Genomic DNA, 57,671 nt, shown 5'->3' with positions numbered 1-57,671 from the left:
GAACGGTGCAGGCACCGCACACCCCGTGCTCGCACCCTACGTGGGTACCGGTCTGGCGAAGATTGTGGCGGATGGCATCGGATGCGATCGTCCGGGCGGGAACGACGATCGTTTGTTTCGTCGAGTTGAGCGTGAACGTCACCTGTACGTGTTGCTCGCCGGTCTCGGTCATCAGATCGTCGAGCTGTTGTTCGATATCTGTTGTCGTCATTACTGGTTCACTCCGGAATCGACGTGCAGTGCTGCCTTGTGCGTGGTCATCGAGGATGCGCCGTCGACTGCGGCGGCCATCACCACCCGTGCTGTCAGCGCTGCGACGAGTTGAGATCTGTAGGCGGCTGTGGCGTGAATATCGGGCTCGGTCTCGATGCGATGGCGAGCAGCTTCGGACAGTGCGTTCCACTTCGGATCACGCGCGTCGGATATGCACGCCCCAGCGATGACGTCCGTGAAATCGGTGACTTCACCGAACTCGCCCGCGGAAACATAGGTGACCTGGGCGCTGCGTACCTCGCCGCCCTCGCTCACCTCGGCGCGGGCGACAACCCCGACGAGTGCGTAATCACCTTGTCTACGGGCGATTTCGTCGATGGCCGTGCCCACTCCGGGCCGGGCCGCAGGAACGGTCGCCGCGATGGCGATCTCGTCGGTCTCGAGCGAGGACTCCAGGGGCCCTAGAAAAAGATCCTGCGCCGTGATCTCGCGACGTCCCCGCACGGACTGGACCGTCACCGAACCGTCGAGCAGACGGATGACGGCAGGCATCTCGGCCGACGGGTCGGCGTGAACGATGGATCCGACGGTGGTTCCACGGTTCCTGATGGTCGGGTGCGCCACCAACTGCAGTGCCCGTCCGAGCAGCGGCTGCGTCCGAGCAGCAGCGCGGTTCGAGGCCACGGAGGCGTGCGTGGCGAGCGCTGCGAAGGTGACACCCGACTGCGCCGAGGCGGTGATCTCGTCGAGTCCGGCGATGCCGGTGATGTCGATCAGGTTGCCGGGGGCCGCCAGCCGCATCGAGAGCATCGGGATCAGTGACTGTCCGCCCGCCAGGACCTTGCCGTCGACGCCCGCGAGGATCTGGCACGCCTCCTCGATCGACCGAGGTCGATGGTATTTCAGTGGCGAAGGTTTCATATCCCGATCCTGCCTGCCTGTGCCGATAAGTGTTTCGTCAAGAGGTGACAAACGTCACGCCTCAGTGTGGCAATCGCTCGTTACCGCAATGGTTCTAGGGGCCCCACCTCGGTCGTGCCTCCACGGGTGGCAGATCGACGGGTGGGTGAGTGGTCGATCGGTGTTCTCATGTGCGCGGGAGCGATGCGTGCACACAGGTGGTAGAGCCCGATGACGATGATGGTGCCCAACGAGATACCGCTCAGCGAGAACGAATCGCTGAAGACGAGCGAGGTGTCTCCGATGGCGATGATGAGGCCTGCCGCGACGGGCATCATGTTGAGCGGGTTACCGAAATCGACGCCGTTCTCGCGCCAGATCTTGGCCCCCAGTAGACCGATCATTCCGTAGAGCACGACGGTGATGCCTCCGAGTACGCCGCCCGGTGTGGCCGAGATCAAGGCACCGAACTTGGGTGAGAAGCCCAGGATCACTGCGATGATTCCGGCGGCGGTGTAGGCGGCCGTCGAGTAGACCTTGGTGGCGGCCATGACACCGATGTTCTCGGCGTAGGTCGTCGTCGGCGAGCCACCGACCCCGCTGGACAGGGCGGTCGCGATGCCGTCGGCAGCCAGTGCGCGTCCCATCATCGGGTCCAGATCGTCACCGGTCATTTCGGCCACGGCCTTGACGTGCCCGGCGTTCTCGGCGATCAGTGCAATGACACCGGGGAGCACGAGAATGATGAAGGCCAGGCTGAACGACGGTGCATGGATGCCCACGATGCCGTTCGCTTCGTCGGTGAACGGGGGCAGACCGAACCACTGCGACGATTCGACGCCCGACCAATTGACCCGGAAGTGCTCGGTCACCTCACCGGCCGTGGCGTCGTAGGACGTGATGGGGCCGGATACGAGATCGAGAATCCACGACAGCAGGTATCCGAAGACCAGAGACAACAGAATTGCGATGCGTCCCAGGAATCCGCGTAGCGCAACACTCATGACGATCAGGACGAACATCACTGCGAGAGCGACCCATTGATCCTGGGGCCAATACGTGCTGGCGACAACGGGGGCCAAGTTGAAGCCGATCAACATGACCACCGCACCGGTGACGACCGGAGGCAGCACTTTGACCACCACGCCGCCGCCCATGAAGTGAATGGCGAGGCCGGCGAGTGCGAGCACCACACCGGACACCAGGATGGCTCCGGTGACCTCGGCCGAGGTGCCGCCTTGCGCACGAATGGCGGCGACGCCACCGACGAAGACAGCGGAAGTACCCAGGTAGCTGGGGATTCGGCCCTTGACCATGAGCAGGAACAGGATGGTGCAGAACCCCGACATGAGAATGGCCAGTTGAGGATTGAGGCCCATGATGATGGGGAAGACGAACGTGGCTCCGAACATCGAGACGACGTGTTGACCGCCGAGACTGATGGTGCGGCCCCAGTTCAATCGCTCGTTGGGGGCGACCACGTCACCTGGTAATACGTTCTTTCCGTCTCCGTGAATCTTCCAGATCGGCATTTCGAGCCTTCCTCCAACGTACCGAACCGAGGGGGTTCGTGGGGCGTGTAAAGTGTTGTGGTGCAACGCTACTGCGGTATCGTGCGGTCGATATGGGCGCAATCTGCCAAGCGCTCGATGGCCCAGCCGTCACATCTGGTGGTCGGCGGCGCGCATCGCCATGATCTTGAGCGCGAGGGAAAGATCGAGCCGTAGATCGGCGTGATCGGTGAACGGGCCCAGAATCTTTTCGAGCTTCGTGATGCGGTATCGGAGAGTGTTGTAGTGGAAATGCAGTGCGCGAGCAGTTTCCGCGATATTGATGTTCGTGGCCAGCAACATCTCCAGGGTCTTGCGCATGTCCTGCGCTTCGGCGCTGTGACCCGCAAGATCGTGCAAGGTTTCCCGCGCGAACGATTCGAGCTCGTCCTCGTTGTCCACCAGGCTCAACAATCGAAAGACGCCGAGCTCGTCGAAGGTAGTGACGGTCCAGTCGCCGCCGATCCGCCGGCCGACTTTCACTGCTGTGCGGGCCTGGCCGTACGTTGCCGGAATGTCTTCCACTGCAGTGCAGGGCCGTGAGATGCCGACGGTGAAGGGCTGTCGACCGCCACCGCCGTCGCCGTGAACTCGCTCGACGATCTCGTGTACGTCCGACACTGTAGTGGGCCCACTACCCATGATGATGACGGTTTCGGTGCCGAGTGCAGCAATCGCAGCAGACGAATCACGTTGCGCCAGTGCGCTCGAGAACGCGGCCATCTGCCGATCGACGAGCGGCCTTCGGGTGGGCGACGGGTCGTCGCGACGAGGTATCGGTTCGATCGCGACCACGACGACGGGTCTGCCGATGTCCCAACCGAACCGACGGGCATGAGCGACCGCGTGGGCATGTTCACCGCCTCGGCCCAGCAGGAGATCGCGGAGGAAATTGGAACGGTGTTTCTCCTCGACCGCCGATAGAGCGAGATCGCGAGTAACGACCATCGCCAACACCCCTGCGGCCGCGTCCGCGGTGAGAAGGTCCGATTCCGTCAAGGTGCGAGTCGACGAGAACAGGACGATACGTCCGTGGTCGATTCCGTTGGCCGTGACGGCGCATACGGCAATCGAACTGTGCTGTTGTGACCGGAGACCGAGGCCGCCGTCGATGGAATCGGTGCGAAGTCTTCCCGTAGCATCGAATGCGATGCCGGTGCGAAGTGCTCGAAGTTCGTCGTCACTTCCGGCGGAAGAGAGTTCTCGTCCATCCACCGTCGTGATGGACACTGCCACGTCGCATTCGACCGCAGTCGCGAAGGCCAATTGAGCCACCCCACCGCCCGCGAGCGTGATGTCGGTCAGTGAACGACGCAGACGATCCGACCGAAATTTCGCTCGCGCCTGAGCTTTTGCACTGTCGCGAAGGCCTACGGTGAGCTCGTGACCAGGGTTGGGCTCACCGAAAATCTGAAGTAGCGGTAGGCCCAGCTCGTCGGCACACACGCCGACGCACTCGGGAACGGCAAGGTCGTCGTCCGCCCGCACAAGAATTCCGGCGACGCCGAGGGAATGCGCGCGTGCCAACAGCGATGCCGTCGGCTCCGTCAGATGTGCGAGAGCCTCGCTCGTCGTCGACAGTAGGTCGCCGGGCCTGATCCAGAACCGGATGCCGGCGGGGTCGTCGACGTGGTTGATTCTGCGTACCGGTCGTCCGAGGCCGGCATGACCGGCGAGAACAGTTGCGTGCGCCAACAGGTTCGAGTCCAGGACCGTCTCTACGGTGTGCGGTGCCTCGGTGATCGCCGAGCGTTGCTCGTCCCGCAGTGTCAGCACCGGACAGCCGACCGTGTGCTTGGCCGATTCTCGTTTTCGGACAGCATCTCTCGGTGAATCGGTCCGGTGAGGTCACGCAACTCGAGCCCGGTGGCCCGGCGTGAGACCTTCAAGATTTCGGCGACGATGGACACCGCGGTTTCCGCGGGAGTGCTCGCGCCGACATCGAGTCCGATAGGGGAGTGCAATCGTTCCAGCTCGGTCTCGCTCACCCCACGCTCGCCGAGGAGTTCGATGCGGCGGCGGTGAGTGGACCTGCTGCCCAACGCGCCTACGTACGCAGCACGGCTGCGTAGCGCTCGCTCGAGGAGGGGAATGTCGAACTTCTCGTCGTGCGTGAGCACTGCGATGACTGTTCGCTCGTCGACCGGCGCAGATTCGAGAAACGTGTGCGGCCATGCGACGACGACGTCGACTGCCTCGGGAAAGCGGGCCGGGGTAGCGAATACGGCGCGGGCGTCGACGACGGTGACGGCGTAGCCGGCGAACGAGCCGAGGTGGCACAGAGCGGCCGCAAAGTCGATGGCACCGAAGACATACATCCTCGGCGGCGGGCCGAAGACCTCCGCCATGATCGACCGCTCGCTGTCATCGGACAGGTGAATGTCCAGACCCGATTCGCCGCGGTGCAATTGATCGCGAACGAACGGCCCCAGCGGCGATCCATCGGAGTGCGTGTCGGCGAGTGAGCCCGCATCCACGGTGAGGTCCGATCCGAGAACTGCGTACCGCGTCGGTGCCCCGGCGCTCAGCTCGGTCAGGACGGCCACCGGCTCGCCCGCAGCGATGCGGCCGGCCACTTCCCGAAGAGAATCGCAGGCGTCGCGGTCGACGAGCCGAACGAACACCTCGATGGTGCCGCCGCAGGTGAGGCCGACGCCGATGGCGTCGTCGTCCGCCACACGGTAGGTCTCACTCCGGGCGCAGCCGTCGGCGAGAACGTCGTTGGAAAGTTCGTACAGGGCACCTTCGATACAACCACCGGAGACACTGCCGATCACCTGCCCGGATGCCGATACTGCCATCGCTGCCCCGGCCGGACGGGGTGAGGACTGCCAGGTTCGCACAACGGTGGCGAGGGCGAACGGCTCACGCTCGAGCAGCCATGGGGCGAGATCGTCGAGAATGTCACGCATGCCGCCGCCTTCCTACTGGATGAGTGATACCCATCACGCTAGTGGCCGGTGCTGCATCGACCTGAAACATAACTCGACCAAATCCGGGGCCGCTCGTTGTAAGAAGTCGCCGTCGCGGTCCGCGTGGACTAGCCCAGAGCGGCGGCGACGGCGAGCGCGTGGTGTTCGTGCCACGGCCGGGCGATGATCTGGACACCGATCGGCAGGCTGCTCTTCGAGGTGGCAACGGGAACCACCACCGACGGCAGACCGAGGATGCTGATCGCTCGACTGCTGGCCAACGCCTGCGACCACGACAATGCGGTGCCGTCGACATCGAAGCTCGTCTGTCCGAGCGGTGGGGCGAGGATCGACGCGACCGGGAGTATCAGGACATCGCCCATCTCGGACAGCAACCGATGCTGCAGTTCGGCGCGGTGAGCCCACAGTGCCTCGACGTCCCTCGTCGACGTCGGTCGGACCGCGGAGAGGATCGCTGTGACGTTGGCGCTGAATTCGGCGGGCCCGTATTGCTCGATGTCGGTTTGAGTCTCGCAGGCGCGCATTCGCGTGAACAGGTCGTCGGCCTCGCGCAGCGCAGTGCCCTCGTAGGGCGTCACCGACCTGACGGACGAGGCGGCGAGTAGGGCGGCCGCTTCGGTGGCGGCGCGAATTTCCGTATCGACCGGAACAGTTCCCTCTCCTGCCGCCCAACGGATATCGAGATCGCGGGTGTTCACCTCTGCCGGGTCGATCCACCGGTACTGCGGCGACGAGAGCACCTTCAGCACCACGCTCACGTCGTCGAGGGTGCGTGCCATCGGTCCGACGGTCTGAACCGCACCGTGCATGGTGGCCGGGTTGGTCAGCACCCGGTGATCGCTCACGACACCGGGGTATTGCCCATCGGGGTCGATTCGCCCCGGCGTAGGCCTGATCGAGAACAGGCCCGTGCAGTGCGCGGGCCAGCGAACCGAGCCGCCGAAGTCGGTACCCAGTCCCACCACACTCATGCCCGATGCTATCGACGCTGCTTCGCCGCCGCTGCTGCCCCCCGGCGAAAGTGTTGTTCCCGCAGGAGAAAGCGGGTTGACGGTGTAACCGAAGATGTCGTTGTGCGTGAGACCGCTGGCACCGAACTCGGGGGTATTGGTCTTCCCCATCAGCACTGCACCTTCCGCGCGCATCCGAGCGACGGCCGGTGCATCGATGCGAGGGACGTTGTTCGCCAGGGCGAACGAGCCCGCCGTGGTACGAACACCAGCGGTAGCAATCAGATCCTTGACCGTGAACGGCACTCCGGCAAGTGCTCCGACCGGTTCGCCGCGGGCCACGCGAGCGTCGATCTCGTCTGCTTCGCGTCTCGCCGATTCGGCTGCCAGCGTGACGATCGCGTTCAGATCGGCGTTGGTGCGGGCGATGTGGTCGAGGTGTTGCTCGATCACCTCGCGGGCCGAGAGGCTACCGGATCTCACCGATGCGGCGAGCGTGCGAGCATCGGAACCGATCGAATGTCCCTCGAGCACTTGATATCTCCTTGTCGTACGTCACAGGCCCTTCATCTCCGCAACGCGCAGTGCGAGCGCCACATCCAGGCGCAGAATGGGATCGGTGGTGAAGGGGCCGACGATGGACTCCAGCTTGCCGATTCGGTAGCGGAGGGTGTTGTAGTGAAAGTGCAGCACGCGTGCTGTTTCGGCGACATTGCAGTTGGTATCCAACAGTGCCTGCAGCGTCTGGCGCAGATCGAGAGCATCGGCATCGTCGCCTGCGAGTGAGCCCAACACTTCGCTCGCGAACGCCTGCAACTCCGCGGCATCGGTCACCAGGGACAGCAGGCGGTGCACACCCAGGCTGTCGAAATGTGCCACCGACCCGTTACCGCTCATGCGCCGGCCGACCATGACGGCCTTGCGCGCTTGATCGTAGGCGCGCGGAATATCGGCGACGGAGTCGATGACTCGGCTGACCCCTGCGCCGAACGAATTGCGGCCACCACCCTTGTCGCCGGCCACGGACGCGATCAGATCATCGACCACCTCGTGCTCGGTACCCGGTTCGGCCGGCATGAGGGTGACGACCTCGTTGCTGAATCCGACGACGGGTGCCCGTCGATCGCGGCGGCGCACCACCTGTTGCCAGGCTGCGGTGAGCCGCTCCTGGGGTAGTCGTCCCGATACCGCAGGCTTCACCGAATTACTCACGGCCGCTTCGGCAATCTCGTCCAATTGAGCGACGATGACGACCATGCGTCGATTCACGTCCCAGTCGAGTTGCGCGCAGTACTCGATGATCTGATCGGGGGACTCGGTAGCGCCGTTGAGAACGTCACGCAGAAAGTCACCGCGGAACTTCGATTCCACGGCCGAGACTGCAAGCTTCTTGATGACCGCCAACGCGACCACTGTGGCCGCACGCTCGAGCGACTGCATGGTGACCGGTCCGAGGCGTTGCGCCTCGGCCACGGCAACGATGAGGCCGTGGTCGGTGCCGCCGGCGATGATCGGTGCCACCGCGATGCGGTGCGTGTCGTCACCCGGTACCGGCTGCAGGCCTTCGTGCAGGCGCTCGGTGAGCAGCCTGCCGGAAGGATCGAACAGCGGCATCTCCTCGAGCGCAGCAAGATCGGCATCGGCGCCGGCCGTGGCCTGCACCCTGCCATCGGGCGTACAGATGAGTACCGATGCCTCGAAGAGTGTGGCCACCTCGTCGGCGATCTGAGGTAGGTCTCCGCCCTCGAGCACGATCGAGGTGAGTGCTCGATGCATTCGGTCGGCGATGTCCAGTGCCCACGCCTGCCGATCGACGAGGTGGGTGAACACCTCGGAGATGACCTCGTCGAATCCCACGTCGCGGCGAATGAGGAAGAGGGGAAGGTCGAGTCGATCGGCCGCCTCGATCATCGCGGCCGGCACGTCCCCGAAGTACCGGCCCTCCTTGACTCCCAGCGCTGCCGCGCCGCGCTCGGCCAAACCTTCGACGAGCTCCACAAGGGCACCGGCACCGAACGGTCGACCCGAATCAGCATGTCGCAGAGGGAAACCCGTTGTCAGCAGCAGCTCGTTCTGCTTGACCCAGGGCAAGATGTCGGGAACCTCGATGACGTTGACGCGTCGTACGACATTCGCCAGACCGCGCTCGCCGGCGACGAGGGTGGACTCCGCGAGACTGGGTAGCGCGAGAAGTTCAGCGACAGTGAGGGCATAGCTCGCTGACGAGGGGAAGTCTCGTGTTCGTGGACGAAGTTCACCGACCATGTCATCCATTGTTCAACCGTACGTTGCCGTCCGTTCGCCTGTGGTGGGGGATCAGCGGACCTGCAGGGCAGGTGGGACGATGCGCTCCACCCAGCGGGTGGCCTGCTCGTACGCGTACGCGAGTTGCAGGACCGAACGATCGGCGCCGTGCCTGCCGATGATCTGCACCCCCATCGGCAGGCCGCGGTCGTCGACACCGACCGGTACGGCCGCGATCGGAACACCGGCCATCGTCCACGGCACCACCGTCTCCATCCACCGGTGGTAGGTGTCCATCGAACGCCCCGCGATGGACTGCGGCCAGTGCTGTTCCTTGTCGAACGGGAACACCTGGGCGCTGGGTGCGAGAACGAAGTCGTAGGTCTCGAACAGCGTGTTCAGTGCAGCGTTCCAATCGTTGCGCTTCTGCGCTGCCGCGGTGATGTCGAGAGCGCTCAGTGAGACGGCATGTTCCATCTCCCAGACCATTTCGGGCTTCATCAGTGCTCGCGTTCGAGGATCCGTGTAGAGGTCGGCCATCCCGAGCTGAGCCCACCAACGCCATGTCAGGAACGAATCCCAAATGTGGGCCGGGTCGTAGTCGGGCAGAGCCGCATCGACCTCACAACCGAGATCGGCGAAGATGGGGAACGAGGATTCGCACAGGTCGAGTACGCCGGGTTCGGTTGCCAGATAACCGTTCCAGTCACCCACCCAGGCGATCCGGGCGCCCCGAAAGCTGCGTTCGAGGGTGCGCGTGAAAATTTCCGGGTCCTCGTCGATTGCGAGTGGAGCGTTGGCATCCGGTCCGGCCATCGTGGAGAGCAGGTGAGCAACGTCGGTGACCGATCGTCCCATCGGGCCGGCCACTGCGCCTTGGGCGATGAAACCAGGCTCGGGGATTCGTCCCCAGGACGGCCGGAAACCGACGACGTTGTTGAAGGCCGCCGGGTTACGGAGCGAACCCATGTAGTCGGTGCCGTCAGCCACGGGCAGCATGCGCAGCGCGAGTGCCGCCGCCGCACCTCCGCTGCTGCCGCCTGCGGTGCGCGAGGTGTCGTACGGGGACACCGTGGTGCCGTACACGGGGTTGTACGTCTGGGACCCGTAGCCGAATTCAGGTGTGTTGGTCTTGCCGATGATGATGGCTCCGGCGCTTCTGATCCGAGCGACGAAGAGGTCGTCCGCCTCGGCGATCCGATCCGCGAAAATGGCCGATCCCGACGTGAACGGCAGGCCCTTCACCGCCGAAAGATCCTTCACCGCATGCGGAAAACCGTGCATCCACCCGAGGTACTGCCCCTGCGCCAGCTGGTCGTCACGCTCCCGCGCCTCGGCGAGCAACTCCTCACGGTCACGCAGGGCCACGATGGCGTTGACGGTGGGATTGTGGATCTCGATGTGGTCCAGGTACGCCGTCATGGTCTCGACACAGGACACCTCCCGACGCTTGATCTTTCCGCTGAGTTCGAGTGCGTCGAACATCAGAAGTTCGGTAGCGGGTCCGGCGGTGGTTGCCATGGGAGTTCCTTCGTTCGAGATCCGCAGTCTGGGGATTCACACTGGTGCGAGAGCGAATGCCGCGCGGCTCCGATGGAAATCGGTTCCGCGCGGCCTTCGTTCGGTAGTCGAGCTCTGCGCTATCCGAGGTCGACGATCGCAGCGACGGGTCCGCCGCCTTCGGGTCCCTGATGTGCGGCCGAGACCGACACGAACACTGCCGGGTCGCCCGTCACCGCGGCCGTGACTCCGCCGACGCACGCCTTGATCTGGCGGTGCCAATGCACGTCGGAATCGTCCAGCATCGCGTTACGGCGGCCACGAACCGTACCGTCCTGGCTCGCTTCACATTTGAGGAATACGTTGACCAGCTTGCCGTCGAGGTCTGCGGTGCGCGGACGCTCGGGAAGTTCGAGGCCGGCGTCCTTGATGGCATCCCAGATGCCGTCCTGATCGAGCGCATCCTTCATGACACTGTGGCCGATGCGGTATCGACCGCCGATTCCGCGCGTGTTTCCCACGACTACGATCTGCGCACGGTCGAGCTCCACGCCCGAGGAGCACGACGCGACAGACGAATACAGTTCGCGACTGTGCATGACATCCTCGTCCGTCGGCATGTCGATCTCGCCGAGGGCAACAGCGATACCGAGAGCGGTTCCGCCGTTCGAGAGGTCCATCGACTCGTGCGTCTGCTCGGTCCAGACGGTCTTGCCGCGGCTCTTGGCATCGCGAATGGTGTGAATCGTCAGCAGCGGTGTCTTGGTCTGCACGTAGTGCACGTCGGCCGGATCGGTGATTCCTGCTTTGGCCATGGCATCTTTCACTGCCGCAGCAACCTTGGTGATCATGGCGGTGCGACCGATGTCCTCGGGCATGAGCTGCTCGCTCATCGCGACGCCGACCGTCAGACGAGGCTCGTCGGACTGCACGGCCTTGTCGGCCGGCACGGTGGCGAAGATCGTCGCGTGCGGGCTGATGACGCCGTCGGTTCCGCCGGACCACACGATCGGTACCTCGCCGACGTCGTGGGCGCTCCGGGTTCCTTTCTCGGACAACACCTCACGGAAGGCGCGGTCGGCGATGATGCGGGTGTAGTCGTTGACGCCACCGTTGCCTTCGGTCTTGCCGATGACCGCGATGACACGGTCGGCGTCGAGCACCCCGTCTTCGATGAGCTTCGCCAGCTCGCTGGCGTCGGACACGTTGTGGAGTGGGACCTTGCGGACCTCGATTGCATCGGGCACTGAAATCTCCTTCATCGCGGACTGTGAGTACGGCAGAGTCGGCCGGCGTGGGCGCGGCGGTGCTCTTGCCCCTCGAACGTTATCGACCGGTCGAGGTGGGATGCACTGGCAAGCTTTGCCCAATCAGTGCTTCTTTTTGGTGATCGGACATCCCCAGGTAGCGGTAACGCTGCAGGCGTCGGGCCACCAAATCGCTTGGATCGGCGGCGAGCAGCTTTGCCAATTCGTGTTCGAGCACGGTGCCGAGGCGGGAGAGGAACTCCGCAGGTTCATCGGAGGCGTCCGGGCGTTCGGCAACGATCCGATCGATGACGCCGTTGCGGAGCAGGTCGATACTGCGCACGCCCTGCTCCTCGGCCATCTCCGCAGCGCGGTCGGTGGTGTGGAACTTGATCGCCGATGCACCTTCCGGTGGCAGCGGCGAGAGCCAGCCGTGCTGCGCGCACAGCACGCGGTCGGCCGGGAGCAATGCGAGGGCACCGCCGCCTGCGCCTTGGCCCAGCAGCAGGCAGATCGTGGGTGCCTGCAGCGTCGTGAGTTCGACCAGGCACCTGGCTATTTCACCCGCCAGGCCGCCCTCCTCGGCTTCTTTGCTCAACGCGGCACCAGCGGTGTCGATGACGGTGACGAGGGGCAGTTGCAGTTCCTCGGCCAGTCGCATACCGCGGCGCGCTTCGCGCAACCCTGCCGGACCCAACGGTTGATCGGCGAAGGTGCGATCCTGACCGAGCACGACGCACGCCGACCGGCCGAATTTGGCCAACGCGAGAAACAGTCCAGGCTCGATTTCACCGGCTCCGGTGCCTTGCAGTGGCGTGACTGTATTCGCTGCCGATCGCACGAGTCGGCGCACCCCTGGCCGTTCCGGCCGTCGTGATCGTTGGATGGATTCCCACGCAGGGACGTCGTCGAGGTGTTCCAACGGAACGTTCGGAACGGGGGGAGGTGGCTCATGCGGTGCACACAGCACGGCGAGGGCCGCGATCGCCACCTCACGCAATTTCTCGGGCGGCACAACAGCGTCGACAAGGCCTCTGGCCGCGAGGTTTTCAGCGGTTTGCACGCCCGAGGGGAATTTCGTTCCGTAGAGAGCCTCGTACACGCGCGGTCCGAGAAACCCGAGGAGTGCGCCCGGTTCGGCCGCGGTCACGTGTCCGAGGGAGCCCCACGAGGCCAGCGCTCCACCGGTGGTGGGATGACGGAGATAGACGGCGTAGGCGAGGCCCGCCGACTTGTGTGCCGCAATTGCCGCCGAGATCTTCACCATCTGCAGAAACGCGACGGTGCCCTCCTGCATGCGTGTTCCACCCGAGGTGGGCACTGCCAGCAGCGGGAGCTTCTGAGCAGTGGCCTTCTCGACGGCCTGCACCAGTCGTTCCGCTGCCGCAGTTCCGATGGATCCGGCGAGAAAGCCGAACTCGCACATGACAAGTGCCACGCGCCGGCCGGCGAGTGTCGCTTCACCGGTCAGGACCGCCTCGTCGCAGCCGGTCGTTGCCCGCGCCGCTGCCAGTTCGTCGAGGTAGCTCTGTTGTGGAGGCCCGTGGACCCCGATCGGGGGTAACGGTTCGCCGTCCCAGCGAACGAAACTGCCGTCGTCGACGACCATGTCGACGAGCTCGAGCGCGCTGAGCCGTGCGGGCGCGCCGGTGCGGGTCATCGCGCTGTCTCCAACCACGCGCGGATGGAGTCCCCGTGTTGGTCGAGGGTGGGCGGGGCTGCATGCGTTGTGCGCATAGCGGTGCCTTCGCAGTCGTCGTCCATGCGTAGGGGAGGGCCGGGCAGAGTGATCGTGCCCAGAGCCGAATGGTCGACGTCGATCATCAGTCCTTGCGATCGGGTCTGTTCCCAGGTGTACACCTCCTCGAGATCACGGACGCGACCGGCGGGAATGCCCAGTTCGCTCAGCAGCCCGAGCAATTTGTCGGTGGGCCAATCCGCGAAGGCGGCTTCGACAGCAGCGATCACCGCGTCCCGATCGGCGACGCGTTGCGGATTGGTCGCCCACTCCGTGCGGTCCAATCCGAAATGGGGTGCGAAGCGTTGCCACAATCCTTCACTGCCGACGGCGATCTGTACGAGTCCCTCGGCCGAGTGGAACAGTCCGTACGGACAGATCGACGGGTGATGCCCGCCGGTGGGACGCGGTACCTCGCCGGCCACCGTGTAGCGGGTTCCTTGGAATGCATGCACCCCGACGATTGACGCCAACAGGCTGGTCCGCACGACTCGTCCACGGCCGGTGGTGTTGCGTTCGTGCAGCGCTGCAACCACGCCGTAAGCACCGTTCATGCCTGCGAGCAGATCGCCGATGGGGACGCCGACCCGAGTGGGTTCGTCACGGGAAGGACCGGTCAACGACATCAATCCCGCTTCGCCCTGGGCGATTTGATCGTAACCGGGTCGAGTGCCTTCGGGGCCGTCGTGTCCGAAGCCGGTGATCGACAGAATGACCAAACGTGGATTCAGCCGATGCAGGGCGTCCATGCTGTATCCGAGGCGGTCGAGAACGCCGGGGCGGAAATTTTCGACGAGTACGTCCGCCCGCTCGATCAGGGCGGTGAGCGTGGCGCGGCCATCGACGGCCTTGAGGTCGAGAGCGATGGATTCCTTGTTGCGATTGCAGGAGAGGAAGTACGTGGAGTGTCGATCGCCGTCTTCGTCGGCGACGAACGGCGGACCCCAACTCCTGGTGTCGTCTCCGCCGGTCGGTGACTCGACCTTGATCACTCGCGCACCGAGGTCACCGAGCATCATCGCCGCTTGGGGTCCGGCGAGCGCGCGTGAAAGATCGACGACGAGGCAGTCGGAGAGGGGGCCGACGGTCATCGGACTGCCCTGCACGAGTCGATGAGATGTGGGTCGGCGGCGAGCCCGAAGGAAATGCAGCGAGGGGTCATGCGTCCGAGTCAACGTGCCCGTCGCTACCGAGTCGTTGGCAAATGTTGCCGACGCTGACAGATCGGTTTCGGACCTCGGTGAGCGCGTGTCGATCGATGACGCAGCAGGTGGACGAACTGTCGATCGACAGCCCATAATCACCGACCATGGACACACAGGTAGTCGACCATCCCTTGACCGCAGCACTTTTGACGACCATGCGCGATGTGCACAGCGACAACGCCACCTTCAGATCTGCGCTGCGCCAGCTGACTCACACGTTGGTCTACGAAGCGTTGCGTGATGCGCGAGTGGTGGAGTTCGATGTCGAGACTCCGGTTGCCCACACCACCGGGGTTCGGCTCGCACACCCACCTCTGCTCGTGCCGGTGTTGCGCGCGGGACTCGGGATGGTCGAACAGGCGAGCTCGCTGATTCCGCAGTCGGGCGTCGGGTTCATCGGTATGGCGCGCGACGAGCAGACGCTCGAACCGGTGCCGTATCTGGAGTCTCTGCCCGCCGACCTGTCCGGTACCCCGGTCTTCGTGCTCGATCCGATGGTGGCAACCGGTGGTTCGATGACCCGGACGATCGATCTGCTGGTTGCGCGCGGAGCAACCGATGTGGTCGTCGTGTGCGTGGTCGTGACCCCCGAAGGTATTGCTGCTCTGGAGAAGTCAGGCCATCCCGTCAGGGTCGTCACCGCTGCCATCGACGATGAGCTCGACGATCGGGGCATCGTCGTGCCTGGTCTCGGTGACGCGGGTGACCGTCAGTTCGGACCTCGCTGAACGGACCTCGTCACCGTCCGCCGTACTTCGAGGTGATGCGACTCTCCAACCACTGCAGGGCAATCGTGGGCGGCAGTGCCATCACCAGGATCAACACAACCGTGCCCATGATGTTCTCCATGCGCACCAGGCTGACGTTGCGGAGCAGTTCGTATCCGATGCCGCTGGAGGACGAGAACATCTCGGCAAGAAGCAGTCCCAGGAACGCCAAGCCGAAGGTCATCCGCATACCCGTCGCCAATGCTGGGAGGACTGCAGGAATCACGATCTGACGGATCAACCTGGGCCAGCTCACCTGCAGTGACGCTGCCATCTTCAGGTGAATTCTCTGGACCGACGCGGTGGCTTCGACAGCGACGAGGAACATCGGGATGAAGGCTGCGTAGAAGGAGAATCCGAATCGGCTCAGTGCGCCGATACCGAGGAACGACAGGAAGATCGGATACAGCACAATTTTTGGGATGCTGTTGATCGAGTAGACGATCGGGGCGATGGTTCGGGTCCAGAACGGACTCAGTCCCAGCGTCAGGCCCAGCAGCGAACCGACGACGGTACTGGCCAGGAACGCAAGCACGAGAATGCGTAGGGAGTCGCCGACATTGGCGCGGAAGTCCGCCTTGCCCAGGTCCTCGACGAGTGAGGCCATGGCCTCGGCAGGCGTCGGGAAGATGAGACTGTCGACCAGAACAGCTGCGACCCACCAGATCAGCACCGCGACGACGGCCACGACCAGAGGAGGGAGGAACCGTCGGGCGTTGGTGCGGCCCGCGGATGAGGTCACCTTCGGGGGAATTGTTGGGGCGGTGGCCACTCTGTCCAAGGTGCTGCTCATCAGCGGCGCCTCCAATCGAATCGGTTGAGCGCGAGAGAGATCAGCGAGGTCGAGAGCAAAGCGATCAGCGCCACGATGAGGATGCCGGCGTACATGTCGGCGATGTCGAACCCGTCGTAGGCGATGGAGATGAAGTGGCCCAGGCCTTGAGTCGAGAGGATGAACTCACTGGCCAACACTGAGATCACGGCGTACGAGAGCCCCAGCTTGAGTCCGGTCACGATGCTCGGCAACGCATACGGAAGCAGAACCGATCGGAAGTACTGCCACCGCGTGAGCATCAGTGTGGTGCCGAGTTTGGTGACGATCGGGGAGACCGCATTGAAGCCGGTACGCGCATTCAACGCCACGACACCGAAGGCGAAGATGGTGGACAGGATGGCGATCGGAGCCACACCGGCACCGAAGAGCACCACCATGATGGGGTAGAGCGCAAACGTCGGGACGGCGTAGTAGACGTTCAGATAAGGCTGAAACGCTCTGTCCCACAACTCGTACCGCCACAGAACGTACGCGGCGGCTACGCCGAGGACGGAACTGAGCACAAACGCTAGAAGGATGATGCCCAGCGTTCGGCCCAGCTCGTCGATCAGAAACTCCGGGTCGGTCAGCAGACTCAGCGAAGTCGAGATCATGTCGGTCACCGGAACAATATCCAGCGGTGAGGCGAAGAACCGTGCCGAGATGTCGATGGCCACCAGTGCCGCGACGAGGATGAGCAACGTCCATCCCCATGCGGGGAGACCGAGTTGTTTGGAGGGGGCCGGCCGGATGTATCCGGGAACCACGGAGGCGCGCGTGCTCTCGCGCGTGGGGGCACTCATGGTTCGATGCTCATCGTCTTCTTGGCCTCGTCCCGCAGCCGCGACCAAATACGTTCGTGCAGAGCCACAGCCTCAGGACTGGCCAGTACGTCCTCGGATCGCGGTCGCGGGAGGTCGATGTCCACCTCGTCGATGAATCTGCCGGGCCGCGCACTCATCACCAGCACCCGATCGGAGAGCAGTACCGCTTCCTGGATGCTGTGGGTGATGAACAGGACTCCGCACGTGAGCTTTTCGACGATCTTGAGTAGCTCGTAGGACATGACCAGTCGCGTCTGCTCGTCGAGTGCACCGAACGGCTCGTCCGCGAGAATCAGATCGGGCTCCATGGACAGGCAGCGCGCGATGGCCACACGCTGGCGCATACCGCCGGACAACTGGGTGGGGTAGTGGTCGCCGAACTTGCTCAGCCCCACGGTGTTCAGCAGCTCGTCGGCGCGGGACCGACGTTCCTTCTTCCCGACACCCCGGACTTCGAGAGCGAACGCGACGTTGTCGCGGACTGTCCGCCAGGGCAGCGTCGCCGATTCCTGAAAAATCACTGCAGTCTTGGATCGAGGGCCGGTCAGCGGTTGGCCGTCGACATACACGGTGCCGCCGTCGTGATCCTGTAGACCGGCGAACACTTCGAGCAGAGTGGACTTGCCGCAGCCACTGGGGCCGACGACGGAGACGAATTCGCCTCGGCCGATTGACAAGTCGATCTCGTGGAGGGCGGTCACATCACCGAAGCGTCGCGACACCGACGAGGCGACGGCGATGGCGGAGGTGGTGTCGGGGCGGGGTCGAGTCGCTGCTTGGGTCACGTCGCTACCTTCTGGTGGTGGGAAATTGCTGTCAGGAGTCGCAGTCGCCGGGGACATCGTTTTCGACTCCTTCGGCGAGGAACTCCGGGTCGAACAGAGTGCAGAAATTGGGTACGCGATCGCTCCCCGACGCTTCCACGCCGTCCTGGGCGGATTCGACGGATGCTGTGTCGAAGCCGCCGCCCCACGTGCCGACCGAGGACGCGCGTTCGACCACTGCGGTGGCCGACTCGACGTCGAATCCCGTGTACGCCGCGTAGATCTCGGCGGCGGCCACGGGATCGGCCTCGATCGACGCGACCGCCTCGGTGTAGCCGGCGTTGATGGCTCGTACGACGCCGGGGTTGCTCGCGGCGTAGTCCTTGGTCGTGGTGATCGTCGACTGCAGGAACCGTGACATGTAATCGGGGCTGCTGACGATCAGCTTGAAGTCCTCCGGTCGCTGTTCAGCGACGATGGAGGGGACGAGGGCGATATCGACGTTGCCGGCTTCGAGTAGTGCGAAGCCTTCACCGATTCCGCCGGAGGCAACCCGCTCGATCTGGCCGGCGTCGACGCCCGCGAGAGAGGGAATGAGTCGGGTGAGGGCATCGGAGGCCGAGTTCGGCCGGGTGTAGGCCCATCGGCGGACGTCCTCGATCGAATTGATGTCGGGGTTCGAGGCGAGCGCGTAGAAGTTCATCGGGTACGGCCCCTGGGTGCCGCCGCCGACGATGCGGAGTTCGGAGCCGGCCGCGTCCGCCTGCACGATCGACGGGTAGCTGACTTCACCGATGGGGATGTTGCCGTCGAGCAGCGTGCGCATGGTCGCGCTTCCGCCCTTACCCGGCACGATGTTCTCCACGATCACACCGTGCTTCTCGAACAGTCCCTGCTTTTGCGCGACAAGCCAAGGGATGCTGTAGATTTCGGCCGCTGCCGAGACGGTGACGTCGATCGTGACCGGGTTGGCCGGATCCGCGTCGGGACCGGGATCGGATCCACAGGCCACCAAAGCAGTGGACAGCGTCAGTGCTGCCATGATGGACGTGGCTCGGCGTAAGTGCATCTGCGTCCTCGCTGGATGATCGGCGTCGCACGGAATGGATGTAGTCCGCGTATCGCCGAGGTCTGGAATGTCGGCTGCCACAGTGTGAGGCGTGGTGAGACCTAAGTAACAGCTGCGATCTACCTAAACATAAGATATATAGACCGTCAAGGGGCGTGTATTCGCGTCTTGATGCGTCGATTCGGACAGTTTCGCCCGCAAACATCAGATGTATGGAGCTGAAATCGAGTCAACCGGCACCGCACACGCGATCGATGCATGACCGTGGTTCGGCCAGGCTAGGCTCGAGCCGATCGTCAGCCGTCGTCGAGAGGTAGGGGGAGAAGTGGCCGAACCGGCATCGCTCAAGGGCTCGGCCAAGAGCGTCCCCGCGTATGCGGTTCTCGCGGGGCATCTGCGTACGCGCATTCTGTCCGGTGAGCTGCAGCCGGGGGAGCGGCTACCCGGCGAGGCCGAGCTGACTGCCGAATTCGGCGTCGGGCGCAGCACCATTCGTGAAGCGCTCCGTTCCCTGGCCAGCCAGAACCTGATCGAGACGACCCGGGGAGTCACCGGGGGAAGCTTCGTTGCCGTCCCCAGCGTCGGACACATCAGCGAGCACCTGGAAACCGGTGTCGCCCTGATGGCGGCCGCGGAGACCGTCACCGTCGACCAGTTGATGGAAGTCCGCAATCTGATGGAGGTGCCGGCCGCCGGTATCGCTGCATTCCGCCGCACCGACGAGCATCTCGAACAGCTCAACGCGTCGATCTTCGACCCCAACGACGTGCAGGGCCCCGAAACCTTCGCCAAGAACCAGGAATTCCACCTCGTCTTGCTCCGTGCCGCCCATAACCCGCTGCTCGAGCTCATCACCGCTCCCGTCTTCCGCGTCCTGTCCGGCCGATTCGGTCGCGACCACGCGCCCGAGGGCTTCTGGCAATGCGTCGACAGTGACCACCGCGGATTGCTCGATGTGGTGGCCGCCGGTGATTCGATGGCCGCAATGGATCTGATGCGCAAGCATCTCGACCACCTCGGCGACTCGTACCGACAGATGGATCGACTCCGCAGCCCGTAAACATCTGCTCTTTATCGGGCCGATCTGCCTGAAGCCCGTCGATTATCGGTTTCGCCGAACCCTTGACGCCGTAAACATCTGATGTTTATGGTCTAGGTAAGGCACTCGCCAAACCGACACGAGGAGACACGGTGGCAATCCATCCGGCCGTTCTGGGGCGCTTCTTCGACGACTACGCCGTGGGGGACGTCTACCAACATCCCTTCGGGCGGACGATCTCGGAGACCGACAACACGTGGATCACGCTGCTGTCGCTCAACACCAACCAGAACCACTTCAACGCGCACCTGGCATCGCAGAACCCCATCACCGATGGGAAGGTCATCGTCAACTCCGGCTTCACAGTCTCTGTGGTGCTGGGACTTTCGGTGATCGACATGAGTCAGAACGCGATCTCGAACCTCGCCTTCACCGACATCAAGATGTCCCACCCGGTGTACGCAGGCGACACCCTGTACGCCGAAAGCATCTGCACCGGACTGCGCAAATCCGAGTCACGCCCCTACGCCGGCATCGTCTCGATGATCACCCGCGGCCTCAATCAGGATGGCGTCGAGGTCATTTCGTGGAAGCGCTCGGTCATGGTCGCCACCCGCGACAGTGGCATCGGGCAGAAGTACTTCCCCGAAGCGAAAAACGGACCGCTCGAACTTCCCCAGACTAAGGATTCCGACGCATGAGGCCACTCGAAGACGTCCGCATCATCTCCCTCGAGCAGTACGGAGCAGGCCCGTTCGGTAGCTTGCATCTGGCCGATCTCGGCGCGGATGTCATCAAGATCGAGGACCCCAGCGTCGGCGGCGATGTCGGTCGCTATGTTCCGCCCTACAACGAGGGCGAGGACTCGCTGTTCTTCGAGAGCTTCAATCGCAACAAGCGCAGTCTCTCACTGGATCTTTCGACACCGAGTGGGCGAGCGGTGTTCGAGGACCTCGTCCGCACCAGCGACGCCGTCTACTCCAACCTCCGCGGCGACGTGCCGGCCAAGATCGGCATCACCTACGACCAGCTCAAGCACCTCAATCCCGCGATCGTGTGCTGCAGCCTCACCGGGTTCGGCATGACCGGCCCGCGCGCGAAAGAGCCTGGCTACGACTACATTCTGCAGGGACTCGCCGGATGGATGAGCGTCACCGGCGACCCGGATGGCCCGCCCACCAAATCCGGTCTGTCGCTGGTCGATTACTCCGGTGGATTCGTCGCCGCCATTTCGCTGCTGTCGGGATTGCACGCTGCCCGACGCGACGGCATCGGGGGTGACTGCGACGTCTCGCTGTACGACACGGCGATGTCTCTGCTCACGTATCCCGCGACGTGGCATCTCAATGCCGGCTTCGAGCCGATCCGGACGAAGAACTCGGCCCACCCGTCCCTGGTTCCGTTCCAGGCCTTCGAGGCAACGGACGGCTGGCTCATCGTCGGCTGCGCGAAGGAGAAGTTCTGGGACCGACTCGTCGTCGCCATCGACCGCCCCGACCTCGGTGCCGATCCGCGGTTCAGCAACTTCTCGCTGCGCGGCAAGCATCAGGACGTGCTGCTGCCGATCCTGGAAGAGGTGTTCGCCACCAACACTGTCGAGCACTGGCTCTCGAAGCTCGGACCTGCCGGGGTGCCGACCGGACCGATCAACGACGTTGAGCACGCCCTGACCGAACCCCACACGATCGCCCGCAATCTCGTTGTCGAGACGGAGCACCCGGTGTACAACACGGTGCGTCAGGTCGCGTCCCCGGTGAACTTCGGTTCCGAGGCCAAGCAGTACCGCCGCGCGCCGCAGCGCAACGAGCACTTCGACGACATCGTGCGCGAGCAGCTGGGCTACGACGACGAACGCGTCGCGAAGCTCAAGGCCGAAGGTGCATTCGGAACGGCCAAGGACGAGGTCCGGGCGTGAGTTCGACGGTTCTGGCGCAGTGGGCGTCGGGTGTCACCGTCGCCGACCTGCCCGAGAAAGTCCGACATTCGGCGGCGCGACACTTGCTCGATGGCGTCGGCAATACCGTTGCGGCCCAACGCCTCGGCTACGGCCGGCCGGGCTGGACGGTAGCCGACGCTCTCGGCGGCCCACCGGAGGCGCGGCCTCTCACCGGCACCCGCGGCCTGTCCGCACCGGCGGCCGCCTTCGCGACCGGAGTAATGCTGCACTCTCTGGATTTCGACGACACACATGCGGGCGCACTGGTACACGCGACGGCCGTATCCCTTCCCGCGGCATTCGCCGTCGGGCAGCAGGTGCACGCCTCGGGTTCCGATGTGTTGACGGCGGCAGCCCTCGGTCTCGAAACCGCATGTCGTCTCGGTGAAGTCAGTCCCCACGGATTCCATGCTCGGGGCGTGCATGCCACCGCAGCGGTGGGACCGTTGACGGCCGCACTCGTCGCCGGGTACCTCTCAAAGTTCGACACCGAGACGTTGGTCAACGCTCTGGGGATCGCCGGGTCGTCGAGTTCGGGACTGCTCGAGTTCCTCGATACCGACGCCGACACCAAGGCACTGCATCCCGGATCGGCGAGCATGAACGGTGTCCTGGCCGCTCGACTCGCCGCCGCCGGTGCCACCGGACCATCGTCAGTTCTCGAAGGTCGACGCGGCATCTACGCTGCGCTGACCGATCGGCCGACGAACTTCGCGGCACTGACCGAGGGACTCGGGACGCGGTGGGAAGCCACCCGGATCGGCATCAAGCCGTACCCGAGTTGCCAGCTCATGCATGTCACGCTCGACGCCGTGTCGAAGGCGCTCGGGGACACTGCGGTTCAAGCGCGCGACGTGGCCGACATCGAGGTGTTCGTTCACCCCGATTCGAGCCCGTTCGTCTGCGGACCGAACACCGGGGTCGCGTCACCGCGCAGCACTTACGACGGCAAGTTCGATCTGCCGTGGAGTGTGGCCGCTCTGCTGCACGACGGATCGATCACCGTCTCGACCTACACCGACGAATCCATTGCACGCGACGACCTCCTCGTCACCGCCCGCAAGGTACGGGTGACGAACCTGCCGTCCGAGGTTCCCGCGGCGGCCGCGTCGGGCAGGGCGGTTCTCACCCTCACCGACGGTCGAGTGCTCGACGCCTCCGTCGGCGGCAGTCAAGGATCCGCCGGATTCCCCTTGAGCGACGACCGTCTGCTGGAGAAGTTTCTCGGCAACTGCGGCAACGATTCTCGTGCCGCCGAGCTCGCCGACCGCATCCTCGGACTGGTCGACGAAACCGACCTGACCGCCATTCTCGATCTCGCCGCAGCCATCGCGCCGGCACCCTGACACTTCGATCGACGACACCCCAATCGACAGGACATCATCATGGACTTCACGTACGACGAGCAGCAGATGGCCTTCCGTAAAGCGTTGCGCACCTTCGTCGACAAGGAAATCATCCCGGTCGCGAACGAGTGGGAGAAGACGGGCCGGTACCCCACCGAGATCGTCGAACACATGAAGGCCATGGGCCTGTTCGGGATCACGACGCCGGAGGAGTACGGCGGACTCGACCTCGACAAGGTCTCGTTCACCCTCGTCTACGAGGAGCTCGCCCGCGGATGGATGGGCGTTGCCGGAATTCTCGGCAGCCACAACCTCTCGTGCTGGATGATCGGCAAGCACGGCACCGAGGAGCAGAAGAAGACTCTGCTGCCCAAGCTCGGGTCCGGTGAATGGCGTACGGGAGTCGGCCTGACCGAGCCCGGTGCCGGAACCGACCTGCAGGGCATCAAGACCACCGCCAAGCGCGACGGCGACCACTACGTCGTCAACGGTGCGAAGACGTGGATCACCAACGCTCGGCATGCGAATGTGCTCCCGGTACTGGTCAAGACCGACACCTCGACCACGCCGGCGCACAAGGGCATGTCGCTGCTGTTGATCGACACCACGACCGACGGTTTCGAGGTGCAGCGCGACATGGGCAAGCTCGGATACAAGGGCACCGAGTCGTGTGAGATCACGTTCACCGACGTGCGCGTCCCCGTCGACGCTCTGCTCGGTGGTGTGGAGGGTCGTGGTCTGCAGCAGGCGCTGTCGGGCCTCGAGATCGGTCGCCTCAACATCGCCGGACGCAGCGTCGGCATCGCGCAGGCTGCCTACGACGCTGCCCTCGAATACGCGAAGCAGCGCACCGCATTCGGTCAGCCCATCGCCGAGTTCCAGGCCATCCAGCTCAAGATCGCAGACATCGCGACCCAGCTCCAGGCTGCGCGGCTGATGACGTACTGGGCTGCATCGCAGGCGGATTCGGGCAAGCGCGTGGACATGGAAGCGGGCATGGCGAAGTACTTCGCCTCCGAAGCCGCCATCACAGCCAGCCTCGAAGCCATGCGTATTCACGGTGGCTACGGCTACTCCACCGAGTTCGTCGTCGAACGCCTCTACCGGGACGCCCCGTTGATGGCTATCGGTGAGGGCACCAACGACATCATGCGCACCGTCATCGCGAAGTCCCTCGTCGCGGGTACGGGAGTGATCGGATGAAGTCGGCTCTGACGTACCTCTACGTTCCAGGGGACGTGCCGGAGCGCTTCGACAAGGCACTGGCATCGGGTACCGACGCGGTGGTGTTGGATCTCGAAGACGCCGTCACCGCGGCGAACAAGGACCATGCCCGTGCGACGGTTGTCGCGTGGGTTGCTTCCTGCGAACCGGGTGACGTGCAGATCTGGGTGCGGGTGAACCCAGGGCCGTTGCAGGAGGACGATATTCGTGCAGTGTTGCATCCGAACCTGACCGGCATCTGGCTGCCGAAGGTGTCCTCTGCTCGCGAGATAGAGCAGGCCGACGCTCTTCTGGGTGGCAGTAGCGCGGTGGTCTCGCCCCTCATCGAGACGGCCGCCGGAGTGTTCGCCGCTCTCGAGATCGCCCGTGCCCCTCGGGTCAAGTTTCTTCAGATCGGTGAGGTGGACCTGGCCGCCGATCTGGGCGTCGACGGCTCCGCGGAGTCGCTGTCGTTCGTGCGCGCCCAGGTGGTCGCAGCAAGCGTGGCGGCCGGAATAGATCCACCGCCTGCAGCGGTGTCGCGAAACTTCCGAGATGCCGAGGCCTTCGAGGCCGACACTCGAACGCTGGCCGGTCTCGGTTTTGTCGGGCGTGCGTGTATTCATCCGGCTCAACTCGCCTCTGTGCGATCGGTTTTCGTGCCTTCAGCAGGGGAGGTGCGCGAGGCCAAGGAGTTGCTGGCCGACTTGGAACGGGCTACCTCGGGCGTGGCAGTCGACAGCAAGGGATTCCTGATCGACGAGGCTGTGGCTCGAACCGCGCGTCGAGTGGTGGAACGTGCCGCGCGGGAGTCGGTCAGCACCTGAGGTCAGCCGAAGGCAATGCGAAGCCCGACGCTTGCTGTGGCCCCACCGGCGCTGAGGATGAAGTTGTGCCGTCCTTCGTCGCGGAACACCATCTGCATCGGCAGGAACCAGAATCGATTCTCGCCGGTGAAGCCGGCACCGGGGATCTGCAGGCCACGCTGATTCACGATGTGTTCGCCGTTCGCGTCGAGCACTTCGAGAGTCGCGGGAAAGTCCTTACCGATGTCATCGGGGCCCGTCTGCAACAGTGCGACCAGCCGGCATTCGAGCATGCGGGTCTGGCGTGGAACCGCGCAGGTATCCCAGACGCCGCCGAGGATGTCGAGCATGTCGTTGGAGGCTCGCGCATACTCGGCGAAGAACAATCCGGTGATGATCATCGGTTGAGGTCATCTGTTTCGTAGTATCGGAGTGACTTCATGGCATCCAGGACGGTCGAGCGCAAGGGTGCCGGCACCTCGTATGTCCCGTCGCAGACCAGCCACCCGTCGGCGATGAATTGGTCCAGTAGGCCGCGGAGCATCAACGCAATGATGTGTTCGTACAGATCCCCGGAGTGGGCCGAACCGACTTCCGGGAGCCGCTTCCGCGGAGTGCCCGTCATCGCGGCGAGAACTATCTGTCCGGCAACGACATCGGGGGCTTGCGACTGGCGGAGCGGGTCCTCGCTGAGAAAGTACCGGCGGATGACGTGCGAGAGAGCCGTCCGGTGGGCGGCCAGCGAGCCGGGCAGTGAGTGGGCGAACTCGTCGGCCCAGGGGCCGCGTATCGCCGTGGTGGATGTCAACTCGATCAATCCGGCCGCCGTCGCCGCATCCCACAATGTCATCAAGTTGCGGATGTCGCGCATGGATCGTGAATTCCGCGCACGCGCATCCAGATCCACCCCGACGGCCTTCGCCAGCTCGCTGACCGACCCGGGCCGCGGAACACCTGTGCCGGTGATCGGTCGTGACGTACCGAGCCACTCGAGGAGCGAACGAAGCTGCGCTATCGGCTTCGATGCGGTCAGCGCTGCGAATTCGTCCTCGGCGGTCGGTGGTGTGAGCTCGATATCGTGGGGCGTAAGTCGTTCGACCGGGGACTCGACTGCCGGCTCGATGTCGTCGACGAATTCCGTGTTGGTGGTACGGGATCCCCGGTGCCCGAACAGTGGAATCACGCGAGCGAGGTTGCTGTCTGTTCGGTCGGAGGGCACGAACACAGCATAGGAAAAATGTGGGCCCTTCGACGGAACGAGCCGAACCGCAGGTGGTCTTCTGGACACGTTCATGCTGGCCGCGACGGACGGCAACGATGGATACGACGAGCGCGATACCGCAGCCCTCGACGTCCTCCGGGAGCTCGGCCCGAGGCCTGCACCGGAGCGGTCATGACAATCCAGTGCGCGACCTCGGTGCACGGGGTGCGTGCAGTGGCTGCCGCTTTTGCCCGATGGTGCGTGTCGTACCTCTCGGCTATGGTCGGGAGAGGTTCATGAGTGGCAGTTGTCGGTACCTGGCCGGCTGTCCGGCAACCCCGTCTCCATCGACAGGGTGCCCCAGGGGAAGAACCGGCGCGTCCCGCAATCGCAGGCGCGCAAGTCGATGGAGGGTTGCACCTCCAGAATGAGGTGAACAATGTCCGGTAGTGACGAACTCGAAGCAGCACAGGCGAAGTGGGAACCCATTCCGCGCGATCGCCGTTGTACCTGGTGCCAGACGCTCCTGAGTTACCCGCCGATCTGGTACGGCGTGTTTCCGATGCTCGAGACTCGGAGGTTGGTACTCGAAGGCGGGTACGCAAATGCCGAAGCCTGGATCGACCTCGCGAAACGTGCTGAAGCAGTGGGCTTCACGCCTCGGACGTGGCTGATCTTTCGGCAGAGTCTCGAACCCGCGTACCTGAAGGATCGATTCCCATCCCATCCCATCCCGAGAACATGCCCAAGCGGCGTGGGAACGGTGGTGTCGAGACGGTGGTCGTCGATCCCGAGGACTTCTCCGAATGGCCATGGCTGTTCGAGGCGGGGTACCGCGCGGGCGAGGCGACCTTGCAGACGCTGTCTCGCTGACGCCATCCACCAGGCCCTCGACGGGGTCGGCTTGTCAGTGGAACCGCGGAGATCGCTGCTGCGTCTGACAGTCAGGAGCGGCAATGACTGTCGACCGATTCCGGAAGGGTGGACGCGTGTGGAGCTTCCTCTCGTACGGCACACGATTGTGTCTATGGAATGCGGGTTCTCCCTCACGTTGCGTACAGATCGTGATTGCGAAATTCGCATCGAGTCGAATTTTCGAGTCACTGAGCCTGGGACCGTGGTGTTCCGAGGTCTGCCGCACACGCTGCTATCCGAAGACAGCACTGTCCAGCGTCTTATCGGCAGACTGGTCGCGTACGCGTGTGCATCCGATGATGGTGGCTTGCTAATGGAGTTCGCCGACCGTGCAAGCTTGGTAGTTCCCTTCGACCCTGATTTCGAAGCGTGGACCGTTGCAGCGCCCGAGGGCTTCAAGGCAGTCAGTGTGGCGGGCGGCGGGCTTACGGTGTGGGACTGAAACAAATATCTGGCGAGTGCTTCTGGACCAGAAAACAGCCCAAGACTATGGAACCGGCGCGATCCCTGCTGCGTCTGATGCTGCGGGGCGGCGATCGTGCCGCGTCGGCAACGCCATCGGTGATGGTGCTGCGGCAGTTGCCGACACTGGGTCGGCAATCGGAGAACTGGCGACAGGGGCGTGGGATGCGATTTTCTGACATGCGACCCAGTGAATTGCGGCGCTGGGTGGCATCGCCGGGGTCGATTATCGCTCGAAGCGCGATCTTCGGGGTTGCGGCGCTGATTGCTCTGTACTTGTGCGTGGTGAGTGTCGTGGAGGGAATGATCGCCTCTGCGCTGTCGACATTCGGATTTGCTGTGTTCTGCATCAGCACAATGGCTTTCGCGTGGACCAACGTCCCGTCGATCAAGACAGGCTCTGACGTCCGCCGTTGGGTGCAGGGCTCGACTGTGCGCTACAACCCGCTGGGCTTGAGGTTGCTCGTCGTGATGTTCAGCTCTCTGTCGATCTGCGTGATCGCGATGGGTTTCACCTCGGGTGGGGTGGGATGGGTTCTTGCTGCGATGGGATTGTCCATGGCCTCGTTCCTGATTCCAATCCTGTTGCGCAGTATTCGCAACGGCTACCTCGAGCTCTCGGATGACGGTATTCGCCACCGCGGCTGGGCATTCGACGTCCAGGTACCGTGGGTGGACGTAAGAGACACCGCTGTGGTCGTGGAGTCGTACCCGTTGGTTCTGGTGAGGGTCGACGAAATGGCGAAGATGAACCGGCGCTTCACAACCTTGCTCTGGCGAATCGAAATTATGCCGAAAGGTAAGTACATCGAACTCGACTGCAGACGCTTCGATGTCCACCCGGTGGCGCTGGAACAGTGGATTCGCTTCTACATCGACAACTCGGAGGTCCGAGTCGAACTTGGAACCGATGCAGCAGCAAAGAGACTGACGAGCTTCGGTGAACAGCGCGCATGACCGAACTGTCCGAGGTCATTCACGAGTTCGGGTACGCAGGATCCGGAAATCGTTGCGTATGAGATGATCGGAACCCTTGTGCCGAGAACCGATTCGGGATCCATGGCTGAGCTCTACGGCCCCGCGGGTTGCAGTCCGCCTGGCCGGTCAGACGCCGTCATTGTGGCGTTGTCAACGCTAATCCAGTTGCGGCACAGGTGTTCCGACCCGAGTCCGCAGAGTGAGGTCGCAGCCCAGCGCATTCGCGATGGCGATCGCACCATCGAGTTGGATCGAGTCTTTGCCGCCTTCGAGAGCTTGGATCGTCGACCGACCCACGTCGGCGAGCAATGCCAACTCTGCTTGAGTGAGGCGTAACTGAAGCCGACGTGCGACGAAGGCGGCCGCCACCTCACTCGGATATCTCCGAACTCGTCGTCGCGGATGGGCCATATTCGCTCCTTATGCTTGCGACTACATGCATAGGCGACAATACGCCCCTCTTTTATAGGACTGAGCCTTGTTATGCCCGTGAACGAAGGCATAACGGCATATCCGAATGTCGAATCGCCTGTGTCGGTGTTCAGTTCATTGCGATACTGAATCGACATTGCCTGTACCGGGGACGGGTCCATGCAGTCTCGACCAGCTCGGAGTTGGCATGTCCACGAGAACCTTCATTGCAATCACCGCAGTGGCGCTGGTCTGCGTCGGCTGCTCGAGCAGCCCCAACGAGACACCGAGCGAAGCTGTTCCTGTGACGAGCAGTTCGAGCGTTACGGTGTCGGCGTCGCCCACCTCCAACGTGGAAGTGACGGCGGCACCTGAGCCGCCGCCTGTTCCTCAGCCCCAACCCATCACCTACGAGTGCGGTGACTTGGATCTGTATCAGTCAGGCACCGCCCTGTACTCAGACGGCACGACAGGGTACGAAGCCGAGTGCGATACATATGTCCCGCCGGCACCGCCTGAATTGAGATACTGCGATTACGGCGGCACCGCGGTCTTCACCGATGGGTCGTACGTGGTGAACGACCCGAGATGCGCGGCGACCGCGCCGGTACCCGATGCAGGGTATCCGTACAACGAATCCGAGGATCGAAACGGCGATGGCGTCGTGAATGGCTACGAGCGGTGCGGAGTGTTGTGCGGAGAAGAACCGACCAGCGGGGATATCCAAACCCAGTACGGCTGCGAGCAGGGCTATATCACTGGTCCACAGTGCGAATAGAACGACCCGTATTCGGCATTCGCCGTATTGCCAATGAGCCGTGCGGCATAGTGACCACCACTGTCCGTTGGCGTCGAAGGTGGAACCTCCGTGGGGAATGCAGTCAAGACCGGACGCGACGAGTGGGTCGTCGTCGATGTCGAGACCTCGGGTTTGAAGGCATCCCGTGATCGGGTGCTCAGCGTGGCCGCTATGACGGTCGACGAGGACGGACGCGTCGGACGCGAACTGTCGACACTGGTCAACCCGGGCTGCGATCCCGGTCCGGTGCACATCCACAAACTGACACCCGAACGGCTTGCCGGTGCACCGACGTTCGACATGATCGCCCCGCAGCTCATGGATCTGCTCGACGGTCGAACTTTGGTCGCGCACAACGCAAGTTTCGACCACGGCTTCCTGAAGCTCGAATCGATGCGTGCGGGCATCGACATGCCGACGAGGCAACGGTTGTGCACCGTGGCATTGTCGAGGCGACTACAACTCGACACTCCCAACCACAAGCTATCCACTTTGGCCGCGCACTGGAAAGTGCTGCAGTCCAATGCGCACGACGCCTACGACGATGCCCGCGTGCTGGCGCAGGTTTTCACTCACAGTGCTCGATTGGCCAGGTCGCTCGAACTTCCCCTTCCCGTCGTCACGTGCACCGAGCGACTGACGCTGTATCCGGACACTGTGCCTCGCACACATTGCACGTGGGAGAACCCCGGTTCTCTTGCTGGGGACGGCGGGCTGATTCAGGGCATGCGAGTCGTGATCAGCGGCGACACGCGCATTCCGCGGTTGCGTCTGGCCGCTCAGGTCACCGAAGCGGGCTTGGACGTGATGAACTCCGTCAGCCGATTCACCAGTGTGGTGGTGTGCTCGGATCCCACGACCGAAAGCAGAAAGGTCGAGCGAGCTCGGGCCCATGGACTTCGGATAATCTCGGAGTCCGAACTGCTCGACCTGCTACGGGATGTGCGACCAGGAACGCCCAAAGGTACTCGGCCGCAGGGCCAGCCGCAGCCAACCGTGCAGCAGCCCGATCCAGTCGCCAAGCCCTGGCAGACAAGAAGAGTCTTGGTCATGGGTGGTTCGCATGCCGATTCTGTGCTGATGCGTTCCCGCCTGATCCAACTCGGTGCGACACCGGCTGTGAATCTCAGCGCTGGCGTGACCGACATCCTGATTCTGGACGGCGGCGATGGAGATCCCCGGATGCCGAAAGTGAAAGAACGGGATCTCACGTTGCTGACGCCGGCGGCGATAGACCGTGAGCTGAAGATCGAGGTGCCTGCTCCGCTTCCAGCGCGGCGGTCCCGAATCGCCCCGCTGGTGCCACGTGGTGGTGTCGTCGATCTGGATCCAAGCCTCACCATGCTGACTTTGAACAGTTCGTGGCGGGCCGACAAGTCCGAGCGGGTAGGCGTCGACGTCGTCGCATTCCTGGTAAACGACGACGAGTTGGTCTCCAGTGACGAGGATTTCGTGTTCTACAACGCTCCGGCCACCTCGGACGGTGCCGTCTCGATGTCGATCGACGGTGACAGTGAGCAGGGTGTCCGGATCGATCTGGCACTCGTTCCCGAGGAATGCGCGCGCATCGTCATCGCCGCAGCCATAGACGGCGACAAGACGTTCGGCGACGTCGGTGCAGTCTCGGTATCGCTCGATGGAGTCGATTCGACGGTCGCCACAGCCGTGCTCGACGCAGCCACGACCGAACAGTCGATGCTGTTGGCCGAGATCTACCGGCGAGGGAGTGGATGGCGCTTTCGACCCATCGGCCAAGGTTATGACGACGGATTGGCTGAACTGGCCGTGAGGTACGGCGTGGAAGTCGACGAGTAGCCAAGAACAGGATCCTGTCACTGGTGACTTGGCTGGCATGAGCGTGAAGGCACCCAGAATCTTCCGGACTTGCCGACCCACAGTCGGTGACGTGTCCGGACCACAGACCGGCGCGTCGATTGCGAGGTTGTCATCCAGCCACCCGTGACGCGCGACGACTGACGAACAGCAGTACCACCGCACCGGCGGCGAGAACCGCTCCGATGGCAGGCAGAACCGACACACTGCTGCCACCGGACAACGCTATCGATCCGATCCAGGCACCCGCCGCGTTCGCGAGTTGGAACCCAGCGATGTTGACGGTGGCGGCGAGGTGGGGTGCTTCACTGGCCGCGCCGATCAATTTCGAGGCCAGTGGCGGGATGATCGAGAAGCCTGCCGCACCGAGAACGAACATCCACGCGAAGGCGAACCACGCTGTGCCGCCGAAGAGGAACAGGACAGCGAGTGCGCCGGCGAGTGCCGTCAACGCTGTGTAGAGCGTCGTGTCCAGTGCCTTGTCTGCGAAGTGCCCGCCGAGCAGGTTGCCGACGACGGAGCCGACGCCGAAGATGAACAGCACGATGGTGACGGTGGACGCGGAGATGCCGGCGTGATCGGTGAGGTACGGCGCGATGTAGGTGAACACCACGAACAGCGCGGCCTGGCTCAGCGCAGTGAGCCCGATCGCCCACAACACCGGACCTCGGGTGAAGACGCTCAGTTCCGAAGTGACACTGCCGGTCTGATGTGACGGTGCTGCGCGTCGGGTCGAGGCGATCAGAGCGGCGGTGACGAACAGTTGGAAGAGCGCGACGATGGCGAACGACCAGCGCCAGCCGAGTTGCGAGCCGATCAGCGTCCCCAGCGGAACGCCGAGGACGGTCGCGAGGTTGAGGCCGAGCGTCACGCGCGCGATCACTCGGCCCTGAAACTCCGGCTCCACCAACGACGTTGCCAACACCAGGCACAGCGCGAAGAACGTGGCGTGGGGGAGCGCGGTGATGACGCGGAATATCACCAGGGTCGCGAAGTTCGGGGCCAATGCGGTTCCGATGTTGCCGACGATGAACAAGGCCATCATTGCGCCGATGAGCGGTGTTCGGGGAACTCGGGTGGTGGCGATGGTGAGCAGTGGACCGCCGATGACGACCGTGACAGCATAGATCGTGATCAGCAGGCCCGCAGTCGAATTCCCGACGCCGACATCGGAGGAAATGTCCTGAAGGACTCCGGCGACGAGGTATTCGACGGTTCCCACTCCGAACACTGCGAGCAGCATCCAGGCAATGGCGGCGTTCGCGTTGACCGCGTGCGATGTGTTGCGTGTCTTGGTGACCATTCTCTACCCCTTCGTTCCATTGAGAACTGAACCTTCAGTCGAAGGCTAAGCGATTCGTTTAATGATCGCTACAGGAGTACGATGAATCACAGTTGCGAGAACGGATCGAGATGTGGAGGGCCGATGGCCGGCGTACGAGGACAGGGCCGCAAGTTCGATGTCGACTCAGCGCTGGATCAGGCGATGTTCGCCTTCTGGGAACACGGATACGAGGGCACCTCGGTCTCGATGCTCACCAGTGCGATGGGCATCAATCCGCCCAGTCTCTACAGTGCATTCGGCGGCAAGGAAGGGCTGTTCTTCGCCACGATCGAGCGATATCTCGCTACTCGAGGCGACTTCATGGAGCGTGCGTTCGCCGAGGAGCCCGACGCGGCCAAGCTGATCTCAAGGCTGCTGTACGACGCGGCCTTGCACTACACGGACGAGTCCTGTCCGGGCGGCTGTCTGATCATCAGCTCGGCCGTCGGTGTCACCGACGCCAATCGAAGCATCGCAGATCGATTGCGGGACATGCGCAATGCCAACATCGCCCTGCTTGCGGAACGCATTTCCGCGAACATCGCCGACGGCATCCTGCCTCCGTCATGGGAGCCCGTCGACGTCGCGGAATTCATCGGCGTGATCATTCAGGGCATGTCCCAGCGCGCCCGGGACGGGGCAACGCGGCGTCAACTCGAACGCGTTGCCGAAAGAACACTGGCCTCGTTGGGTCCGGTGCAGTCGATCGCAGGCTGATACGCCCGCGTCGCCCGATCGCTCCCATTCAGACGAGATGTGCAGAATATCGATCAACAGGGGACATGGCAGTTACGAACGCAGGGCCGGCGGCATCCAACTGGGCCATTCAGCCCGCCCTGCGAGGTTGCCGCGATCGAACCGGGCAATCGTGCGGAAATGGGCGTCGCGCCGATGAATTGTTGACCACGTTCAGCCTCGACGGCGGCATGGGCGTCACGGTCACGCAGGACGACGAATGCTCGACGGTCCGTATCCGATTGCTGCAGATCGGCTTTGGTCGGCTCCAGCAGCTCGATGTAGACGAAGCGTGCAGTAGAGGTCAGATTCCGCTCGCGAACGACTATCGCCGACGTCCTCGAAATCTCCTGCGGGGTCAGCGGTTCGAGGGGGTGAACTACAACGGGCGCAAAGGTATCGGTCATCGTGGCTCCTGCAGTGGGTAGTGGAGAAGTTCTGGCGGAACGCGGCGCGTGCGAAGGAAGACGACGACAGCGGCGAGCGTGAGTTCGACGACCGCGACGATCGAGGCCGCCGACACCTCGCTGACACTGTCGGTCACGACGGCCTGATGATGTCCCGTCGGACCGGATGCATGCGCAAGCAGCATCACCGCGCTCGCCGCCGCCATGACAACCCACGGGCGATTGTTCGTCGACCGCCACAGATCGGCAGCACACAGCAGGCACACCACGGCCATGGCGGCGACCACAACACCGATCGCGCTGCCGATCCCCATCCTCAGGTGGAGAACGGCCGAGGTCACCGCAAGTGCCGCTGCACAACGGTTGATCAACACTGTCGGTGGCTCCCTGTCGTCGCTGTCGGTTACGACGTTAGGGGTAGACCATTACTGGTATTCGTGAATCGTGTGAGACCCGTGTAACCCGGGTGGGCGCGAGATCACCCCACCCGGCCGCGCGAGACCTTCAGCGTCAGCGGCACGAAGATCGCCAGCAGCACAATCGAGGCGATGAAGGAGTACAGCATCGGATTCGAGGACGCCCAGGTCACCGGTTCGTTGATCAACGTCGACGGCGCGATGGGATTACCGAACGCCTCCCGGGTGGCGCGGGCCACCGAGGTCACCGGGTTCCATTGCGCGAATATCCGCAACGGCCCCGGCAGCGTCGCCGACGGGATGAAGGCCGACGAGATGAAGGTCAGCGGAAACACGATGATCATCAGAACGCTCTGAGCACTTTCGGCTGTGGCCGAGATCAATCCGACGACGGCACCCATCCACGACATCGCGAAACCGAAGAACACCAGCAACGCGATCGCTCCCAGAGCGGAACTCGGTGACCCGTTGATGCGCCATCCGACGACGAATCCAGCACCGATCATCACGGCGATGCTCACCACCGATACCAGCGCGTCGGTCAGAGTGCGCCCCAGCACGATCGCCAACCTCGACATCGGCAGCGAGTGGAATCGTTCGACGATTCCCTCACGACTGTCGGTGGCGAGCCCGATGGCGGTGAACCCGGCACTGAACACTACGGTCTGCGTGAAGATTCCGCCCATCAGGAACTGTCGGTATTCGCTTCCGCCGAGCGCGCCGCCGAGGACGTAGGAGAACAGCAGCACGAACATCAACGGCTGCACCGTCGCACCGAGCAGCAACTGCGGAACGCGCAGGATCACCAACAGGTTGCGCTGTGTCATCGTCGCGCAGTCGACGAGGAAGCTGCCGATTCCCTCGCGGCGAACGGGTCGCGCGGCCATCGTGGTCATCGATCGATCCTCTCGGCCGTCGGGGCACCCGTGTGATGACGGCCGGCATCCTCGTCACCGGTCAAGTCGAAGAAGACGTCGTCGAGATTCGGTGCGCTGACGTACGCATCGTGGACGTCGATGCCCGTCCCGTACAGACGGGACAGGATCAGCATCAGCGACCGCGAGCCGTACGGCGCGTCCGCGGCGAACCAACCCTCGCGGACGGTGGCGGGGTCGGTGCGAACGTTCATGCGAGACAACAACTCTGTCGCCACTCTCAGACTGTTGGGATTGAGGACCTGTACGTGTGCGCTCGGTACACGCAGACGGGACTTCAGTTGCGTCGGCGTGCCCTCGGCGACCACGCGGCCCTTGTCGAACACCACCACGTCGTCGGCCAACCGCTCGGCCTCGTCGAGGTACTGCGTCGTCAGCAGCACCGCGGTGCCGTCCCCGGTCAGTTCTTCGACCACATCCCAGAGCTCACCGCGACTGCGCGGATCGAGGCCGGTTGTCGGTTCGTCGAGAATCACCAACGGTGGCCGCGCCACCAAAGCACCGGCCAGGTCGAGACGTCGACGCATACCGCCCGAGTACGTCGATGCCGCACGTCCCGCAGCGTCCTCGAGGTGGAACATCGCCAGCAATTCCTTGGCTCGAGCACGGGCCCGCGACCCGCCGAGCCCGTAGAGACGACCGAGCATCCGCAGATTCTCGTAGCCCGTGAGTCGGCCGTCGACGGCGGCGTACTGCCCGGACAATCCGATCAGCCCGCGCACCGCCCGCGGATTCTCCGCCACGTCGATGCCTGCGACCGTCACCGATCCGCTCGTGGGAGCGCTGAGGGTCGCGATGATGCGCACCGCGGTGGTCTTGCCCGCGCCGTTGGGACCCAACACCGCGGTCACCGTCCCCGCGGGCACCACCAGGTCGACGCCACTGAGCGCCACGTGATTGCCCTTGCGCCCCACGTACTCCTTGACGAGGTTCCGTACCTCGACCACCGTCTCGCTCATCGTAACTGCCCCGATGCGGCTGCCGGAGTGCGTGACTCGATGCCGCGTGCCACCTCGGCCAGGGCCTTCGGGGTACCCATCTCGTTGTGGGTCGTCTGAACCGGATGATCTGCGATGGTCCCTCCGACGAATTGTCGCCATTCCCAGGGGGATCGAGGCACCCCGCGGTAGCGCGACGCGGAGAAGAACGTGAGGTCGCCGCCGAAGAACTCGGGCCGATGCTCGTAGCCGAGGCGAACGAACAGACGGTACCGGTCGTACAGGCGTCGAATCTGATCGTCGTCGAGCAACGTTGCCGCACCGCCTTGCCTGCGCACCAGGGCGATGGCGTCGTCGAGAGTCAGATCGTCCTCGACCTCGAACTCGCCCACGAACTCGCGCAGCAGGTCCGCCACCGACATCTCCTGCCTCCGTGCCGTCTCCTCGCACAGCGGATACGCGTCGAGAACGATCAGTTCCACTGCCTCGCCCTGCTTCTCGAACTCGACGGCCATCGCCTGCGCGATGAGCCCGCCGAGCGACCAGCCCGCGAGTCGGTACGGCCCCTCGGGGAACTCCGTGCGGATCGCGTTGACGTAGTCGCGCGCCATCTCCTTCACCGATTCCGGTTCCGGTGCGGTGGTCACGATTCCACGTGCCTGAATTCCGACGACGGGAGTATCGGCATCCAGATACGGAAGAATCCCGGTGTAGCTCCACACCAACCCGATGGCCGGATGGATGCAGAACAGTGGTGCCCGATCGGACGATCCTCCGCGCAGCGGTATCAGGACGTCGAACGGAGACCGCGCACGCAGAGTCACCGGAGCCGTCTGGGTGGTGACACCGCCGTGTCCCAGCGCATCGAGTCGGGCTGCGATCGCGTCAGGCGTCGCGACGTCGAAGAACCACGTCACGTCCACTCGGTCTCGATCGGAATCGGCCACCTGTCCACGCAGGGTATCCATCACCATCACTGCGGCAAGGGAATTGCCACCGAGGGCGAAGAAATCGGAGTCCGTGTCGACGGTGGCGACATCGACCGCAAGCACGGCTGCGAAAGCAGATCGCACCGAATCGACCGTCGAACCAGTGGGGCGAACGACGGTCACCGTGACCGGTCCCGCAGCGAGCGCGACCCGATCGACCTTTCCGTGTGAGGTGAGGGGAAGCCTGTCGTGCAGCACTATTCGCGCGGGCACCAGATGTCGGGGGAGTACCTCGGACATACCCGCACGAAGGTGATCGACATCGACGACGTCCGTGGTGCTCACGTGCGCGACGAGCGACGAGCCGGTCGCGGACTCCTCGACGAGCACCACCGCGGACTGCACCGACGGGTTCGCCGACAGCACGGCCTCGACCTCGGCCGGCTCGACCCGAACTCCGCGAATCTTGGTCTGCGAGTCCGACCGTCCGAGAATCCGCAGCTGAGTACCATCCGCTGTTGCGACGGAGCGAACGAGGTCACCGGTTCGGTAGAGCCGGGAGCCCGCATCGCCGTAGGGGTTCGCGACGAAACGAGTCGCCGTCAATGCCGGCCGATCGAGATAGCCCCGAGCCAGGCCTGCACCGGCGATATAGAGCTCGCCCATGTTCGGTCCGTCCACCCTGCGCAGGTCGGAATCGAGGATCAGCGTCGACGTGCCCGGTACCGCGGACCCGATGTGCGGTGCCACCGCCGCCTTCTGCAGACCCATCGTTGCCGCGACCGTCGACTCGCTCGGGCCGTACGCGTTGACGAAGCGGCGGCCCTCGGACCAGGTGTCCAGCAGAGCTGCAGACAGCGCCTCGCCTCCGGTGCCGATCGTGGTGACCGACAGCAGTGCATCGGGCGAGAGTGTCCCCAGTGCGGCCGGGGTGATGAAGATCGTGTCGACCCGTTCGCGTCGAATCAGGTTGCCGAGTTGGGTTCCCGCGAAGGTCGACGACGGTGCGACCACACAGGTCGAGCCGCGAACGACGACCAACAGCATCTCCAGAATCGCTGCATCGAATCCCGGAGACGCCACGTGCAGAACCCGGGACCGGGGACCGGTGTCGAACTCCAGCCCCAGCGACACCGCGAATCGCTCGAGCCCGCGATGAGTGACTGCGACCGGCTTCGGCCGACCCGTCGTTCCCGAGGTGTAGACGACGTAGGCGCTGTCGTCGGGATGCGGCCGTGGTGCAGGCTTAGTCCGGTCAACCGGCTCGACGTCCCGAATCGATCTCCACGTCATGCTCTCGCGCGGTAGGTCGGCGTCCGGGTCGTCGCACAGACCCAGGATCGGAGCCGAATCCTCCAAGATGTAGCGCAACCGCTCGCTCGGGTACGAGGGGTCGAGCGGCAGGACGGCCGCACCGGTTCGCGCGATCGCCCAGAACGCCGTGACCGAGGCCAGGGAACGCTGCGCGGCGAGGGCGACACAGGTTCCCGGCCCCGCACCGGCCCCACGAAGCGAATCGGCCAGGGTGGCAACGGCATCGTCCAACTCGCGGTAGCTCAGCGAACCGTCCGCCGCAGCGACTGCCACCGCATTCGGATCGAGTGAGACGGCCGCGTCGAACAGCGCGCCGAGTGTGGGAGGAGAAAGAACGATCTCCGACGCGTCGAGCAGATCACCGACGGTGCTCGACGGCTCTGCGGCAGCTCGATCGAGTAGTTCGACCAATCGTTGCCCCAGATGACGAACGGTGCTGGGAAGGAACAGGTCTCGTGCGTAGGTGATGCGCACGTCGGCGCTGCCGTCGTGTCCGGGGCGGACGGACACCACGAGATCGAACGCCGAGGTGGTGATCGGGCCGTCGATCGTGGCGATGGTTCGGTCGCCGGTATCGATCGTCAGCGGCGGTGAATCCTGCACGGCGAGCACGATTTGAACGACGGGATTGCGGGCGGGGTGACGCGGTTGTCCGAGCGCGGACACGACCTCGTCGAACGGGATCATCGCGTGCTCGAACGCGTCGAGGTCGGTGTCGCGTACCTCGGCCAGCGCCTCCGCGAACGACGCGGACCGTGCGAAGCCGGTGCGCAGTGCGAGCGTGTTGACCGCCATGCCCACCATCGAGTCGAGAGCCGTACCACCGCGTCCCGAGTGCGGTGTACCGATCACGACGTCCGTGGTGCTGCCGGCCGAAGTTCCGACGAATGCGAGCGCGGCGAGCGCGGTGTGTACCACCATGAATTCCGACGACCGGTGGGTTCGGGCGAGGCTGCTCACCCGGGCACGTACCTCGGCGGACATCGACACCGTGATGGTGGCCGCCCGTCCGGTGGGTGCACTCGGCCGCGACATGTCCAACGGGAGTGCGTGTTCGACGGGTGCGTCGCGCAGCGTCTTCGTCCAGTAGTCGAGGCCGGTTGCTCGCGCTCCGTCGGTCATCGCCGACTCGAGTGCGAGCTGGTACTCGGCGTACTGCAGTGGCAGGCTCGGCCACATCGGGATGTTGCCACTCTCACGAGTGGTGTACGCGAACAACAGATCAGCAGACAGCGGGGCGATCGATTCACCGTCCGCGGCGATGTGGTGCACGACCAGGACCACCACGTGCTCGTCGTCCCCGGTCCGCGCCACCGTGGCTCGGACCGGAAGTTCGATCGACAGATCGAAGCGGTGCGCACCGGCCTGGGCCAGAAGATCGGTGATCGAGCCGCTTTCGCGCGAGTCCGCGATGCTCACCTCGACTCGTCGCTGCGGCCAGACCCGCTGCACCGGTCCCGTCGGCGTGGTCGGGAACGTGGTCCGCAACGACTCGTGGCGCTGCACCACATCGTTCAGTGCCTCTTCCAGCACATGGGGGTCGAAGGCACCGGTGACGCGGAGGCCGCCCACGATGTTGTATGCCGTTGCCGTCGAGGCGATTCGGCTCGTGATCCACATGGCCTGCTGCTGGGGTGAGAGCGGGATCGAGGGTCCCCTTGTGGAGCGAACGCTCTCGATCAGTTCGGTGGTGAGCCAGTGTGATCGTTGTATCGAGTTCTCGGGGCCCTCTCGTGCCGTGTCGAGGTGCGCGGCAAGCTCGGCGACCGTTGGGTTGTCGAAGATCGCCCGAACCGGGACGTGGTGATTCAGGCTCTCACCGATCCGGGTGGCGTATCGCGTCGCGGACAGCGACGTGCCGCCGAGGGCGAAGAAGTCGGCCGAGGTTCCCACCGATGGTACGTCGACGATCTCGGACAGAATCTGCAGCAGAGTCGATTCGAGTTCTGTTTGCGGCTCGTCGCCGACGGCAGTGACATCGAACGACGGTGCAGGCAAGGCGGATCGGTCCAATTTGCCGACCGGGGTGAGCGGGATGGCGTCGAGGACCACGATCCGGGCGGGCACCATGTGTCGTGGCAGCCGCTCGCGGACGATCCGCGTCACGTCACCGACGTCGACGGTGTCCTCACCGTGCACGTAGGACACGAGCACGGTCTCTCCGGACGGGGAGGTGGCCGTCGTCGTCACGGCGAGATCGACCCCGGGTATCGCACCGAGAACGCCGTCGATCTCGCCCAATTCGATTCGCAGACCGCGGATCTTGACCTGGAAGTCGCTGCGGCCGACGATCTTGACCGTCGGGTCGTGTGCGCCGTCGACGTACGCGAGATCTCCCGTGCGGTACATCCGTGACCCGGGAGGGCCGAATGGATCAGCGACGAATCGGGTGGCCGTCAGCGCGGGACGGTCGACATATCCGCGCGCGAGTTGTCCACCGGACAGGTGCAATTCACCGGTGACGCCGCTCGGCACCGCAGACAGCCGGGTGTCGAGAACGGTCGCGCGGACTCCGGCGACCGGCATCCCGATGGATACGTCCCGGGTCGGGTCGAGAACCGGGAGATGGGTGGAGATGGTGGATTCGGTCGGCCCGTAGACGTTGACGATGCGACGGCCGGCCGCTGCAACTGCGAGCAACTCCGGCCCGAAGTTCTCGCCTCCGATGCCGATCGTGGTCATCGACGACAGATCCGGTCCGGTGAGGTCGAGGGTCGCCAGCACCGACGGAGTCAGGAAACAATGCGTCACCTGATGAACGGCGATCACCGCTTCGAGTTCTTCCGCACCGACGATGTCGGCCGGAGCGACCGCCAACGTGCCGCCCGAGCGAATCGCGAGCGCGATCTCGAGCATCGACGCATCGAAACTCGGTGAGGCGAAGGCCAATACGCGAGAACTCGAGTCGGCCCCGAACGCGCGTACCAGCTCGGCCCCGGCATCGGAGTAGGCCTGCCGGGAGATTTCGACGCCCTTCGGAGTGCCGGTGGTTCCCGAGGTGTAGATGACGTACGCCGCATTGACTGCAGACACCTCCGGGGCGTCCCGGCCGTACGTCCCGGCCTGAGCGAACAGCGAGTCCAGCGACAGCCAGAAGTCGTTCGATCCGTCCGTGCGCAGGTGCGTGAGACCGACGACGGCGCGGCTGTCGCGCACCATGAACTCGCGGCGATCCTCCGGGTAGGCGGGATCCACGGGAACGTACACGCCGCCGGAGCGAGCGACGGCGAGCACGCACAGCACAGCTTCCATGGAGCGAGGCAACATTCCGACGACCCTCGTCTCGGCTCGCACACCCCGACTGCGAAGGTTGGCGGCCCCGCGAGTGACCAGTGCGTCGAGATCGCCGTACGTCATGGATCGCTCGTCCTCCACCAGTGCCACGGCGGTCGGCGAACGCCGCGCGCAGTCTCGCAGTGCGCGGTCGATGCTGACGCCCCGTGGATCGGCTCGACCGCTGATCATCGGCAACAGCCGCGCGCGTTCGCATGGAACCAGTACGTCGATCCGGTGGATCGGACGGTCGGGTTCGGCGGCCATCTGGGCGAGTACCGACGTCAGGCGCTGCAGTAGTGCGTCGGCGGTGGGCTCGTCGTAGAGGTCCCGTGCGTAGGTCAGCACGATCGTCGTCTCGTCGGGGCGGGAGGCCGATCGGGCGAGCACCACTTCGAGGTCGTACTTGGTGACGGGTAGGTCGATGCCGTACGCGCTCACGGTTCCGCCGCCGATCTCCATGTCGACATCGGGGGTGACGCGGTCGGTCAACATCACCTGGAACAGCGGGTGGCGACCGGGGAGGCGTACCGGGTCCAGATGTTCGACGAGGGAGTCGAAGGGCATGTGTCCCCGAGAGAGTGCCTCGATGTCAACGCCTCGGACCGCGAGCACGTGCTCGCGCACGGAATGGCTCGGCGTGACCTCGGTGCGCAGGACCACCGAATTGACGAACATTCCGACCACGCGGTCGAGGTCGGGATGCCCGCGCCCCGCCACAGCGGTACCGATCACCACATCGTCGCCGACGCCCGAACGGGACATCAGCAGCGCCAACGCGGCGTGCACGACCATGAACTCCGTCGATCCGGTGCCTGCGGCCAGGCGATCGATGGCAGCCTTCGCGTCGGGGCTCAGCACGGTGGAGACTGCCCCGCCGAGGCCGGTCGGCGTACTGGGACGGGCGCGCATGGTGCCCGGTGGCCGGGTGTCGGGAAGGCCCGCGAGAGTATCGGACCACCACGTCCGGAGAGCACTCAGTGTCGAACCGGTGTCGGTGGCCTCGCCCAACTGGGCACTCTGCCAGGCGACAGCATCGGCGTACTGCACGGACAGTGGATTCCACTGCGGCGCAGTGTCTTCCAATCTCGCTCGGTAGGCCTCACCGATGTCGGCAGCCAAGACGCCGAGAGACCAGCCGTCGACGCAGATGTGGTGCAGGACGATCGCGACGACGTGTTCGTCGCGGTCCGGTAGCGAGATCACTCGTCCACGAAGCGGCAGATCGTGTTCGAGATCGAACGGGCGCGCGGCGATCTCGGACAGGGAGTGGAGCAGTGCTGTGTCATCGACATCAGCGCCGTCGATCGTCACGGCATCGAACGGCAGCGGATTCTCGGTGCTCGGGGCGTCGAGAACCAGCTGCAGCGGCACATCTTCGGATGGGTCGATGCGGAAAACGGTGCGCAAGCTCTCGTGGCGCCGGACGACGTCGTCGAGTGCCCGCCGAATGGCAGGGATGTCGAGCTCGCCTCGGACTCGAAGAGCGAGCGGAATATGGTACGCGGCCGACGGCTGGTAGCGCTCGATCCACCACATGCTGCGCTGCGAGGGCGAGGCGGGCAACGGTTGTGTACGCGAAACAGCAACCGGCGCACTCGATCTGCCGTCGTCCGTGAGATCGACGACGACGGCGGCCAGTCGCTCGACCGTCGAATGCAGAAAGACCTCGCGTACGCCGACGCGGTATCGGCCATCGGCGGCGAGTCGAGCAGCGACGACGGTCGCGAGCAACGAGTTGCCGCCGAGGGCGAAGAAGTCGTCCGTGGCCGACACCGACGGCACGTCGAGTACCTCCGAGAACACCTGGGCGACAATGATTTCCTGCGGCGAGTCAGGCTCGCGCCGATCGGCCACGACCTGGTCGACGGGCTCGGGAAGCAGGCGGCGATCGACCTTGCCGTTGGCGTTCAACTCGAACGCATCGAGCACGTTCACGCGGTGGGGCACCATGTACGCGGGGAGAACACCGACGAGCGAGGCGGTCACCTCGTCGGGGTCGAGCACCGCATCGTTCTCGGCGACGACATAGCCCACGAGGGTGCGGGCGACCCCGTCGCCGTGCGCGACCACGACGGCGTCACGGACCTGTGGGTGGGCGCGAAGTGCCTCCTCGATCTCACCGAGCTCGATCCGGAATCCGCGCACCTTGACCTGATGGTCGCGACGGCCGATGTAGGTGAGTTCGCCTGTGGCGGTCCATCTGACGAGATCGCCGGTTCGGTAGAGCCGGCCCCCTCCGAAGGGATCGGCCACGAATCGGCTCACCGTCAGACCGCGTCGATCGTGGTAGCCACGCGCCACCCCGGTCCCGCCGATGTAGAGCTCGCCCACGCATCCCGGGGGAGTCGGGTCGAGTCGGCTGTCCAACACATAGGCCCGAATACCGGCGATAGGACGCCCGAGCGCAACTTTCTTTCCTGCCTCGAGCGGGCCGAGGGTGACGGCGACCGTGGTCTCGGTGGGGCCGTAGACGTCGACCATCCGCCGTCCAGGAGCCCAGTCGTCGACCAGCGCGGCCGGCACGGCGTCGCCGCCGACTCCGATCGAGACAAGTGTCGACCCGGCGGCGGGGGAGACCGTCGCCAGCGCGGACGGCGTGATGAACCCGGCGTCGATGCAGTGCTCGGTGAGCAGCGCCCCGAGTTCGTCGCCGCCGTAGACCCCGGTGGGCAGTACCACGAGGGTTCCGCCGGCACCGAAGGCCAGGAACATCTCGAGCACGGAGGCGTCGAATCCCGGTGACACGAAGTGCATCACCCGTGACCCGACGACCGTGGCGTGGGCCGCGATGGCCGCGTCGGCGATGGGGCCGATACCGCGATGGGTGACGGCAACGCCCTTGGGGACGCCGGTGCTGCCGGATGTGTAGATCACGTACGCGAGATGATCGAGAGTGAGCGGGGCGAGGCGGTCGGCGTCGGTGATCGCACCGTCGGTGAATCCACGTGCGGGATCGTCCTCGACGAGGATCCAGTCGATCTCGGACGGCAGTCGGCCGTGCATGTCTCGCGTCGTCACACCGACGCGCGCGCCACAGTCCGCCAGCGTGCGCTCGATGCGATCGAGTGGATGTGCAGGATCGATCGGTACGTACGCACCGCCTGCCTTGGTGACGGCCCACACCATGGTCACGGATCTGTGCGAGCGTGGGAGTACCACGGCCACAGGCACGTCCGGGCCGACCCCCATCGAGATCAGCTGGCGTGCGAACGCATTCGAGCGACGGTCGAGCTCGCGGTACTCGACCACGGTGTCACCATCGACGACCGCGGGACGATCCGCCGCACGACGCACACCGCGGCCGAAGATTTCCGGCAGGGTTGCCAGAGCAGCAGGCGCACCGCCGCTCCACTCGTCAAGCAGGAGTCGACGATCCGAGTCGGTGAGCACGCCGATGGAGTCGATCGGGCAGTCGGGTTGCCGGGTTGCGAACTCGTGCAGGAATCGAGCGAAACGCGCACTGTGCATTTCGATGTCGGCGAGCTCGTACGTGGCAGGGTTGCCCTCGATGTCGACGCGCATCTGCCCGTTGTCGGAATTCGTGTGCAGGGTGACGGCCATGTCTGCCGTCGGACCGGAGGTCAACAGGTCCAGCCGCGCGTCCAGGTCGCCCAGCCGAATTCGGTCACCGAACAGCATCGGGTTGATGGTCGGCCCCAGGGTTGCCCCCGAGGCCCGCAGGTCTCCGGCGATCTCCGCCGCGGGGAGCAGCTGGTGCCGGAGAGCACCTCCGATGCGATGGCCGATGTTCTCGATCAGATCGGCGATGGTGGTCGTCGATTCGACTCGGGCTCCGATGGGAACGGCGTTCGCCGTCATGGATGCGGAGGATCTCGCCCAGGCGGTGACGCGGGCAGCCATCGGAAGGGTGAGAACGACGTCGGCGGTGTCGGTGGCGCGGGCGAGGTATGCGGCGAAAGCCGCGACCACCAGAGCGGCGACGGTGGTCTTGTACGTTCCGGCGGCACTGGCGAGGGCTTGGTCGGTCTGCAGGTCCAGCGTCCTGTTGCACCGATGATTGAACGACGACGGTTCGGCCGTGCGGCCGGAGAACGACACGGGTTCCGGGAGTTCTGCCGCCACTGCCGCCCAGTACGCACGGTCCTTCTCGATTCGTGCCGACGCCCGATACGCCGCCTCGGCCTCGACGAATGCGCGCGGGTGCCTCGCCTTGCGCGGCGGTGGAATCTCGCCGCGTTCGAGTGCCGAGTAGACCTCGCCGGTACGGACGGCGACCACTGCCGAACCGAATCCGTCGATCACGGTGTGGTGTGCTCGTGCGTACCAGAAGTACCGTAGGTGACCGACTTTCAGGACCGCCGACCTGGACAGTGGTGTCGAGTACAGGTCGATCCGAGCGGTGAACTCCGCGTTCATCCATTCGCGTGCGGCCGCGATCGGGTCGGGAGATCCGGTGAGGTCGTGGTACTCGAGTTCGGTGGGCAGAATCGCTGCGTCGACGAACTGACGCACGGTCTGCGGACCATCTCGGCCGTCGCCGGGGGCGAGGAGCCGGGTCAACAGTGAACCCGTTTCGGCGGCGGTGATGCGCACCGAGTCGACGAGGAGATCGAAATTCAGGTCACCACGGACGTCCATGTAGTGCGCAACGCTGTGGGCGGCATGCGGATGCAACTGCTGTGCCAGCCACATCGCGTACTGCGAGGACGTCAACTCGAACGGATCTTCGTAGTCGTCGTCCAACGTCACGAACCCGAGTACCTGATTTGAATCGGTCACCATTACCCCCGCGCAACTGTGCGCCCCGTCGTATCCCACTTGCTCGGAACCCCGATGGAACGGTAGCAAACTCCGCGAAGGTTGGAACGGCTCTTTACGTACCTACGTACAGTGAAACTGGTCTATTGCTGAACTCGAGGTTTGTTTAGCGAGTCTCGGCAAATATCCTGTGTAGCAACGCTCGGCGGTGTAGGAGTCAGGAAGTGGACGCCGAACACCGCCCCGAGCGGGTGCTCGGGGCGGTGTTCGGCCACGGTGTTCCGAACGGTGCCGCTACACCAGCTCGATGACGTTCAATGCCCCGTCGGCATGCGAACTGCGCAGTCGCTTCTTGTCGTATTTGCCGACGCTGGTTTTCGGGACCTCGTCGATGAAGGTCCATCGCTCGGGCAACTGCCAATGCGCGACGCGACTGTCGAGGAACTCTCTCAGTTCCTCGGCCGTCACCGACGCACCCTCGCGCACGACGACAGCCACCAGGGGCCGTTCGTCCCACTTGGCGTCCGGCACTCCGATGACCGCGGCCTCACGAACAGCCGGATGTCCCATCACCTGGTTCTCGAGTTCCACCGACGAGATCCACTCGCCACCGGACTTGATGATGTCCTTGGATCGATCGGTCAGGCGCAGGTAACCGCCTTCGGAGATGGTCCCCACGTCACCGGTCCGCAGCCAACCGTCGTCGAACTTGTCGTCTGCATCGGCGCGGTAGTAGCTGCCGGTGATCCACGGGCCACGGACTTCTAGTTCGCCGACGGTCTTGCCGTCCCACGGCAACACCTCACCGGCATCGCCGACGAGTCGTGCTCGCACACCGGCGACGAATCGTCCTTGCGTGCAACGCAAATCGAACTCCTCCTCAGCCGACAGCCCGGCATCGGGCTTGCCGGACGTGCCGAGAGGCGAGGTCTCGGTCATGCCCCACGCCTGCGAGATGTGTACGCCGTACTTCTCGTGGAAGGCCCGCATCAGGCTCGGTGGACACGCGGCACCGCCAACCACAACGTCACGCAGACTCGACAAATCGGCCGGGTGCTCGTCCAGGTGAGCGAGCAGGGCCTGCCAGATGGTCGGAACGGCCGCCGCGGCCGTCGGACGCAGTGTCGACATCATCTCCGCCAACGGAGCCGGCTGCAGAAACCTGTCGGGCATGATCAGCGACGCACCGACCATCAGCGCTGCATAGGGCAATCCCCACGACATCGCGTGGAACATCGGCACGATGGCCAAGACCTTGTCGGACTGCGCAATTGCCATCGCGTCGGTCATGCAGGCCTGCATCGAATGCAGGTAGATGGAGCGATGTGAATACACGACCCCCTTGGGGTCGCCGGTGGTGCCCGAGGTGTAACACATTGCGGCAGCTGATCGTTCGTCGAGCTCCGGCCAGTCGAACTCTTCCGGCTTGCCTGCGAGCAGGTCCTCGTAACCCAGTACCTCGATACCGTCGGGTGCAGTGACCTGCGCCGGGTCGACGCCGACGACGACGAGATGCCGGACGGTCTCGAATGTCGGCAGCAGGGGTGTCAGCAGGGGGAGCAGGCTCGCGTCGGCGATGATCACCTGATCCTCGGCATGATTGACGATGTAGGTGAGCTGCTCGGGGAAGAGCCGAATGTTCAGCGTGTGCAGCACCGCGCCCATCGCAGGAATCGCCATGTAGGCCTCCATGTGCGGGGCGTTGTTCCACATGAACGTTCCGACGCGCTGATCGTCGTCGATGCCGATCGACCGCAGACCGTGTGCCAGTTGCGCTGCCCGCCTACCCAATTCCCCGAAGGTCACCGTGGTCGGACCGGTGTCCGTCCAAGTGGTGATCTCGGCCGAGGAGTGAATGGACGTCCCGAATCGAACCAGCTGGCCGATGGACAGTGGGGTGTCCTGCATGGTGCTCTTCATCGATCTCGCTCCTGAAGTCTCGGCATGCACGTCGTTGTGCTGCGCGTCACACCATGCACGATACGGACTTACTCGGACGCGTGGTCTCGGGTACCTCGGATTCGGCCGTCGACCTCGCGAACCATGTCCTGATAGATCTGCGACGCGGGATCGACGACCGCGAAGTGGCCCCCGGGTCCTTCGACCGAGACGACCGAATCCGAGCCCGCCGACGCGGCGGCGTAGTACGCCCGACTGATCTCGAGCAGGTTGGGATCGTCCGATACCGCGCACACCACCAGCTGCGGAACGCCGAGCGGAAGCCTCGAGATCGGCGACGATGCCTCGTACGTCTCCTGCGCACCGGCGAATCGCGCACCGATCGCATTCGACACCGCACCCTCGCCGAGCCAGCGCTCATCGCCGACCCGTAGATCGAGCACGCCGGCCAGGCCGACCGCGAGGGCAGGGGCGACCGGCGTTCCAACGGAATCGCCCGCGGCTCGCAGTGCGAGTTGACCTCCCGCCGAATGGCCGAACAGAACTACCCGGGACAGATCCAGATCGCCGGGTGCCGTCTCCAACGCTGCGATCGCGGACGCGACATCGCCGGTCATCACATCCCACCCGTGTTCGTCGGGGCGACGATATTCGACGTTCCACGTGGCGTAGCCCCGCGCGGTCAGATCGACGGCCATCGCGTCCATCAGGTCGAATTCCCACCGCGACCGCCAATATCCACCGTGGATCAGCACGGCAACAGGAAACGGACCGTCGCTCTCGGGTAACCGCTGCTCGACGCGTTGCTCGGGGTGATCCCCGTAGTGCAGGATCTTTCCGGGGTGGAAGCGGTGGAAGTACACGCTGTCGATCGCGAATCGCAGGCCGTCGAGTCCGCGGCCGCGAATGTGAGTACGGATGCCCGGTGATCTGTCCGGTGTGCACTGGCCCAGATCGACCCGAACGACACCGCCGTACGGCGCCGTGTCGATCGGGATCCCGTCACCGGGAACGACGATCGCCTCGTCGGAACCGGTTGCGGTGTCGACGATTCCGCCCGTCAATCCTCGGGCCGACAGCGCCCTGGCGACCAATTCCTGCGCCGTCGCGAGGTCGGCGAACACGCCGGGAGCGGCGACGATGTCGAGGTGCGTCGAGGGGTGCGTCATGGGTTCACGCTACCCAGAACGGCGTCGACCGAGCCCGAGACGGGGTGTCCGGGCTCGGTCGAAGGCCGATGTCAGTTGTCGACGGCCTCGTTCAGTTCGCGCAGACGGGGCAGTGCGCGGTTGGTGAGCAGGTCCTCGCGGGTCTCGGCGGAGACGGCCATGCTGTCCTTCCACAGTGAGCGGCCGGCCATCGCGCCGCGCGCGCCGTTGGCGACCGCGATGCGTACCTGCTCGATGAACGTCTCGTGGTCGACGCCCGCCGACAGCACTGCCCACGGAACACCCTGTGCCGCTTCGGTAACGGCGGCACATGCCTCGGCGGAACCGGGGTAGGGGAGCTTGAGCACCTTGGCACCGCATTCGACCGAGATGCGGGTGGAGTCGGCGATGATCTTGCCGAAGCCGGCCTTGTAATCCTGGTCCGATTCGCCCTCGAGCTTGTAGGTCAGGATTTCGACGATGAGCAGCAGTCCCTCGGCGGAGCATGCCTTGACGAGGTCGCGGATCTCCTCGGCGACACGGGAATCGACGCCCTGCCGTTCGGGGCGCATGTAGAACAGCATCTTGGCGACATCGCCGCCCAGATCGCGGACGACGCGCGGGGTGACGCCGTCGACGAAGCGGGTGTAGCGCAAGCCGTCGGTCTCCTCGAAGCCCGAGGCATCCATGCCGACCACCAACGCGGTGTTGCGCGAGAGCACACCCTCGTCGACGATCTTCGGCAGCGCGACCTCCGGGTCGAGCAGGATCGCCGGCGCGTGATTGCCGAGGTAGCGAACCAGATCGGCCTTGGCGTCGGCGAGCTGCTCGACGGTGATCGAGCCGGGTCCGTCGGTGGCGTCCTTCATGACCGCCTTCATGCCGTTGCGCTGATCTCCGGCGACGATGAGCATGTTGCCGTCGGCGGTGGAGATGGCAGCCATTCCGCGACGTTCGAGGGTGGTGAGTTCGTTCATTGTTTTCTCCTGGTGGTGGTGATTGGGGCCGTGAGCAAGTGAGACAACGTTGTCTCACTGCAGAAATGTGGACTCAGATTTCTATGAGCGTGAGTAGTCGCGCAGCGAACAGTGCTGCGCCGTAGGCGGTGTCCTGGGCACGAGTCGAGACCGAGACTTCGGGGAGCACCTGCGCGCGGGCATCCCGAACGCTGGCCATTCCCGCCCAGCCGCCGGTGAGCAGTGTGGTCCGAGCGGGAGCAACCTCGGCGTCGAGGGCAGCGATGAGGCGGGCGATCTCGTCGTTGCCGTGCAACAGGATCGAACGGAACAGCTCCGCCGCGTTCACCCCGTCCGTACGGACGGTGATGGACAGCACGCCGTCGTCGTTGCGGGCCCCGGCGATCTCTATCCCGCCGTCGGTGGACGGTCCGCCTGCAGGCAATGCGCACACTCGCTGATCGAGCAGGTCACGCCCGGCGCGGTCGGTGATGTCGCACAACTGCAACGCCCGTCGCATCAACAGTCCGGTCTTGACCCCGGCGACGAGTACGTGTTGGCCCGGAACCACATGCCGCACCGAATTGATCAGATGATCGGCCAGACGGCTTCGAGCCGCGGGAGTCAGGGGAGCGTCGAGCACTCGCAGCAGAACCTCGGCGGTGCCCATCGACACGTGATACCGATCGTTGGGGATTGCCCCACCCGATACGGCGGAGACGAGGTGGTCGTGACCGGCCACGGTCAACCGTGCCCCCACGATGGCGTCGGGAAGGGCGGGTCCGGTTGCGGCCCCCAGATCGGTACCGGCGTCGACGAGAGGCGGGAGGAACTCGGCCCCGACGCCCAAGTGCGTCAACATCTCCGTCCACGGCTCGCCGGTGTCCTGATCGAGCAGTCCCGTCCTGGAACTCAACGAGTAGTCGGCCACCGCACGACCGCCGAGGGACAGTACGACGAACTCGGGCAGATTGAACCATCGCAGTCCGGCCAGGTTCAGTCCGTTGTCGCGGAGGTGCGCGATCTTGACGACCGAGACCTGCACGCCGACGGGGAGCCCGGTCGTGCCGGCGAACCGGTCACGGAGATCCTGGGGTAGTGAGTCGACCTGCTGCTGCCCTCGGGGATCGAACCACGCGAATGCCGGGGCTCGGACAACGTTGTCTTCATCGAGAAGAAAGCCCGTCTCACCCATCCCGGACACGGCGATCGCATCGATGCGCGACGCGGGATCGCCGGTCACCTCCGGCAGTCGACGCGCGACGGCGTCGAGCAGATTCGCGATGGTCGCGAGCAGGTCCTCGGCCTCGAGGTCGGTGGTTCCGCCCGGGCCGTGATGCCACGGCGTCGGACTCTGCTCGATGAGCAGTTCGGTTCCGGCCTCGTCGATCACGAGCACCTTGATGCCGGTGCTACCGAGGTCGAGTCCCGCAACGAGTCTGGGATTCACGGGGATGTTCTCATTTCTGTGCAGGTAAGGGGAGTGCATGTGAGAGTCGTTCGACCAGGGTGGTCGGCGCAATCTGTTGCTCGACTTCGAGATAGGGATCGTCGAAGCGCTGCACCAGGCGATCGAACGCGAGGGTGCCGATCCGGTATGGATCCTGGTCGATGCATGTCACCGACGGGCTGACGGCATCGGCGAGCGAGAAGTTGCCGAACGAGACCATGGCAACGTCGGTGCGATCGATCTCGTGCAGCACCGATACCACGGCCGTCGCATGCCGCGCGTTGGCGACGAAGAAGGCAGTCGGCGGATTGCGCAGAGCCAGAAGCTTCTTCACCACCGGCCGTACCGAGTCCGCGGCATGGGACACGGGGGGAGCGAGTGCTGAGTCCGGCTTCTGGCCGAGGTCGGTGAGGACGTCGAGGTACGCCTCACGGCGCAGCTGTGCGGTCTGCAGTCGATCGTCGAAGCCGAGCAACGCAATTCGGGTGTGGCCGCCCTCGACCAGTTTCTCGACGGCCCGCTTGGCAGCACCGTAATCGTCGACGATGACCGAATCGAATCCCGCGATCGAGCGGTCGATGGTCACCGTGGGAAGTGTTCGGCGACGCGGCACGAGGAAATCGCTGTGGTCGCCGACCGGCGCCAGGATGATGCCGCGGACGTGTTGACCGGCCAGCAACGCCAGCTGATCACGTTCGCGCTGGGCGTCGAACCCAGTGCTGCCGACGATGACGGCCAGTCCGTGTTCGAGAGCGCGATCCTCGACGGCACTGACCAAGGATGCGAAGAACACGTCGTCGATGGAATCGACGATGATCCCGATGGTGTTGCCGGATCCCGATTTCAGCGAGCGTGCAGCGGAATTGGGGACGTAGTTGAGCGTCTGTACCGCGGCCTCGACGCGTTCGCGCAGCTCGGGCAACACCGTGTCCACGCCGTTGACGACACGGGAGACGGTCTTGAAGCTGACGCCTGCCAATGCGGCGACGTCTTTGATGCTTGCGCGCTCGGTCACGTGAACTCTCGATCGGAGGAATTGTGTTCGCTGTAGCACAGGTGCGAGACAACGTTGTCTTGTATGATTCACGTCATGCCTCATGTCTGTCAAGACGTTTCCGCGATCGATCGGGATCAACTGCCGGTTCTGCTCGTCGCGGGTGCTGCAGGAAGTGGAAAGACCACCCTCGGACGCGAGCTGGCGCGCCGCTTCGGCACGGCATTGCTCGACCTCGACACACTCACCAATCCTCTACTCGACGAACTGGATTCGCTGTTGGACGGCCCACACTGGAACAGTGCGGGGCCGCACGCAGAACGCATTCGTGCCGGCCGGTACGCAGTACTGCTCGCTGCTGCGAGGGACCTCGTGGAGATCGGTCAGCGCCCCGTTCTGGTCGCGCCTTTCACCCGCGAATTGACCGCGGGCACGGAGTGGGAACGGCTGGTCTCGCAGGTGGCTCCCGCAGCAACGATGGTCGTCCACGTGGACGGCTCGCCGGAGCTGCTGGCGCGTCGACGGGCGGCCCGCGGGGCAGAGCGCGACGCCCATCGGCCGACGGATCCGCCGGTGGAGAAGCCGCGTGTTCCGCATCTGCGGATCGATGCCGAATTGTCGACACCACTGCAGGTCGATCTGGTTGCGCATGCGCTCCAGGATCAGTCGCAGCGGTGATCGCTTCCAGGCGTGCAGGATTGCCGTTCGATCAGCTCGACCCCGAGGATGTTGCGGCGCTTGTAGCGCTTGCTCGGATTCTCGATCCGCCCCAGTAGTCGCTCGATGGCCAACCGGCCGAGCCGAGCAGGATTCTGATCGATCACCGTCACCGGGGGCATCACTGCATCGGCCAGCGGGAAGTCGCCGAATCCGACGAACGCCAGATGCAGCAATTCCATCTGCTGCAGAACCGGCACACATGCCATGGCCACGCGGGCATTGGACAGAAACAGCGCAGTCGGTGGATCGTCGAGTGCGGTCAGTGCGGTCAGGGCGCTGCGAGCATCGTCGCGGCCCATGACGCCGAGCGCAACGAGAGAATCGTCGAACTCGATTCCTCGGGCCTGCAACGACTCTCGATACCCCTCGAGTCGATTCCGGCTGGTCGGAATATTGGCAGTGTCGCCGATGACCGCGATCCGAGTGTGTCCCAGTCGAAGCAGATGATCGGTGGCCAACACCGCCCCGCCGTGATCGTCGTCGACGAAGCTGTCGGCCTTGAGGCCGTCGGGTCCCCGATCGACGAAGACCGTCGGCGTCTTGTCGATCCAACGCTCCAGATAGCCGTGATCGGAACCGGTCGGCGCAATGATCAAGCCGCTCAACTGTCTACGCAGCAACGACTCGACCAGAGCCTGCTCCTGGCCACCGTCGTGCCCCAGGCTCGTGACCAGCACGGCCATGTCGTCCTCGCGGGCGCGTTCCTCGATGGCTCGGGCGATGGAGGAGAAGAACGGATCGTCGATATCGGGTACGGCCACACCGATTGCCGCCGCTTGACCGTTGCGAAACGATGTCGCCATCGTGTTCGGAACGTAGTTCAGTGAATTGAGGGCATCGGTGACGCGAGCGCGCGTGTCGGGGTCGACGTGCGGATCGTTGTTGTACACCCGTGAGACGGTCTTGGCGCTGACTCCGGCCAGTGCCGCGACATCCTGCATGGTGGTCATGATCTACCCCCGTCTGCTCGTCGTCTGCTCGTCATCGACTCGTGTAGCCGCCGTCCACCGGCAGCGACACCCCGGTCACCATGGAAGCATCATCGCTCAACAGGAAGGCAATCGGCGCGGCAATCTCGTCCTCGGTGGCCCAGCGACCCAGCGGCATCTGTGCCAGGAACGGCTGCTCGATCTCCGGACGGCCCCAGTAGAACGCGGACATCTCCGTCATCACGACGGTCGGATTGACTCCGTTGACCCGGATTCCGTGGCGACCGAGTTCGAGGGCCGAGACCCGAGTGATGTTGTCCAGGGCAGCTTTCGAGGAGCCGTACGAGATGTGACCCGTCAGGGCGACGAGACTGGCCTGGCTCGACACGTTCACGATTGCCCCCGCACCGGCGGCGATCATCGCGGGGACGGTGTACTTGATGACGAGGAGAGCGCCGCGCGCGTTGATGGCGATGACCTTGTCGAAGATGGAGATGTCGGTGTCCTGTGGCGTGGCGATCTCGCCGCCGAAGCCGGCGCAGTTCACCACTCCGTAGAGCGCGAGCCCCTCGACGGCCTCGCGCACGCTGTCCTCGGAGGTCAGGTCGAACGCCAGAGGCTGCGCGCCGGTCTCGTCGGCGAGCTTGTCCAGTGCGTCCACCGACTGACCGGCTGCGACGACGTCGGCACCGTCGGCCACCAGCCTTCTCACCGTGGCCGAGCCGATACCGCCGCTGGCACCGGTCACCAAGATCTTCCGGCCGTCGAACTTCGCCATGTGCGTCAACCTTCACTGTCTCCGAATAGGTCATGTCATCGATGTCATTCGCCGCATGTGCGTGCTGGATGTCATCGGTGTCATGGACGGTACCTCAGCACCGTTCCATCAGGTAGAAAATGGAGCAGATCGCAAATATTCCCAGTTCAGAGACGGTACCGCTCGGTCCGATAGCGGGGCGACGGTGCGGCTCCGTCCATGTGCAGGAGTTGTGTCATGTCACCGGTGACATGAATTTTCACGAAACACGTGACAATGCGGGTTGCGTGGGTCACACTCGTTTACACAACGAGCCCCGCAGGGAGCTCGACCTGCCTCGCAGACCACGATCACCGACCGTGCTGCACGGGCACCGGTGGGGGTATCCATCCCGCATCCGACGGTTTTCGATTCGACCAAGGAGTATCCATGGCCAGCGTTGCACCTGTTGCGACACCGATCCTCGAGGCGAGGGGATTGTCGAGGAGCTTCGGAAACGTGCGCGCCCTCGACGACGCCGATTTCGACATCTACCCCGGCGAGGTCGTCGCCCTCATCGGCGACAACGGTGCAGGCAAGTCGACGTTGGTCAAGGCGCTCTCGGGCAGTCTCGCGGTCGACACCGGCGAGATCCTGTTCGACGGCACCGCGGTCGATCTCGACAGTCCCACCGTGGCAGCCGAACTTGGCATCGAGACGGTGTTCCAGGATCTCGCTCTCGCGCCGCACCTGAACGCGCAGCAGAACATGTTCCTCGGTCGGGAACTTCCCGCGAAAGGGCTGCTCGGCCGTCTCGGTTTTCTCGACGTCTCCACGATGCGCAAGCAGTCGCAGGACGCGTTGAACGAACTCGGAGCGACCGTGCGTAGCCTCACCGTTCCCGTCGGAGCCATGTCGGGTGGCCAGCAACAGGCCATTGCGATCGCTCGCGCGGTCGCCTGGGCCAAAGGCGTTGTGTTCCTGGACGAACCGACCGCGGCGCTCGGTGTGGTGCAGACCCGAAACGTTCTCGACACCATTCGCCGCGTGGCGGACAGGGGAGTGGCGGTGGTGTTCATCAGCCACTCGATGCCGCACGTGATCGAGGTCGCCGACCGCGTTCAGGTACTGCGGATGGGCAAGCGCGTCGCCACTCTCGACGCCAAGAACACGACCATGGAAGAACTCGTCGGCGCGATGACCGGCGCAACCACCGGAGCCACACGATGACCAACCAGACCATCAGCCCCTCCCTCGAGCCGATGCCGCCCGGCGACAAGCCGTCTCGGCACTCCTTCGATCTCGTCGAAGCGCTCGGTAAGTTGGCCCGGGTTCAGGTGTTCCAGATCGTGCTGGTCTTGGCTGCAATCTGCCTCGTGTTCTCGATCATGGCTCCCGGCAGCTTCCCCGAGTGGGGCAACATCCGCCAGATCATCCAGAACGTATCCATCCTGGCCGTTCTCGGGATCGGCATGACGTTCGTCATCGTCACCAGTGGCATCGATCTCTCGGTCGGCTCCGTTCTCGTTTTCTCCGGAGTCGTCTCGGCCAAGACCATGGCCGCGATCGGCGGCGACGGATGGGGAGTTGCCGCTGTCGGAATCGTGGTGGCACTGGGGTGTGGACTCTGCTGGGGATTGCTCAACGGTTTCCTGATCGGTAAGGCCAACGTGCCTCCGCTGATCGTGACTCTCGGGACCCTGGGCGGAGCTCTCGGGCTCTCGCAGGTCATCACCGGGGGCGTCGACATCCGCGACGTACCACCGGTTCTGGTCGATACCATCGGTTACGGAAACTTCCCGGCCACCACCATTCCCCTGATTTCGAGCATCGCGTTGGTGCTCGTGGTGATCTTCGGAATCGTGCTGCATCGCACCAAGTTCGGCCTCTACACTTTTGCCGTCGGCTCCAAGGAGCAGTCTGCTCGACGCGTCGGCATCAAGGTGGACATGCACCTGGTCAAGGTCTACGCACTCTCCGGCACCCTCGCCGGACTGGCGGGCATCCTGTCTCTGTCGCAGTACGGCACCACCGCGATCGCCGGCCAGTCGCAGACCAACCTCAATGTCATTGCGGCAGTGGTCATCGGTGGAACGAGCCTCTTCGGCGGCATCGGAACCATGTTCGGCACCGTCGTCGGACTGTTCATCCCTGCAGTGCTGCAGAACGGCTTCGTCATCGTCGGAGTCCAGCCGTTCT

At 64.3% G+C, this 57,671-nt stretch carries 46 protein-coding genes and 1 riboswitch (2 of these 47 cut by a window edge); of the genes, 15 read left to right on the top strand and 31 right to left on the bottom strand.

Going from position 1 to position 57,671, the window contains the following annotated elements:
* The 11 genes from CH302_RS04285 to CH302_RS04235 form a co-directional block, all read right to left on the bottom strand.
* Positions 1-211, bottom strand: partial view of a (2Fe-2S)-binding protein gene (locus tag CH302_RS04285; RefSeq protein WP_037190896.1) — the 5' end (the start) only. Its footprint begins 428 nt before the window's first position; 211 of the gene's 639 nt are visible here — the first part of the coding sequence; it begins with the start codon at positions 209-211; its stop codon lies off the left edge, out of view.
* Positions 211-1,134: an FAD binding domain-containing protein gene (locus tag CH302_RS04280; RefSeq protein WP_037190899.1), complete on the bottom strand. Its 924-nt coding sequence runs from the start codon at positions 1,132-1,134 to the stop codon at positions 211-213. Before CH302_RS04280 ends, CH302_RS04285 begins: the two co-directional genes overlap by 1 nt.
* A gap of 80 nt (positions 1,135-1,214) precedes the next feature.
* Complete coding sequence (locus CH302_RS04275; protein WP_037190901.1) at positions 1,215-2,645, bottom strand: uracil-xanthine permease family protein; 1,431 nt, start codon at positions 2,643-2,645, stop codon at positions 1,215-1,217.
* Positions 2,646-2,774: 129 nt separating this feature from the next.
* Positions 2,775-4,436: a helix-turn-helix domain-containing protein gene (locus CH302_RS04270; RefSeq protein ID WP_441347072.1), complete on the bottom strand. Its 1,662-nt coding sequence runs from the start codon at positions 4,434-4,436 to the stop codon at positions 2,775-2,777.
* Positions 4,433-5,575: an XdhC family protein gene (locus tag CH302_RS04265; protein WP_037190903.1), complete on the bottom strand. Its 1,143-nt coding sequence runs from the start codon at positions 5,573-5,575 to the stop codon at positions 4,433-4,435. The genes CH302_RS04270 and CH302_RS04265 overlap by 4 nt, the downstream gene beginning before the upstream one ends.
* A 128-nt stretch (positions 5,576-5,703) precedes the next feature.
* The gene (locus tag CH302_RS04260) at positions 5,704-7,080 is read right to left on the bottom strand and encodes an amidase (RefSeq protein ID WP_037190904.1); all 1,377 of its coding nucleotides are present in this window, start codon (positions 7,078-7,080) and stop codon (positions 5,704-5,706) included.
* Between the two features lie 21 nt (positions 7,081-7,101).
* Complete coding sequence (locus CH302_RS04255; RefSeq protein ID WP_037190906.1) at positions 7,102-8,820, bottom strand: PucR family transcriptional regulator; 1,719 nt, start codon at positions 8,818-8,820, stop codon at positions 7,102-7,104.
* A 42-nt stretch (positions 8,821-8,862) separates the two neighbouring features.
* The gene (locus CH302_RS04250) at positions 8,863-10,311 is read right to left on the bottom strand and encodes an amidase (RefSeq protein WP_037190908.1); all 1,449 of its coding nucleotides are present in this window, start codon (positions 10,309-10,311) and stop codon (positions 8,863-8,865) included.
* 119 nt (positions 10,312-10,430) lie between these two features.
* Positions 10,431-11,537: a ring-opening amidohydrolase gene (locus tag CH302_RS04245; RefSeq protein WP_037191164.1), complete on the bottom strand. Its 1,107-nt coding sequence runs from the start codon at positions 11,535-11,537 to the stop codon at positions 10,431-10,433.
* 79 nt (positions 11,538-11,616) lie between these two features.
* Positions 11,617-13,197, bottom strand: coding sequence for a carboxyl transferase domain-containing protein (locus CH302_RS04240; RefSeq protein ID WP_037191167.1), 1,581 nt, complete (start codon positions 13,195-13,197; stop codon positions 11,617-11,619).
* The gene (locus CH302_RS04235) at positions 13,194-14,366 is read right to left on the bottom strand and encodes a CaiB/BaiF CoA transferase family protein (RefSeq protein ID WP_037190909.1); all 1,173 of its coding nucleotides are present in this window, start codon (positions 14,364-14,366) and stop codon (positions 13,194-13,196) included. Before CH302_RS04235 ends, CH302_RS04240 begins: the two co-directional genes overlap by 4 nt.
* Before the next feature lie 218 nt (positions 14,367-14,584).
* Between CH302_RS04235 and upp the strand changes: the two genes are divergently transcribed.
* A complete protein-coding gene (upp, locus tag CH302_RS04230) occupies positions 14,585-15,208 on the top strand; it encodes a uracil phosphoribosyltransferase (RefSeq protein ID WP_037190910.1) in 624 nt (207 codons plus the stop codon).
* A gap of 10 nt (positions 15,209-15,218) precedes the next feature.
* Here the strand turns inward: upp and CH302_RS04225 are convergent, their stop codons facing one another.
* The 4 genes from CH302_RS04225 to CH302_RS04210 are packed head-to-tail and all read right to left on the bottom strand — an operon-like array spanning position 15,219 to position 18,718.
* A complete protein-coding gene (locus CH302_RS04225; RefSeq protein ID WP_037190911.1) occupies positions 15,219-16,040 on the bottom strand; it encodes an ABC transporter permease in 822 nt (273 codons plus the stop codon).
* On the bottom strand, positions 16,040-16,864 hold the full coding sequence (locus tag CH302_RS04220) for an ABC transporter permease (RefSeq protein WP_037190912.1): 825 nt from the start codon (positions 16,862-16,864) through the stop codon (positions 16,040-16,042). The genes CH302_RS04225 and CH302_RS04220 overlap by 1 nt, the downstream gene beginning before the upstream one ends.
* Complete coding sequence (locus CH302_RS04215; protein WP_037191170.1) at positions 16,861-17,670, bottom strand: ABC transporter ATP-binding protein; 810 nt, start codon at positions 17,668-17,670, stop codon at positions 16,861-16,863. Before CH302_RS04215 ends, CH302_RS04220 begins: the two co-directional genes overlap by 4 nt.
* A gap of 31 nt (positions 17,671-17,701) precedes the next feature.
* Positions 17,702-18,718 (bottom strand): ABC transporter substrate-binding protein, encoded by a 1,017-nt coding sequence (locus CH302_RS04210; protein ID WP_037190914.1) that lies wholly within the window; start codon positions 18,716-18,718, stop codon positions 17,702-17,704.
* Positions 18,719-19,043: 325 nt separating this feature from the next.
* Between CH302_RS04210 and CH302_RS04205 the strand changes: the two genes are divergently transcribed.
* The 6 genes from CH302_RS04205 to CH302_RS04180 all read left to right on the top strand — a co-directional run bounded on the left by CH302_RS04205 (position 19,044) and on the right by CH302_RS04180 (position 25,069).
* Positions 19,044-19,778, top strand: a complete 735-nt coding sequence (locus tag CH302_RS04205) for a FadR/GntR family transcriptional regulator (RefSeq protein WP_037190916.1) — start codon at positions 19,044-19,046, stop codon at positions 19,776-19,778.
* 131 nt (positions 19,779-19,909) lie between these two features.
* Positions 19,910-20,458 carry a MaoC family dehydratase gene (locus CH302_RS04200; protein WP_037190918.1) on the top strand — a complete coding sequence of 183 codons (549 nt, stop codon included), beginning with the start codon at positions 19,910-19,912 and terminating at the stop codon, positions 20,456-20,458.
* Complete coding sequence (locus CH302_RS04195) at positions 20,455-21,672, top strand: CaiB/BaiF CoA transferase family protein (protein WP_037190920.1); 1,218 nt, start codon at positions 20,455-20,457, stop codon at positions 21,670-21,672. The genes CH302_RS04200 and CH302_RS04195 overlap by 4 nt, the downstream gene beginning before the upstream one ends.
* Positions 21,669-23,039: an MmgE/PrpD family protein gene (locus CH302_RS04190; protein ID WP_052047692.1), complete on the top strand. Its 1,371-nt coding sequence runs from the start codon at positions 21,669-21,671 to the stop codon at positions 23,037-23,039. Before CH302_RS04195 ends, CH302_RS04190 begins: the two co-directional genes overlap by 4 nt.
* Positions 23,040-23,078: 39 nt before the next feature.
* The gene (locus tag CH302_RS04185; RefSeq protein ID WP_037190923.1) at positions 23,079-24,242 is read left to right on the top strand and encodes an acyl-CoA dehydrogenase family protein; all 1,164 of its coding nucleotides are present in this window, start codon (positions 23,079-23,081) and stop codon (positions 24,240-24,242) included.
* The gene (locus CH302_RS04180) at positions 24,239-25,069 is read left to right on the top strand and encodes an HpcH/HpaI aldolase/citrate lyase family protein (protein ID WP_037190925.1); all 831 of its coding nucleotides are present in this window, start codon (positions 24,239-24,241) and stop codon (positions 25,067-25,069) included. The genes CH302_RS04185 and CH302_RS04180 overlap by 4 nt, the downstream gene beginning before the upstream one ends.
* Positions 25,070-25,071: 2 nt before the next feature.
* Here the strand turns inward: CH302_RS04180 and CH302_RS04175 are convergent, their stop codons facing one another.
* Together CH302_RS04175 and CH302_RS04170 are read right to left on the bottom strand one after the other, a co-directional pair.
* Positions 25,072-25,449: a DUF6941 family protein gene (locus CH302_RS04175; RefSeq protein WP_037190927.1), complete on the bottom strand. Its 378-nt coding sequence runs from the start codon at positions 25,447-25,449 to the stop codon at positions 25,072-25,074.
* Positions 25,446-26,267 carry a hypothetical protein gene (locus tag CH302_RS04170; protein WP_141216597.1) on the bottom strand — a complete coding sequence of 274 codons (822 nt, stop codon included), beginning with the start codon at positions 26,265-26,267 and terminating at the stop codon, positions 25,446-25,448. Before CH302_RS04170 ends, CH302_RS04175 begins: the two co-directional genes overlap by 4 nt.
* 274 nt (positions 26,268-26,541) lie before the next feature.
* Positions 26,542-26,660: riboswitch (SAM riboswitch) on the top strand.
* Positions 26,661-26,990: 330 nt separating this feature from the next.
* On the opposite strand from CH302_RS04170, the gene CH302_RS30515 reads away from it, so the two are divergent.
* Genes CH302_RS30515 through CH302_RS04155 form a run of 3 tightly spaced genes read left to right on the top strand, consistent with a single transcriptional unit; the run spans position 26,991 to position 28,583 of the window.
* Positions 26,991-27,122 (top strand): hypothetical protein, encoded by a 132-nt coding sequence (locus CH302_RS30515; protein WP_255137378.1) that lies wholly within the window; start codon positions 26,991-26,993, stop codon positions 27,120-27,122.
* Positions 27,123-27,159: 37 nt separating this feature from the next.
* Positions 27,160-27,606 carry a DUF6188 family protein gene (locus tag CH302_RS30835; protein ID WP_369679437.1) on the top strand — a complete coding sequence of 149 codons (447 nt, stop codon included), beginning with the start codon at positions 27,160-27,162 and terminating at the stop codon, positions 27,604-27,606.
* Positions 27,607-27,653: 47 nt separating this feature from the next.
* Positions 27,654-28,583: a hypothetical protein gene (locus tag CH302_RS04155; protein WP_052047694.1), complete on the top strand. Its 930-nt coding sequence runs from the start codon at positions 27,654-27,656 to the stop codon at positions 28,581-28,583.
* 177 nt (positions 28,584-28,760) lie between these two features.
* Here the strand turns inward: CH302_RS04155 and CH302_RS04150 are convergent, their stop codons facing one another.
* Positions 28,761-29,015 (bottom strand): helix-turn-helix domain-containing protein, encoded by a 255-nt coding sequence (locus CH302_RS04150; protein ID WP_037190932.1) that lies wholly within the window; start codon positions 29,013-29,015, stop codon positions 28,761-28,763.
* Positions 29,016-29,883: 868 nt separating this feature from the next.
* Between CH302_RS04150 and CH302_RS04135 the strand changes: the two genes are divergently transcribed.
* On the top strand, positions 29,884-31,629 hold the full coding sequence (locus CH302_RS04135; protein ID WP_037190936.1) for a TerD family protein: 1,746 nt from the start codon (positions 29,884-29,886) through the stop codon (positions 31,627-31,629).
* Positions 31,630-31,759: 130 nt separating this feature from the next.
* On the opposite strand, the gene CH302_RS04130 is transcribed toward CH302_RS04135, so the two are convergent.
* A complete protein-coding gene (locus CH302_RS04130) occupies positions 31,760-32,950 on the bottom strand; it encodes an MFS transporter (RefSeq protein WP_037190938.1) in 1,191 nt (396 codons plus the stop codon).
* 123 nt (positions 32,951-33,073) lie between these two features.
* Here CH302_RS04130 and CH302_RS04125 point away from each other — a divergent pair, with 123 nt between their 5' ends.
* Positions 33,074-33,688 carry a TetR/AcrR family transcriptional regulator gene (locus tag CH302_RS04125; RefSeq protein WP_037190940.1) on the top strand — a complete coding sequence of 205 codons (615 nt, stop codon included), beginning with the start codon at positions 33,074-33,076 and terminating at the stop codon, positions 33,686-33,688.
* A gap of 53 nt (positions 33,689-33,741) precedes the next feature.
* Here the strand turns inward: CH302_RS04125 and CH302_RS04120 are convergent, their stop codons facing one another.
* The 10 genes from CH302_RS04120 to CH302_RS04075 form a co-directional block, all read right to left on the bottom strand.
* A complete protein-coding gene (locus CH302_RS04120; protein WP_082323673.1) occupies positions 33,742-34,113 on the bottom strand; it encodes a hypothetical protein in 372 nt (123 codons plus the stop codon).
* Positions 34,110-34,487: a hypothetical protein gene (locus CH302_RS04115; RefSeq protein WP_052047695.1), complete on the bottom strand. Its 378-nt coding sequence runs from the start codon at positions 34,485-34,487 to the stop codon at positions 34,110-34,112. The genes CH302_RS04120 and CH302_RS04115 overlap by 4 nt, the downstream gene beginning before the upstream one ends.
* 104 nt (positions 34,488-34,591) lie before the next feature.
* On the bottom strand, positions 34,592-35,425 hold the full coding sequence (locus CH302_RS04110; protein WP_037190944.1) for an ABC transporter permease: 834 nt from the start codon (positions 35,423-35,425) through the stop codon (positions 34,592-34,594).
* Positions 35,422-36,423 (bottom strand): ABC transporter ATP-binding protein, encoded by a 1,002-nt coding sequence (locus CH302_RS04105; protein WP_052047696.1) that lies wholly within the window; start codon positions 36,421-36,423, stop codon positions 35,422-35,424. Before CH302_RS04105 ends, CH302_RS04110 begins: the two co-directional genes overlap by 4 nt.
* A complete protein-coding gene (locus CH302_RS04100) occupies positions 36,420-46,661 on the bottom strand; it encodes a non-ribosomal peptide synthetase (RefSeq protein WP_176460635.1) in 10,242 nt (3,413 codons plus the stop codon). The genes CH302_RS04105 and CH302_RS04100 overlap by 4 nt, the downstream gene beginning before the upstream one ends.
* Positions 46,662-46,934: 273 nt before the next feature.
* Positions 46,935-48,560: a long-chain fatty acid--CoA ligase gene (locus CH302_RS04095; protein WP_037190947.1), complete on the bottom strand. Its 1,626-nt coding sequence runs from the start codon at positions 48,558-48,560 to the stop codon at positions 46,935-46,937.
* Positions 48,561-48,628: 68 nt separating this feature from the next.
* On the bottom strand, positions 48,629-49,708 hold the full coding sequence (locus tag CH302_RS04090; RefSeq protein ID WP_037190948.1) for an alpha/beta hydrolase: 1,080 nt from the start codon (positions 49,706-49,708) through the stop codon (positions 48,629-48,631).
* 71 nt (positions 49,709-49,779) lie between these two features.
* Positions 49,780-50,664 (bottom strand): tagatose-bisphosphate aldolase, encoded by an 885-nt coding sequence (locus CH302_RS04085; RefSeq protein WP_037190951.1) that lies wholly within the window; start codon positions 50,662-50,664, stop codon positions 49,780-49,782.
* Between the two features lie 73 nt (positions 50,665-50,737).
* Positions 50,738-52,093 carry an FGGY-family carbohydrate kinase gene (locus tag CH302_RS04080; protein WP_037191185.1) on the bottom strand — a complete coding sequence of 452 codons (1,356 nt, stop codon included), beginning with the start codon at positions 52,091-52,093 and terminating at the stop codon, positions 50,738-50,740.
* 10 nt (positions 52,094-52,103) lie between these two features.
* Positions 52,104-53,108, bottom strand: coding sequence for a LacI family DNA-binding transcriptional regulator (locus CH302_RS04075; protein WP_037190953.1), 1,005 nt, complete (start codon positions 53,106-53,108; stop codon positions 52,104-52,106).
* 75 nt (positions 53,109-53,183) lie between these two features.
* On the opposite strand from CH302_RS04075, the gene CH302_RS04070 reads away from it, so the two are divergent.
* Positions 53,184-53,765, top strand: coding sequence for an AAA family ATPase (locus CH302_RS04070; RefSeq protein WP_176460634.1), 582 nt, complete (start codon positions 53,184-53,186; stop codon positions 53,763-53,765).
* Here CH302_RS04070 and CH302_RS04065 read toward each other — a convergent pair.
* Together CH302_RS04065 and CH302_RS04060 are read right to left on the bottom strand one after the other, a co-directional pair.
* Entirely contained in the window at positions 53,750-54,757 is a 1,008-nt protein-coding gene (locus CH302_RS04065; RefSeq protein WP_037190958.1) for a LacI family DNA-binding transcriptional regulator, read from the bottom strand. The two genes, CH302_RS04070 and CH302_RS04065, sit on opposite strands and share 16 nt — an antisense overlap.
* Positions 54,758-54,788: 31 nt before the next feature.
* Complete coding sequence (locus tag CH302_RS04060; RefSeq protein ID WP_037190961.1) at positions 54,789-55,514, bottom strand: SDR family oxidoreductase; 726 nt, start codon at positions 55,512-55,514, stop codon at positions 54,789-54,791.
* 408 nt (positions 55,515-55,922) lie between these two features.
* Between CH302_RS04060 and CH302_RS04055 the strand changes: the two genes are divergently transcribed.
* Together CH302_RS04055 and CH302_RS04050 are read left to right on the top strand one after the other, a co-directional pair.
* Positions 55,923-56,702, top strand: a complete 780-nt coding sequence (locus CH302_RS04055; RefSeq protein WP_037190962.1) for an ATP-binding cassette domain-containing protein — start codon at positions 55,923-55,925, stop codon at positions 56,700-56,702.
* Positions 56,699-57,671, top strand: the 5' portion of a protein-coding gene (locus CH302_RS04050) for an ABC transporter permease (RefSeq protein ID WP_080730678.1). It continues 125 nt past the right edge of the window; only the first 973 of its 1,098 coding nucleotides appear in the window; it begins with the start codon at positions 56,699-56,701; its stop codon lies beyond the right edge, outside the window. Before CH302_RS04055 ends, CH302_RS04050 begins: the two co-directional genes overlap by 4 nt.

The organism is Rhodococcus sp. 15-2388-1-1a, from assembly GCF_002259145.1.
In the GTDB taxonomy this organism is placed as follows: domain Bacteria; phylum Actinomycetota; class Actinomycetes; order Mycobacteriales; family Mycobacteriaceae; genus Rhodococcoides.
Note: the sequence above shows the minus strand (reverse complement) of the source record. Positions and strands in the feature narration are given on the sequence as shown.

Coding starts and splice junctions, on each gene's coding strand:
- CH302_RS04280 (WP_037190899.1), bottom strand. CDS start 1,134: ATGAAACCTTCGCCACTGAAATACCATCGACCTCGGTCGATCGAGGAG.
- CH302_RS04275 (WP_037190901.1), bottom strand. CDS start 2,645: ATGCCGATCTGGAAGATTCACGGAGACGGAAAGAACGTATTACCAGGT.
- CH302_RS04265 (WP_037190903.1), bottom strand. CDS start 5,575: ATGCGTGACATTCTCGACGATCTCGCCCCATGGCTGCTCGAGCGTGAG.
- CH302_RS04255 (WP_037190906.1), bottom strand. CDS start 8,820: ATGGATGACATGGTCGGTGAACTTCGTCCACGAACACGAGACTTCCCC.
- CH302_RS04250 (WP_037190908.1), bottom strand. CDS start 10,311: ATGGCAACCACCGCCGGACCCGCTACCGAACTTCTGATGTTCGACGCA.
- CH302_RS04240 (WP_037191167.1), bottom strand. CDS start 13,197: ATGACCCGCACCGGCGCGCCCGCACGGCTCAGCGCGCTCGAGCTCGTC.
- CH302_RS04235 (WP_037190909.1), bottom strand. CDS start 14,366: ATGACCGTCGGCCCCCTCTCCGACTGCCTCGTCGTCGATCTTTCACGC.
- upp (WP_037190910.1), top strand. CDS start 14,585: ATGGACACACAGGTAGTCGACCATCCCTTGACCGCAGCACTTTTGACG.
- CH302_RS04225 (WP_037190911.1), bottom strand. CDS start 16,040: ATGAGCAGCACCTTGGACAGAGTGGCCACCGCCCCAACAATTCCCCCG.
- CH302_RS04220 (WP_037190912.1), bottom strand. CDS start 16,864: ATGAGTGCCCCCACGCGCGAGAGCACGCGCGCCTCCGTGGTTCCCGGA.
- CH302_RS04210 (WP_037190914.1), bottom strand. CDS start 18,718: ATGCACTTACGCCGAGCCACGTCCATCATGGCAGCACTGACGCTGTCC.
- CH302_RS04195 (WP_037190920.1), top strand. CDS start 20,455: ATGAGGCCACTCGAAGACGTCCGCATCATCTCCCTCGAGCAGTACGGA.
- CH302_RS04185 (WP_037190923.1), top strand. CDS start 23,079: ATGGACTTCACGTACGACGAGCAGCAGATGGCCTTCCGTAAAGCGTTG.
- CH302_RS04180 (WP_037190925.1), top strand. CDS start 24,239: ATGAAGTCGGCTCTGACGTACCTCTACGTTCCAGGGGACGTGCCGGAG.
- CH302_RS04175 (WP_037190927.1), bottom strand. CDS start 25,449: ATGATCATCACCGGATTGTTCTTCGCCGAGTATGCGCGAGCCTCCAAC.
- CH302_RS30515 (WP_255137378.1), top strand. CDS start 26,991: ATGCCCAAGCGGCGTGGGAACGGTGGTGTCGAGACGGTGGTCGTCGAT.
- CH302_RS04155 (WP_052047694.1), top strand. CDS start 27,654: ATGGAACCGGCGCGATCCCTGCTGCGTCTGATGCTGCGGGGCGGCGAT.
- CH302_RS04150 (WP_037190932.1), bottom strand. CDS start 29,015: ATGGCCCATCCGCGACGACGAGTTCGGAGATATCCGAGTGAGGTGGCG.
- CH302_RS04130 (WP_037190938.1), bottom strand. CDS start 32,950: ATGGTCACCAAGACACGCAACACATCGCACGCGGTCAACGCGAACGCC.
- CH302_RS04125 (WP_037190940.1), top strand. CDS start 33,074: ATGGCCGGCGTACGAGGACAGGGCCGCAAGTTCGATGTCGACTCAGCG.
- CH302_RS04120 (WP_082323673.1), bottom strand. CDS start 34,113: ATGACCGATACCTTTGCGCCCGTTGTAGTTCACCCCCTCGAACCGCTG.
- CH302_RS04110 (WP_037190944.1), bottom strand. CDS start 35,425: ATGACCACGATGGCCGCGCGACCCGTTCGCCGCGAGGGAATCGGCAGC.
- CH302_RS04105 (WP_052047696.1), bottom strand. CDS start 36,423: ATGAGCGAGACGGTGGTCGAGGTACGGAACCTCGTCAAGGAGTACGTG.
- CH302_RS04095 (WP_037190947.1), bottom strand. CDS start 48,560: ATGAAGAGCACCATGCAGGACACCCCACTGTCCATCGGCCAGCTGGTT.
- CH302_RS04090 (WP_037190948.1), bottom strand. CDS start 49,708: ATGACGCACCCCTCGACGCACCTCGACATCGTCGCCGCTCCCGGCGTG.
- CH302_RS04085 (WP_037190951.1), bottom strand. CDS start 50,664: ATGAACGAACTCACCACCCTCGAACGTCGCGGAATGGCTGCCATCTCC.
- CH302_RS04070 (WP_176460634.1), top strand. CDS start 53,184: ATGCCTCATGTCTGTCAAGACGTTTCCGCGATCGATCGGGATCAACTG.
- CH302_RS04065 (WP_037190958.1), bottom strand. CDS start 54,757: ATGACCACCATGCAGGATGTCGCGGCACTGGCCGGAGTCAGCGCCAAG.
- CH302_RS04060 (WP_037190961.1), bottom strand. CDS start 55,514: ATGGCGAAGTTCGACGGCCGGAAGATCTTGGTGACCGGTGCCAGCGGC.
- CH302_RS04055 (WP_037190962.1), top strand. CDS start 55,923: ATGGCCAGCGTTGCACCTGTTGCGACACCGATCCTCGAGGCGAGGGGA.